The sequence below is a fragment of the Microbulbifer harenosus genome, from assembly GCF_005771435.1.
In the GTDB taxonomy this organism is placed as follows: domain Bacteria; phylum Pseudomonadota; class Gammaproteobacteria; order Pseudomonadales; family Cellvibrionaceae; genus Microbulbifer; species Microbulbifer harenosus.
The window spans coordinates 173,015-224,077 of sequence record NZ_VANI01000015.1; the positions used below are offsets into that span (position 1 = coordinate 173,015).

49 protein-coding genes and 1 tRNA gene (1 of these 50 running past the window's edge) are annotated in these 51,063 nt (G+C 58.5%); 41 read left to right on the top strand and 9 right to left on the bottom strand.

What is annotated here, in order from left to right:
• The 3 genes from FDY93_RS14740 to FDY93_RS14750 form a co-directional block, all read left to right on the top strand.
• Nucleotides 1-330 carry the 3' portion of a Spy/CpxP family protein refolding chaperone gene (locus FDY93_RS14740; RefSeq protein ID WP_171018999.1) on the top strand. It extends 165 nt beyond the left edge of the window, so the window shows 330 of its 495 coding nt (coding positions 166-495); the start codon falls outside the window, past its left edge; its stop codon occupies nucleotides 328-330.
• A gap of 277 nt (nucleotides 331-607) precedes the next feature.
• Nucleotides 608-1,159: a flavodoxin gene (locus tag FDY93_RS14745; protein ID WP_138236516.1), complete on the top strand. Its 552-nt coding sequence runs from the start codon at nucleotides 608-610 to the stop codon at nucleotides 1,157-1,159.
• Nucleotides 1,160-1,166: 7 nt separating this feature from the next.
• The gene (locus tag FDY93_RS14750) at nucleotides 1,167-1,544 is read left to right on the top strand and encodes a hypothetical protein (RefSeq protein WP_138236517.1); all 378 of its coding nucleotides are present in this window, start codon (nucleotides 1,167-1,169) and stop codon (nucleotides 1,542-1,544) included.
• 65 nt (nucleotides 1,545-1,609) lie between these two features.
• Here FDY93_RS14750 and dapE read toward each other — a convergent pair whose 3' ends face one another.
• From dapE to map, 7 genes are all read right to left on the bottom strand, one after another.
• Nucleotides 1,610-2,752 carry a succinyl-diaminopimelate desuccinylase gene (gene dapE / locus FDY93_RS14755; protein ID WP_138236518.1) on the bottom strand — a complete coding sequence of 381 codons (1,143 nt, stop codon included), beginning with the start codon at nucleotides 2,750-2,752 and terminating at the stop codon, nucleotides 1,610-1,612.
• Between the two features lie 428 nt (nucleotides 2,753-3,180).
• Nucleotides 3,181-4,212: a 2,3,4,5-tetrahydropyridine-2,6-dicarboxylate N-succinyltransferase gene (gene dapD, locus FDY93_RS14760; protein WP_138236519.1), complete on the bottom strand. Its 1,032-nt coding sequence runs from the start codon at nucleotides 4,210-4,212 to the stop codon at nucleotides 3,181-3,183.
• Between the two features lie 54 nt (nucleotides 4,213-4,266).
• Nucleotides 4,267-4,611 (bottom strand): ArsC family reductase, encoded by a 345-nt coding sequence (locus FDY93_RS14765; protein ID WP_138236520.1) that lies wholly within the window; start codon nucleotides 4,609-4,611, stop codon nucleotides 4,267-4,269.
• 32 nt (nucleotides 4,612-4,643) lie between these two features.
• Nucleotides 4,644-5,312 carry an endonuclease III gene (gene nth / locus FDY93_RS14770; protein ID WP_138236521.1) on the bottom strand — a complete coding sequence of 223 codons (669 nt, stop codon included), beginning with the start codon at nucleotides 5,310-5,312 and terminating at the stop codon, nucleotides 4,644-4,646.
• A 22-nt stretch (nucleotides 5,313-5,334) separates the two neighbouring features.
• On the bottom strand, nucleotides 5,335-6,510 hold the full coding sequence (dapC, locus tag FDY93_RS14775; RefSeq protein ID WP_138236522.1) for a succinyldiaminopimelate transaminase: 1,176 nt from the start codon (nucleotides 6,508-6,510) through the stop codon (nucleotides 5,335-5,337).
• A gap of 45 nt (nucleotides 6,511-6,555) precedes the next feature.
• Entirely contained in the window at nucleotides 6,556-9,291 is a 2,736-nt protein-coding gene (locus tag FDY93_RS14780; RefSeq protein WP_138236523.1) for a [protein-PII] uridylyltransferase, read from the bottom strand.
• A 108-nt stretch (nucleotides 9,292-9,399) separates the two neighbouring features.
• Nucleotides 9,400-10,170, bottom strand: coding sequence for a type I methionyl aminopeptidase (gene map, locus FDY93_RS14785; RefSeq protein WP_138236524.1), 771 nt, complete (start codon nucleotides 10,168-10,170; stop codon nucleotides 9,400-9,402).
• A gap of 460 nt (nucleotides 10,171-10,630) precedes the next feature.
• Here map and rpsB point away from each other — a divergent pair, with 460 nt between their 5' ends.
• From rpsB to rnhB, 15 genes are all read left to right on the top strand, one after another.
• The gene (gene rpsB / locus FDY93_RS14790; protein ID WP_138236525.1) at nucleotides 10,631-11,377 is read left to right on the top strand and encodes a 30S ribosomal protein S2; all 747 of its coding nucleotides are present in this window, start codon (nucleotides 10,631-10,633) and stop codon (nucleotides 11,375-11,377) included.
• A 121-nt stretch (nucleotides 11,378-11,498) separates the two neighbouring features.
• A complete protein-coding gene (tsf, locus tag FDY93_RS14795) occupies nucleotides 11,499-12,362 on the top strand; it encodes a translation elongation factor Ts (RefSeq protein ID WP_138236526.1) in 864 nt (287 codons plus the stop codon).
• Nucleotides 12,363-12,650: 288 nt separating this feature from the next.
• Nucleotides 12,651-13,388, top strand: a complete 738-nt coding sequence (gene pyrH, locus FDY93_RS14800; RefSeq protein ID WP_138236527.1) for a UMP kinase — start codon at nucleotides 12,651-12,653, stop codon at nucleotides 13,386-13,388.
• Complete coding sequence (gene frr, locus FDY93_RS14805) at nucleotides 13,385-13,942, top strand: ribosome recycling factor (protein ID WP_138236528.1); 558 nt, start codon at nucleotides 13,385-13,387, stop codon at nucleotides 13,940-13,942. The genes pyrH and frr overlap by 4 nt, the downstream gene beginning before the upstream one ends.
• The gene (gene uppS, locus FDY93_RS14810) at nucleotides 13,942-14,706 is read left to right on the top strand and encodes a polyprenyl diphosphate synthase (protein WP_138236529.1); all 765 of its coding nucleotides are present in this window, start codon (nucleotides 13,942-13,944) and stop codon (nucleotides 14,704-14,706) included. The genes frr and uppS overlap by 1 nt, the downstream gene beginning before the upstream one ends.
• Before the next feature lie 79 nt (nucleotides 14,707-14,785).
• Entirely contained in the window at nucleotides 14,786-15,631 is an 846-nt protein-coding gene (locus FDY93_RS14815) for a phosphatidate cytidylyltransferase (RefSeq protein ID WP_138236530.1), read from the top strand.
• 141 nt (nucleotides 15,632-15,772) lie between these two features.
• A complete protein-coding gene (gene ispC / locus FDY93_RS14820; RefSeq protein ID WP_138236531.1) occupies nucleotides 15,773-17,005 on the top strand; it encodes a 1-deoxy-D-xylulose-5-phosphate reductoisomerase in 1,233 nt (410 codons plus the stop codon).
• 9 nt (nucleotides 17,006-17,014) lie between these two features.
• Entirely contained in the window at nucleotides 17,015-18,373 is a 1,359-nt protein-coding gene (gene rseP / locus FDY93_RS14825; RefSeq protein ID WP_138236532.1) for an RIP metalloprotease RseP, read from the top strand.
• An 88-nt stretch (nucleotides 18,374-18,461) separates the two neighbouring features.
• A complete protein-coding gene (bamA, locus tag FDY93_RS14830; RefSeq protein ID WP_138236533.1) occupies nucleotides 18,462-21,029 on the top strand; it encodes an outer membrane protein assembly factor BamA in 2,568 nt (855 codons plus the stop codon).
• A 109-nt stretch (nucleotides 21,030-21,138) separates the two neighbouring features.
• Complete coding sequence (locus FDY93_RS14835; protein WP_138236534.1) at nucleotides 21,139-21,654, top strand: OmpH/Skp family outer membrane protein; 516 nt, start codon at nucleotides 21,139-21,141, stop codon at nucleotides 21,652-21,654.
• Nucleotides 21,655-21,676: 22 nt separating this feature from the next.
• Complete coding sequence (gene lpxD / locus FDY93_RS14840; RefSeq protein ID WP_138236535.1) at nucleotides 21,677-22,756, top strand: UDP-3-O-(3-hydroxymyristoyl)glucosamine N-acyltransferase; 1,080 nt, start codon at nucleotides 21,677-21,679, stop codon at nucleotides 22,754-22,756.
• Nucleotides 22,757-22,847: 91 nt separating this feature from the next.
• Nucleotides 22,848-23,285, top strand: a complete 438-nt coding sequence (gene fabZ, locus FDY93_RS14845; RefSeq protein WP_138236536.1) for a 3-hydroxyacyl-ACP dehydratase FabZ — start codon at nucleotides 22,848-22,850, stop codon at nucleotides 23,283-23,285.
• Between the two features lie 99 nt (nucleotides 23,286-23,384).
• Entirely contained in the window at nucleotides 23,385-24,164 is a 780-nt protein-coding gene (gene lpxA / locus FDY93_RS14850) for an acyl-ACP--UDP-N-acetylglucosamine O-acyltransferase (protein WP_138236537.1), read from the top strand.
• 26 nt (nucleotides 24,165-24,190) lie between these two features.
• Entirely contained in the window at nucleotides 24,191-25,330 is a 1,140-nt protein-coding gene (gene lpxB, locus FDY93_RS14855; RefSeq protein WP_246068594.1) for a lipid-A-disaccharide synthase, read from the top strand.
• Nucleotides 25,331-25,370: 40 nt separating this feature from the next.
• A complete protein-coding gene (gene rnhB, locus FDY93_RS14860) occupies nucleotides 25,371-25,985 on the top strand; it encodes a ribonuclease HII (protein WP_138236539.1) in 615 nt (204 codons plus the stop codon).
• A gap of 19 nt (nucleotides 25,986-26,004) precedes the next feature.
• Here rnhB and FDY93_RS14865 read toward each other — a convergent pair whose 3' ends face one another.
• Complete coding sequence (locus tag FDY93_RS14865; protein ID WP_371808083.1) at nucleotides 26,005-27,276, bottom strand: HlyC/CorC family transporter; 1,272 nt, start codon at nucleotides 27,274-27,276, stop codon at nucleotides 26,005-26,007.
• A gap of 69 nt (nucleotides 27,277-27,345) precedes the next feature.
• Nucleotides 27,346-28,149 carry a cytochrome C assembly family protein gene (locus FDY93_RS14870; protein WP_138236540.1) on the bottom strand — a complete coding sequence of 268 codons (804 nt, stop codon included), beginning with the start codon at nucleotides 28,147-28,149 and terminating at the stop codon, nucleotides 27,346-27,348.
• A 152-nt stretch (nucleotides 28,150-28,301) separates the two neighbouring features.
• Between FDY93_RS14870 and ffh the strand changes: the two genes are divergently transcribed.
• From ffh to FDY93_RS14985, 23 genes are all read left to right on the top strand, one after another.
• Nucleotides 28,302-29,723, top strand: coding sequence for a signal recognition particle protein (gene ffh, locus FDY93_RS14875; protein WP_138236541.1), 1,422 nt, complete (start codon nucleotides 28,302-28,304; stop codon nucleotides 29,721-29,723).
• Nucleotides 29,724-29,934: 211 nt separating this feature from the next.
• A complete protein-coding gene (gene rpsP, locus FDY93_RS14880) occupies nucleotides 29,935-30,174 on the top strand; it encodes a 30S ribosomal protein S16 (RefSeq protein WP_138236542.1) in 240 nt (79 codons plus the stop codon).
• 30 nt (nucleotides 30,175-30,204) lie between these two features.
• Nucleotides 30,205-30,765 (top strand): ribosome maturation factor RimM, encoded by a 561-nt coding sequence (rimM, locus tag FDY93_RS14885; protein ID WP_171019000.1) that lies wholly within the window; start codon nucleotides 30,205-30,207, stop codon nucleotides 30,763-30,765.
• A complete protein-coding gene (trmD, locus tag FDY93_RS14890; protein WP_138236544.1) occupies nucleotides 30,765-31,532 on the top strand; it encodes a tRNA (guanosine(37)-N1)-methyltransferase TrmD in 768 nt (255 codons plus the stop codon). The genes rimM and trmD overlap by 1 nt, the downstream gene beginning before the upstream one ends.
• Before the next feature lie 77 nt (nucleotides 31,533-31,609).
• Entirely contained in the window at nucleotides 31,610-31,960 is a 351-nt protein-coding gene (rplS, locus tag FDY93_RS14895) for a 50S ribosomal protein L19 (protein WP_138236545.1), read from the top strand.
• Nucleotides 31,961-32,185: 225 nt separating this feature from the next.
• Entirely contained in the window at nucleotides 32,186-32,935 is a 750-nt protein-coding gene (locus FDY93_RS14900; protein WP_138236546.1) for a DsbC family protein, read from the top strand.
• 288 nt (nucleotides 32,936-33,223) lie between these two features.
• A complete protein-coding gene (locus FDY93_RS14905; RefSeq protein WP_138236575.1) occupies nucleotides 33,224-34,531 on the top strand; it encodes a homoserine dehydrogenase in 1,308 nt (435 codons plus the stop codon).
• Nucleotides 34,532-34,624: 93 nt separating this feature from the next.
• Nucleotides 34,625-36,016, top strand: a complete 1,392-nt coding sequence (gene thrC / locus FDY93_RS14910; RefSeq protein WP_138236547.1) for a threonine synthase — start codon at nucleotides 34,625-34,627, stop codon at nucleotides 36,014-36,016.
• Nucleotides 36,017-36,104: 88 nt separating this feature from the next.
• Complete coding sequence (gene recJ / locus FDY93_RS14915) at nucleotides 36,105-37,835, top strand: single-stranded-DNA-specific exonuclease RecJ (RefSeq protein WP_138236548.1); 1,731 nt, start codon at nucleotides 36,105-36,107, stop codon at nucleotides 37,833-37,835.
• Nucleotides 37,836-37,907: 72 nt separating this feature from the next.
• Complete coding sequence (locus FDY93_RS14920; RefSeq protein WP_138236549.1) at nucleotides 37,908-38,819, top strand: DMT family transporter; 912 nt, start codon at nucleotides 37,908-37,910, stop codon at nucleotides 38,817-38,819.
• Between the two features lie 26 nt (nucleotides 38,820-38,845).
• Nucleotides 38,846-39,472, top strand: a complete 627-nt coding sequence (locus tag FDY93_RS14925; RefSeq protein WP_138236550.1) for a LysE family translocator — start codon at nucleotides 38,846-38,848, stop codon at nucleotides 39,470-39,472.
• A 66-nt stretch (nucleotides 39,473-39,538) separates the two neighbouring features.
• On the top strand, nucleotides 39,539-40,054 hold the full coding sequence (locus tag FDY93_RS14930; RefSeq protein ID WP_138236551.1) for a hypothetical protein: 516 nt from the start codon (nucleotides 39,539-39,541) through the stop codon (nucleotides 40,052-40,054).
• Nucleotides 40,055-40,082: 28 nt separating this feature from the next.
• Nucleotides 40,083-40,595, top strand: a complete 513-nt coding sequence (locus FDY93_RS14935; RefSeq protein ID WP_138236552.1) for a CinA family protein — start codon at nucleotides 40,083-40,085, stop codon at nucleotides 40,593-40,595.
• A gap of 130 nt (nucleotides 40,596-40,725) precedes the next feature.
• The gene (recA, locus tag FDY93_RS14940) at nucleotides 40,726-41,760 is read left to right on the top strand and encodes a recombinase RecA (RefSeq protein WP_138236553.1); all 1,035 of its coding nucleotides are present in this window, start codon (nucleotides 40,726-40,728) and stop codon (nucleotides 41,758-41,760) included.
• A gap of 8 nt (nucleotides 41,761-41,768) precedes the next feature.
• Entirely contained in the window at nucleotides 41,769-42,347 is a 579-nt protein-coding gene (locus tag FDY93_RS14945; RefSeq protein WP_240914338.1) for a regulatory protein RecX, read from the top strand.
• 146 nt (nucleotides 42,348-42,493) lie between these two features.
• Complete coding sequence (gene glpK, locus FDY93_RS14950) at nucleotides 42,494-43,990, top strand: glycerol kinase GlpK (protein ID WP_138236554.1); 1,497 nt, start codon at nucleotides 42,494-42,496, stop codon at nucleotides 43,988-43,990.
• 125 nt (nucleotides 43,991-44,115) lie between these two features.
• On the top strand, nucleotides 44,116-44,976 hold the full coding sequence (locus FDY93_RS14955; RefSeq protein ID WP_138236555.1) for an alpha/beta hydrolase: 861 nt from the start codon (nucleotides 44,116-44,118) through the stop codon (nucleotides 44,974-44,976).
• A gap of 138 nt (nucleotides 44,977-45,114) precedes the next feature.
• A complete protein-coding gene (locus tag FDY93_RS14960; RefSeq protein ID WP_138236556.1) occupies nucleotides 45,115-45,303 on the top strand; it encodes a Trm112 family protein in 189 nt (62 codons plus the stop codon).
• Nucleotides 45,304-45,340: 37 nt separating this feature from the next.
• Nucleotides 45,341-45,703, top strand: coding sequence for a histidine triad nucleotide-binding protein (locus FDY93_RS14965; protein ID WP_138236557.1), 363 nt, complete (start codon nucleotides 45,341-45,343; stop codon nucleotides 45,701-45,703).
• A 71-nt stretch (nucleotides 45,704-45,774) separates the two neighbouring features.
• Nucleotides 45,775-48,387, top strand: a complete 2,613-nt coding sequence (alaS, locus tag FDY93_RS14970; RefSeq protein WP_138236577.1) for an alanine--tRNA ligase — start codon at nucleotides 45,775-45,777, stop codon at nucleotides 48,385-48,387.
• A 156-nt stretch (nucleotides 48,388-48,543) separates the two neighbouring features.
• Nucleotides 48,544-49,782, top strand: a complete 1,239-nt coding sequence (locus tag FDY93_RS14975; RefSeq protein ID WP_138236558.1) for an aspartate kinase — start codon at nucleotides 48,544-48,546, stop codon at nucleotides 49,780-49,782.
• Nucleotides 49,783-49,997: 215 nt separating this feature from the next.
• Nucleotides 49,998-50,192 carry a carbon storage regulator CsrA gene (csrA, locus tag FDY93_RS14980; RefSeq protein ID WP_138236559.1) on the top strand — a complete coding sequence of 65 codons (195 nt, stop codon included), beginning with the start codon at nucleotides 49,998-50,000 and terminating at the stop codon, nucleotides 50,190-50,192.
• A 217-nt stretch (nucleotides 50,193-50,409) separates the two neighbouring features.
• Nucleotides 50,410-50,499 (top strand) — tRNA-Ser (locus tag FDY93_RS14985).
• Nucleotides 50,500-51,063 lie beyond the last annotated feature (564 nt).

A 51,063-nucleotide genomic window follows, 5' to 3' on the forward strand; every position in this document is an offset into this window, starting at 1 on the left:
CTGACCGAAGGCCAGATTGCTCAACTGGAAGCCAATCGCGAAGCTGGCAAAGAGAACCGCAAGGCGGACCGAAAAGCGATGCGTGAAGTGCATAAGCAGTTGCGTGAGGCTATCGAATCCGGCGCCGACCAGGCTGCGCTTGACACTCTGGCGGTGAAGCTCGGGCAGCTCGAAGTCAAGAAATTCCAGCAGATGCACGAGCAGCGCACGCAGTTCGAATCCATTCTGACGCCCGAGCAGAAGACCAGGCTTGACGAGCTCAAGGCCAAGCGCGAAGCGCGTCATGAGAAGCGCATGCAGCGCTGGAAGGACAGTCAGAACGACGAATGAATCTGCCTGTCGGGACAGCACCCGCGGCGTTGACTCACCTACCTCTTGAGTCAGTAATCCGTGGCCTGCCGGCGCCCACCCCAACAGCCGGCCGACCATCCTTTGGCGCCCCTGTGTTACAGGGGCTTTTTTTCTGCGCGAATATCCGCCGCTTCCATTTTCTGCGCCTTGCCGTACCAGCCCAATGTTGGGAAAATGCCCGCCCACCGGGCGATCTCCGGACCCGTTTCATTGCGGCTCCGGGGTCAGAGTGCCCCGAAACCGTTGAGGAGAGAGTGTGAGCAAGATCGGCCTGTTTTACGGAAGTGACGAGGGCAACACAGAGAGTGTTGCCCACCGCATCGTTGCCCGCCTGGGTGAGGAACGGGTTGACCTGCACGATATCGCCGACGTTACCCAGCTTGAGATCGAGAGTTACGAGCAGCTGATTTTTGGTATCCCCACCTGGGATTTTGGCCAGATTCAGTCCGACTGGGAGGATTTCTGGGAGGACGTCAAGGAAATCGACTTCAGCGGCAAAACCGTGGCGTTGTTCGGGCTTGGCGACCAGTTCGGCTACGGAGATTATTTTCTTGACGCCATGGGGATGCTGCACGATGTGATTGTGGCCAACGGCGCCGCCATCGTTGGTCACTGGCCCACGGCGGGCTACGAGTTCGAAGCCTCCAAGGCGCAGGTGCCTGGGCAGGATATCTTTGTCGGCCTCGCCATAGATGAGGACCAGCAGGAGGAGCTGACCTGTGCGCGCCTCAACGACTGGTGCGAGCAGATTGCCGAAGAGTTTGGCCTGGAAGGCGGCGCTGACAGCATTGCCCTGCTGGAGGATTGACGCTGCTATGACCCATCCCGATACCCTTTCCCTGCAGGATTTCTGGCCCTGGCTTGCGGATCACTGCAACTGCATCCTGCGCGCGGGCACGCCGGACTCCATCCTTTATGACGATGACGACTTTTTCTGGCGCTTCACCCATGAAAACCCCAACACTCTCCTGGTTCAGGTAGTGAAGGGCAAGCGACTGGTCGGTGAGGTATTCATAGAGCCGGACCTGGTCAGTTCTGTGCGTATCACGCCGGGAGAGAAGGAGGAAGTGATCTTCGACCTAATGGCCGACGCCGATGGTGAGGAGCAGGTGCTGTACTATTTTGTGATGGCCCACGGCTACAATGTCCACGAACCGCCTGCTGCGGTGACCCGCCACGGCAGGCTGCATTGAATGCTCACTCCAAACAAAAAACGCGGCTTTAAGCCGCGTTTTTTGTTTGGAGTTGAAGCTGCCGGTTATTCAACCGGTGAATCGACCAGCAGGCCCACCAGGATTTCCCGATACATGTCCTTGATCAGGTCGAGGTCGTCGGCCTTAACGCATTCATCCACTTTGTGAATGGTAGCGTTCACCGGGCCCAGCTCAACTACCTGCGCGCCAGTCGGTGCGATAAAGCGGCCATCGGAAGTGCCGCCTGCGGTGGAGAGTTCCGTTTCGCGGCCGGTAACTTTGCGGATGGCTTCTTGGGCAGACTCTACCAGCGGGCCTTCGGCGGTGAGGAAGGGGTGGCCTGAGAGGTTGAAGTTGGCTTCGTATTTGAGCCCGTGCTTGTCAAAGATGGCGCGCGCGCGGCGCTCCAGATCTTCGGCGGTGGTCTCGGTGGAGAAGCGCCAGTTACATATGACTTTGACGTCGCCGGGTATCACGTTGGTGGCGCCGGTGCCGCCGTTGATGTTGGAAACCTGGAAGCTGGTGGCCGGGAAGAAGTCGTTGCCCTGGTCCCATTCTTCGGCGGCCAGTTCGGCGAGTGCGGGTGCGAGTTTGTGCACCGGGTTTTCTGCCAGGTGTGGGTAGGCTACGTGGCCTTGGATGCCGAATACGGTGAGCTCAAGGCCGAGGGAGCCGCGGCGGCCGTTTTTGATCACGTCGCCGGCGAGGGTTGTGCTGGATGGTTCGCCGACGAGACACCAGGTGATTTTTTCGTTGCGCGCTTCCAGCCATTCGACCACCTTCACGGTGCCGTGTTTGGCCGGGCCTTCCTCATCACTGGTGATGAGGAATGCAATGCGACCATTGTGGTCGGGGTGGGCAGCGACGAATTCTTCGCAGGCGACGACCATGGCGGCGAGGGAGCCTTTCATGTCGGCGGCGCCACGGCCATAGAGCATGCCGTCGATGATTTTTGGCTCGAACGGCGGGTTTTGCCAGTTGGCTTCTGGGCCGGTTGGCACTACGTCAGTGTGGCCGGCGAAGGCGAAAATCGGGCCTTCTTCGCCGCGCACGGACCAGATGTTGTCGGTGTCGCCGAAGCGCAGGTGTTCAGTTTTGAAACCGATATTTTCCAGGCGCTCGAGCATGAGTTCCATACACCCCGCATCTTCGGGGGTGACGGATTGGCGACGGATGAGGTCGCAGGTGAGTTGTACTGTTGGGGTCATCTTGGGTTGATCTGGCTCCGTGGGTTTTTGTCGAAGCACTGTTCCTGTTTTGTGGCGGCCTGCCTGCCGGTGGCTGTTCGCGAGACACGGACTAGGCGTCCCCCCTCAACCCATCCCTGGGGGCTCTTCTAAAACATCCCTGTTTTAGAAGGTCTCGCGAACAGCCCCCGGCAGGCAGGCCTTCGCGTTGAAATTAATCACACTGAATTAATTAAGTAGTACGACCAATTTGTTGTAATCGAAGTGCAAAAGGTCGAGTAAGGCAAAGCGCTGGGTGGAGCCTTTCGGAACCGTCGGTGCCATGGATGGCACCGCCGGAGCGTACAGGGATGTATTTACAGCGATTCCGAAAGGCTCCACCCAGTGATTTGCCGCCACCGGACCCGCTTCAAGCGGACCCCGCGGCGGAAAAGCACTCATAGCTCTAATTAATTGCTATGCAGTTCCGCATTCAATTCAACCGCACTCTTGTTGGTCAAACACTCAACAGCACCGGTAGAGGAGTTGCGGCGGAACAGCAGATCAGACTTGCCCGCCAGATCGCGGGCTTTCACGGATTCAACCACCGCACCCTTGTCGTCCAGCACCGCAACCTTGGTGCCGGCAGTGATGTACAGGCCGGATTCTACCGTGCAGCGATCGCCCAGCGGAATGCCGGTGCCGGCGTTGGCACCGAGCAGGCAGCCTTCGCCGAGGGAGATCACGATGTTGCCGCCGCCGGACAGGGTGCCCATGGTGGAGCTGCCGCCGCCGAGATCGGAACCGGCGCCCACGAAAACGCCCGCGGAGATACGGCCTTCGATCATGCCTGGGCCTTCGGTGCCCGCGTTAAAGTTGACGAAACCTTCGTGCATGATGGTGGTGCCTTCGCCCAGGTAAGCGCCGAGACGCACACGCGCGGTGTGGGCGATACGGACGCCCTTTGGCACCACGTAATTGGTCATTTTCGGGAACTTGTCCACGCAGGAAACTTCCAGCACTTCGCCGTTGAGACGCGCTTCCAGCTGGCGCGCCGGCAGCTCGGTCAAGTCGATGGCGCCCTTGTTGGTCCAGGCTACGTTCGGCAGCTGGCCGAAGATGCCGTCCAGCCTGATTTCGTGGGGCTTTACCAGGCGGTGTGATAACAGGTGCAGTTTCAGGTAAGACTCGGGCACAGACTGCGGCGCATCGTCGCTGTGCAGTACTACCGCTACCAGCGGACGCTGTCTGTTGGCGAATTGGCGCAGAATGGCGGCCTGCGCGGTGGAGCCTGTGCTTTCCAGCTGGTTTGCCAGTGGTTCCAGCTGTGCTTCATCCAGCGCTACCGCGACGTTGCCGCCGCTGATGTCGAGAACACTGGTAACCGCTTTGGCTACGCCTTCAGAGGGGTAGAGCATGGGCTGGGGGAAATACACTTCCAGCCACTCGCCCTTTTCATTGCAGGTGCCTACACCGAAGCCGATGCTAAATACTTTACTCATGTTGGTTTCCTTTTCCTTCATCTGAATTTTCGGTCAAGCCGCTGGGCGCATTGGCTATTTGGTAAAAGCGGCGTAACTGTCGGCCTTGAATCCGAACAGCGTGTCATTGCCGTGCGTCATTACCGGACGTTTGATCAGCGTTGGCATGTCATTGGCCAGCACTTGCGCACTCGCATTGTCGAGTGCATTTTTCTGTGCATCGCTGAGTTCGCGCCAGCTGGTGGAGCGGCGGTTGAATACCTGCTCCCAGCCGAATTCACCCAGCCAGTCCGCCAGCGGCACGCCGTTCATGCCGTCGTCGCGGAAGTCGTGAAAGGTGTAGTCCACGTTGTTTTGTTCGAGCCACTTGCGGGCCTTTTTTACGGTGTCGCAGTTCTTGATGCCGTAAAGGGTAATCATCGGATTTCCTGTGAAGTTTGGGGCCGTCGGAATCAGGCCTTTTTGACTTTTTTCGGATTCTTGCGCGCGGGATAACAAGTGGTGCAGATCTCGCACACGGTGCCGTCGCAGCCGCGGGCGGAGCAGTATTCGCGGCCATAGAAAATGATCTGCAGGTGCAGCTTGTTCCATTTGTCTTTCGGGAACAGGCGCTTCAGGTCTTTTTCGGTCTGCACCACGTTCTTGCCGGAGGTGAGCCCCCAGCGCTGCGCCAGGCGGTGGATGTGGGTGTCCACTGGAAATGCCGGGTGGCCGAAGGCCTGGGCCATCACCACGCTCGCGGTTTTGTGTCCTACCCCGGGCAGGGTTTCCAGTGCTGCCATATTTTCCGGTACTTTGCCGTGGTACTGGTTCACCAGGATTTCCGAGAGCTTCTGTATTGCCTTGGATTTCTGTGGCGACAGGCCGCAGGGACGGATCACTTCGCGGATTTTCTCCACCGGCACCTGCGCCATATCGTGGGGGTTGTCCGCGAGTTTCCACAGTGCCGGTGTGATCTGGTTAACGCGCTCGTCGGTGCACTGTGCGGACAGCAGTACCGCCACCAGCAGGGAGTAGGCGTCGAAGTGGTCGAGGGGGACCGGGGTTTCCGGGTAGAGTTCTTCCAGGCGGTTCTGGATGTAGTCTACGCGTTCCTGTTTTAAGAGATTTTTTGCGGTCATTGGTTCGCCTGCAAGCAGGCTCCTACATACGGAAGTGGCGAATGCGCTTCGCGGCTTCGATGCATTCTTCCAGGGTGGCAACTAGGGCCATGCGCACGTATTCCGTACCGGGATTCACACCGTTGGCTTCGCGGGCCAGATAGGCGCCGGGGAGTACGGTGATGTGTTGCTGACGGAACAGTTCGCGGGCAAAGATCTCGCCGTCGCCCACCTTAGGCCAGAGGTAAAAGCTCGCTTGTGGTTTCTGCACTTCCAGGCAGCCGTCGAGAATGTTCAGCACGGCATCGAACTTCTGCCGATAGAGTTCGCGGTTTTCCTGTACGTGCTGCTCGTCCTGCCACGCGGCGATAGATGCGTATTGGGTGGGCACTGGCATGGCGCAGCCGTGGTAGGTGCGATACAGCAGAAATTTTTCCAGGATCTCGCCGTCGCCGGCGGCGAAACCGGAGCGCAGCCCCGGCAGGTTGGAGCGCTTCGACAGGCTGTGGAAGACCACGCAGCGGCGGTAATCATCGCGGCCGAGTTCCGCGCAGGCCTGCAGTAGACCGGCCGGTGGATTATTCTCGTCGAAATAGAGCTCGGAATAGCACTCGTCGGAGGCGATGGTGAAATCGTGCTTATCCGCCAGTGCAATCAGCTGTTTCAGTTCGTCGAGATCCAGCAGGGCACCGGTGGGGTTACCGGGGGTGCACAGATAGAGCAGGTCGCAGGATGCCCAGGCGGATTCCGGTACGCTGCTGAAGTCCGGTTTGAAGCCGGTTTCCGCGCTGCAATTGATAAAGTGCGGTGTCGCACCGGCGAGAAATGCCGCGCCTTCGTAGATCTGGTAGAAGGGGTTCGGCATCAGCACTGTGGCGCCGGGGGAGACTACGGCCTGGGCGAAGGCGAACAGCGCCTCGCGGGTGCCGTTGACCGGAATTACCTGGGTGTCGGGGCATACGGCATTTAACTGAAAGCGATTGCGCAGCCACTGCGCGATGGTCTCCCGCAGTGGGTCTATACCCTTGGTAAGCGGGTAAGCGGCGAGCTTGTCGAGATTGTCGATCAGTTCATCGCGCACAAATGTTGGCGGTGTGTGCTTGGGCTCGCCGATGGACAGCGCGATATGAGCGAGATCCTCGGGGCCCTCGATGCCCGCTTTCAGTTTTGCCAGTTTGGCAAAAGGGTAGGGCTGCAGTTGTTGCAAATTTGGATTCATCGTCTTTTCTGCTTATTCGCGTGTTCTTTTCTTCGGCTCTGACATTTACGGCTGCGGCGGCAGCGTCGCCTGGTGCGCATCCAGTTCCTGACAGATGGCCTGTTCCAGTAATTCGATCAGTGCCGGGTCCGTGAGCGGTTCGTCGTTGGCGTCAGTGATATGGAAAATGTCCTCGACCCGCTCCCCCAATGTGGAAATCTTGGCGTTGTGCAGGCGCAGATCGTGGGTGATGAAAATACGCGCAATACGCGCCAGTAGACCGGGGCGGTCGGCGCTGATGATTTCCAGCGTGCTGTAAGTGTCTTCCGGCTCGGTGGAGATATGGGCCTGGGTCGAAAGGTGGAACATCTTTAGGCGGCGCGGGGTGCGGCGCTTGATCACCTTGGAGTAGTCGCCCACCAGCTTCAGTTCTTTCTGCAGGGTATTGCGGATCTGCTCCAGGCGCTGGGGTTCATCCAGTAACGGCTGTCCGGTTTCGTCCAGCACATAGAAGGTATCGAGTGTATAGCCGCCGGCGGAGCTGTACAGGCGCGCATCGTGAATATTCAGGTTCAGCATGTCGAGGCCGGTCACCACCGCAGCGAACACATTGGGCCTGTCCGGGGTATATACGAACACTTCTGTGGCACCGTCGTGTTCGCCGGGGCCGGAGTTGCGGGTAAGGACCACCGTGTCGCTGTCGGCGTCGCGCTTGGGGTCTTTCTGCAGTTGATAAATGGCGGCGGTGTGCCAGGTAATGTTGTCGGCGCTCTCGCGCACGAAATAATCCTCGCCCATTTCACACCAGATATCTTCCACAGCATTGCTGGGTATCCCCATGGCGCGCAGCATGTTGCGCGCCTGCGCCTGGGTTTCCTCGTAGACTTCGTCGCGGTCGATGGGGTTTTCGAGGCCCCGGCGCAGCGCGCGCTGGGTGTACTGATACAGCTGGCGCATCAGGCTGGCGCGCCAGCTGTTCCACAGATCCGGGTTGGTGGCGTTGATGTCGGCCACGGTCAGTGCGTAGAGATAGTCCAGGTGCTCGCGGTCGCCCACTTCCGCGGCGAAGGCGTGCACCACTTCCGGATCGGTGATGTCCTGCTTCTGGGATACCGCACTCATCAGCAGATGCTTCTCCACCAGCCAGCATACCAGGCGGGTGTCGCGAGCGGAGAGACCATGGCGTTGGCAGAAGGCTTCCGCGTCCACCACGCCCAGTTTGGAGTGGTCGCCGCCGCGGCCCTTGGCGATATCGTGATACAGGCCGGCGATATACAGTAGTTCCGGCTTGCGCATGCGCGCAAGGATTTCCGCTGCCAGCGGGAATTTCTCCCAGGCGTCGTCGCCGCGGAACGCGCGCATATTGCGCACCACCTGCAGGGTGTGGGCGTCCACGGTGTAGATATGGAAGAGATCGTGCTGCATTTGCCCGGTAACGCGGCCGAACTCGGGTAGATAGCGGCCGAGAATACCGTAGCGGGTCATGCGCGTGAGTTGCGTGGACAGCCCGCGGGGGCTGCGCAAAAGCTGCATGAACAGGCGCGCATTGGTGGGGTCGGCGCGGAAGCGATCGTCGATCAGGTAGCGGTGTTCGCGGATCAGACGAATGGTGGAGGCGCGCACGCCCTGGATTTCCGGGTTTTTCGCCATCAGTACGAAGATTTCCAGCAGCGCCGAGGGGTTTTCGGTGAAGGTGCGGGTGACCGCGGCTTCGATGGTGTTGCCGCGCAGCTGGAAGCGCTCGTTGATGGTGGTGACCGGCAGGTGCTTGCCGCGCTGCAGAATCACTTCGTCGAGGAACTGCAGCAGCACATCGTTCAGCTCCCGCAGGGCCATCACGATGCGGTAGTAGGTGTGCATGAACTGCTCGACCGCGAGGTGCGCCTCGTTGTCCTTGTAACCGAACTCCCGTGCCAGTTCGCGCTGGTAGTCGAACAGCAGCCGCTCTTCGGGGCGGCCCGCCAGCAAATGCAGGCCGTAGCGTACCCGCCATAAGAAGTCTTCGCCGGATTGCAGGATGGCGAATTCCTGCTCGGTGAAAAACCCCTTGCCCTGCAACTGCTTCAGGGTGCGCACCTGGAAATAGCGCTTGGCTACCCAGTTGATGGTCTGGATATCCCGCAGGCCACCGGGGGCGTTCTTGATGTTGGGCTCAAGGTTGTACTCGGCACCGCGCTGTTTGCGGTGGCGCTCTTCCTGCTCCTCAAACTTGGCCTGGAAGAACTTGTCCGCCGGCCAGATGGCGTCTGGTGTCATGCGCTCGGCCAGCGCCTCGCACAGCGCCGGGTTGCCCACCACGGTGCGGCACTCCAGCAGGTTGGTGGCCACGGTGATGTCTGCTGCCGCCATCTCCACGCAGTGTTCAATGGTGCGCACCGAGTGGCCGATGTCGAGTTTCAGGTCCCACAGGAAAGCTACAAGACGCTCGATGTTGTCGACCACCGTCGCATCGGGCTTGTCGTCGCTAAGGATCAACAGGTCAATGTCGGACTTGGGGTGCAGCTCGCCGCGGCCATAGCCACCCACTGCCAGCAGCGCGATCTTCTGTGGCCACTGGTACTGGTGCCATGCATAGTGCAGCAGGCAGTCTACGAACAGGGCGCGCTCGTAGACCAGGGTGCGCACGTCCTCGCCCTCGCGAAAGCGCCGCGCCATCTGGGTGTTGGCGGCGCCCACTGCGTCGCGGAAAATCTCCAGGCGCGGGCGGGCTCCCTCTTCGAGATCGCGACGGAAGCGCGACTGGTCGAAGAAAAACAGGGGTTTTTCAAAATGCGGGATTTGGGCCAGCTGCATGGAATTCATCTGTTTAGATTCCGGGTTCGGCACGGAGCTCAACTCAGTGCCGGTTGTTCCTTCCCTGGCCGCTACAGGCCATGTTCGCGCGGTTGCGACGCCTCCGATTGAGGCCGCTTAGAAAGACTCCTCCTTGCGCGCGGTCAGGATTTCCACGCCGGTGCTGGTCACCGCCATGGTGTGTTCCCATTGGGCAGACAGGCGGCGGTCTACGGTGACGGCGGTCCAGCCGTCGCGCAGTACGCGGCTGCCGGGCTTGCCGGCATTGATCATGGGCTCGATGGTGAAGGTCATGCCTTCCTCCAGCACCTGCCCGGTGCCGGGCTTGCCGTAGTGCAGGATCTGCGGGTCTTCGTGGAAGACGTCGCCGATGCCGTGGCCGCAGAAGTCTTTCACCACCGAGTAATAGTTGCTCTCCGCGTGCTGCTGGATCACATGGCCGATATCGCCGAGAGTGGTACCCGGACGCACGATTTCAATGGCCTTGTACAGACACTCCTGAGTGATTTTCACCAGCCGCTCGGCGTGGGGGAGCGGGGCACCGACGAAGAACATTTTCGAGGTGTCGCCGTACCAGCCATCTTTGATGACCGTGACATCGATATTGATGATGTCGCCCTTTTTCAGCACCTTGGACTCGGACGGAATGCCGTGGCAGATGACCTCGTTGACCGAGGTGCAGATGGACTTGGGGAAGCCGCGATAGCCGAGACACGCGGGGATGGCCTGCTGCACATTGACGATGTGGTCATGGCAGCGGCGGTCGAGCTCCTCCGTAGTGACGCCGGGAACCACGTAGTCACCAATCATTTCCAGCACTTCGGCAGCCAGGCGGCCCGCGGTACGCATTTTGGCGATCTGTTCCGGTGTCTTTACAGCATTGGTCATGAAGCTTTCCAGGTAACTCGTTCGTGTCTCTATCGACGTGTCCGCCGGGCTGATGCGCGCGGCGGGCGGTTGCGGCGCGGTATTGTAGCGGAATTGGTGCCCGGCGGCATCAGAGCGCCGCTGAGGCGATTTTTCGCCCGCTCTCGGCCGGGTGGTCGGGATGCAGAGTGCGCGCGCCGGGTATCTGGCGGGGTTTGCGCTTCCCGCAACCCTGTGGATGTGGTATAAAGCGCGCCGCTTTGGGCATGTCCCGGGCGAAAACTATTATCTGGAAGCGTGGCTTGTGCCTGCTTCTTATACAAACGCCGCACATATACCGGCACATTCGCCTGGGTGTCTCCGCGAGCGTGGCTTCGGCTGCCGCTGTCGGAGATTGGTGAATGGGGTATGTGGAGGATGCAACCCGGGAAGTGATCGGTATGTTTGAAACCGCCGCTTCCGTCTGATTTTGAGGTTTATTATGCCGCAAGTAAGCATGCGCGATATGCTGCAGGCTGGTGTCCACTTCGGTCACCAGACTCGCTACTGGAACCCGAAGATGGGTCAATACATCTTTGGTGCCCGCAACAAGATTCACATCATCAACCTGGAACACACTGTTCCGGCCTTCAACGAAGCACTGCAGATCATCAAGGGTATGGCTGCGCAGAAGAAGAAGGTTCTGTTTGTTGGCACCAAGCGCGCTGCGCAGAAGGCCATTCAGGAGCAGGCGGAGCGTTCAGGTCAGCCCTACGTCAGCAACCGCTGGCTGGGCGGTATGCTCACCAACTACAAAACCATCCGCGCCTCCATCAAGCGTTTCCGCGATCTGGAAGCCCAGTCCCAGGACGGCACTTTCGAGAAGCTGACCAAGAAAGAAGCGCTGATGCGTACCCGCGCGATGGAGAAGCTCGAGCGCTCCATCGGTGGTATCAAGGATATGGGCGGCCTGCCGGACGCGCTGTTCGTGATCGATGTTGACCACGAGCGTATCGCCATTCAGGAAGCCAACAAGCTGGGCATTCCCGTGATTGGTATCGTCGATACCAACAGCAGCCCGGAAGGTGTTGACTACGTTATCCCCGGTAACGACGACGCGATCCGCGCGATCAAGCTGTACACCACCGCCGTGGCCGACGCCGTACTGGCCGGCGCCGCGAATGCGGGTGGCAGCGCTGCTCCGAGCGAGTACGTCGAAGCCAGCGACGATCAAGCCGCTGCGCAATAAGCCGTAAGGCTACTGGCGGTGTAACACATCTGAGTTACGCTGCAGGGAAAAGGGGCCTCCTATCTGGCCCCTTTTTTTCAAATCCATCAAAGAATTTGAATCTGAACCCGAGGATTGAATCATGGCGATTACCGCGTCAATGGTAAAAGAACTGCGCGAGCGCACCGGTCTGCCGATGATGGAGTGCAAAAAAGCACTGACTGAAGCCGATGGCGATATCGAAAAAGCGATTGAAGACCTGCGCAAGGCATCCGGCCTGAAGGCCGCCAAGAAAGCTGGTCGCACCGCCGCCGACGGCGTTGTTGCTGCCAAAGTTGCCGAAGATGGCAGCTACGGCGTTCTGGTTGAAGTGAACTCCGAAACCGACTTCGTCGCCCGCGATGAAAACTTCCTGAACTTCGTTGGCAAAGTAGTAGACAAGGCATTTGCCGAGCGCCAACAGGATGTCGCCGCGTTGATGGACGGTGCGCTGGAAACCGACCGCGAAGCACTGGTGCAGAAAATCGGTGAAAACATCGGCGTGCGCCGTATTCAGCTGGTCGAAGCTCCGGTTGTTGGTGCTTACGTGCACTCGAATAACCGCATTGCGGTACTGGTTGCCCTGAGCGGCGCTGACGTGGAAACCGCACGTGATATCGCGATGCACGTCGCTGCCGTGAATCCGCAGGTTGTGAAGCCGGAAGATATGTCTCCGGAAGTGGTGGAGAAGGAAAAGGAAATCATCCGTGCCCAGCCGGATATGGAAGGCAAGCCTGCAGAGATCGTCGAGAAGATGATGGGCGGCCGTATCAACAAGTTCCTGAAGGAAAACAGCCTGGTGGAGCAGCCTTTCGTCAAGAACCCGGACGTGACCGTTGGCAAACTGGCCAAGGACGCGGGCGCGGATGTTCTGGGCTTTGTGCGCTTTGAGGTAGGCGAAGGTATCGAGAAGGAAGTGGTTGACTTTGCGGCAGAGGTTGCCGCTCAGGTCAAATCCAGCTCCTGATGCCTTGACAGCCGGTGGCCGCAGGCCGCCGGCACCAGCGGGGTGTTCCCGGTGAGTTCATCAGAATGTCACCGGGGCACCCCGCGCTGGTATCTGGCTTGTAGCAAACCTGCTGGTTGCGGAGTGAGTGAGCGGTTGCGTGAGTAGCCGAATCTGGCCTTCCGGAACCCCCGCGCAGGGCAAGCCATAGGTAAAGCGCCGATTTTGTTGTAATGTTCGGCGGGCGTAACCCGGAATGGGGTAGCGTCTCAACAATGAATTTTGCCCGTAACAGTTGAGGAACAAGGGATGCCAGGTATTAAAGACCGTAAGTACAAGCGAATCCTGTTAAAGCTCAGCGGAGAAGAGCTGATGGGCGAACAGGGGTTTGGAATAAGCCCCAAAGTACTGGACAAGATGGCGCTGGAAATTGGCCAGCTGGTGGGAATCGGTGTGCAGGTCGGCCTGGTGGTCGGCGGTGGCAACCTGTTCCGCGGCGCGGCCCTGAATGCCGCTGGCCTTGATCGCGTGACTGGCGACCATATGGGAATGCTGGCGACGGTCATGAATGCGCTGGCGCTGCGCGATGCGCTGGAGCGCTCGAATATTTCCTCGCGGGTCATGTCGGCGATCCAGATGAGCGGTATCGTCGACCACTACGACCGCCGCGCGGCCATCCGTTACCTGGAGCGGGGCGAGGTGCTGATCTTTGCCGCCGGTACCGGTAATCCGTTTTTCACCACCGATTCCGCCGCCTGTCTGCGTGGGATCGAGATTGAAGCCGAGCTGGTGCTCAAGGCCACCAAAGTGGACGGTGTCTACTCTGCGGACCCGAAACTGGTGCCCGATGCCACCCGCTACGACCGCCTCACCTACGACGCGGTGCTGGACAAAAAGCTCGGGGTCATGGATTTAACCGCAATCTGCCTCTGTCGCGAACACAATATGCCGGTGCGCGTATTCCGGATGGACAAGACCGGTGCACTGCTGAACATCGTTGTGGGTGGCGAAGAGGGCACACTTATTGAAGAGGACCTGAACCAGTGATCAATGACATTAAAAAAGACGCCGAAGGGCGCATGAAAAAATCCATCGAAGCGCTGGGAACCAACTTCAACAAGATCCGTACCGGCCGCGCGCACCCGAGTATCCTCGACGGTGTGATGGTTTCCTACTACGGCTCTGACACTCCGCTGTCCCAAGTGGCCAACGTGAATGTGGAAGATGCGCGCACGCTTTCCGTAACGCCCTGGGAAAAGAACCTGGTTCCGGATATCGAAAAAGCAATTATGAAGTCCGACCTCGGCCTGAACCCGAGCACTGCCGGTAGCGTGATCCGTATCCCTATGCCCATGCTGACGGAAGAAACCCGCAAGAACTTCATCCGCCAGGCCAAGGGTGAGGCGGAAAACGCCCGCGTGGCCATCCGCAATGTGCGCCGCGATGCGCTGGCGGAAGTGAAGGCGCTGGAGAAAGAGAAGGAAATTTCCGAAGACGACGAGCGCCGCGCGGCGGACGAAATCCAGAAACTGACCGATAAGTACGTTGCCGAAGTGGAAAAAGCGCTGGCGGCAAAAGAAAAGGATCTGATGGAAATCTGATGTCTGAGCGCGGTACGGATGTGACGGGACGAGAAGCTGCAGGACCGCGTCATATTGCCATCATCATGGATGGCAATGGTCGCTGGGCCGCGCGCCGGGGCCTGTCGCCGTCCGCCGGACACAAGGCGGGGGTGGAGCGGATCCGGGATCTGATCGAGGCCTGTAAGGAGCTCGGTGTCGAGGTCCTCACGCTGTTTGCGTTCTCCAGTGAGAACTGGCAGCGTCCGCCGAAAGAGGTGGAGCTGTTGATGACCCTGTTTCACTCCTACCTGCGGCGCGAAGCGCGGAGGATGCAGGAGCAGGGTGTGGAGCTGCGGGTGATCGGTCGTCGCGACCGCTTCTCCCCGCGGCTGCAACGCGCTATCGCGGAAGCCGAGGCAATGACCCGGGGCGGCGTGCACGGCACACTGGTGATAGCGGCGGATTATGGTGGCCAGTGGGATATCGCGCAGGCGGCCCGCGCTCTGGCCGAAGAAGTCGCCAGCGGCCGGCGCTCTGTCGAGTCAATAGATGAGGCGGCGCTCGCGGAGCGGGTGCAGTTGGCAGACCTGCCGCCAGTGGATCTGCTGATCCGCTCCAGTGGGGAGCAGCGAATCAGCAACTTTGTCCTATGGCAGGCGGCTTATAGTGAATTTTATTTTACCGATACGCTGTGGCCGGATTTCGGGGTTGATGCGCTGAATGAAGCTATAACGGCTTTTTGCCAGCGGGACCGCCGCTACGGCGGTCGCAGTGAGGATGGACGGGAGGTGCAGGCCCGATAGCGGATGCGAACACAGGTTTCGGCGGATGCTTCAGGCGTGCTCTTCTGGCTGCCAGATTGAACTGATCAAGGGTTAAACGGTGCTAAAACAAAGAATAATTACCGCGCTGGTGTTGGTTGCTCTGTTCCTCGGGTTGCTGTTCTTTGTGCCCATGCAGTGGTTTGCGATCGCGGTAGCGGCAATCATTCTGCTAGGGGGCTGGGAGTGGGCGAACCTTTCAAACCTGAACCGTGCGCTGCGCTTTGTATTCCTCGGTGCTCTCGGTGCCGCACTTATCGGTACTGCCCGTTACGTTTTCAACTTCGAGTTCACAAGTCCGGATATCGACCGCGCGCGCCAGATTCTTGCGGTGGCCTGTGGCTGGTGGGCACTGGCATTTCTCTGGGTGCAGGGATATCCCGCCAGCGCCATGCTTTGGGGTAATCGCTGGGCACGCGGACTGATCGGGCTGGTGGTGCTGGTGCCGGCATGGCTATCGGTTGTAATTCTCCAGGGACTTGAGCACGGCGCCTGGCTGGTACTGTTTGTTGTGGCAGTGGTGGTGGCTGCCGACGTAGGGGCCTATTTCGTCGGCCGCAAGTATGGCAAGCACAAACTCGCCCGAGAGGTGAGCCCGGGTAAATCCTGGGAGGGTTTTTTCGGGGGGCTGGCCGCCTGTCTGATACTCGCGCTGGTGGTGTCTTTTGCGTTTGACCTGCCGGCGAAAAATACTGTGCTGTTCACCTTCGGTGTGCTGGTTACCGCGCTAGCATCCGTGATCGGCGATCTGGTGGAGAGCATGTTCAAGCGCCACCGTGGTATCAAGGACAGCAGCCGGATTTTGCCCGGACACGGCGGTATTCTGGATCGGCTCGACAGTCTCACCGCGGCCCTGCCTGTATTTACCATGGCGGCGTTGGCCAGCGAACTGCCCAAGTACCTGTGATTGGATATCTGTGCGTGGCATCTGCTAAGCGGGGCAAGCGTTTGTCTGTAGATCCCAGGCAGCCATCCCCGCCGACGAGATTCGGCTCCACACTGGCAGTGTCAACCACTGTCCGGTCGGGCCGCTGAGGTTATTCGTTCAATGTATTCCACCCTTCCGCAACCTGTCTGTGTTCTCGGGTCAACCGGTTCCATCGGCGTCAGCACTCTGGATGTGCTGGCGCGTCATCCGCAGAAGTACTCGGTGTACGCGCTCACCGCCCGCGACCGTATCGAGCAGTTGGCGCAGCAGTGCCGGCGTTTTTCTCCGCGCTATGCGGTCGTGCTGGACGATGACAAGGCCGCGCAGCTGCGTCTTGCATTCCAGGCCGACAATCTCGCGACCGAAGTCCTGAGCGGCGTTGACGCCCTTTGCCGGGTAGCGTCAGACGATGCGGTGGCGATTGTAATGGCGGCCATCGTGGGGGCTGCCGGCTTGCAACCGACGATGGCGGCAGTGCGCGCTGGCAAGAAAGTTCTGCTGGCAAACAAAGAATCCCTGGTCATGGCTGGGCCGCTGTTTATGGCGGCGCTGGAGGAGAGCGGCGCCCAACTGCTGCCCATCGACAGTGAACACAACGCGATATTCCAGTGCCTGCCTTACCCCTTCGACGGCCTTGGCGGCGCCGGTGTGGAGCGGATTCTGCTGACTGGCTCCGGTGGACCTTTCCGCACCACGGACCTGGCGGCACTGGATTCCGTGACGCCGGAGCAGGCATGCCGGCATCCGAACTGGTCCATGGGGCGCAAGATTTCCGTGGATTCCGCCACCATGATGAACAAGGGGCTGGAATTTATCGAAGCCTGCTATCTTTTCCACGCCACTCCCGCAGAAATCCAGGTGGTGGTGCATCCGCAGAGTATTGTGCATTCCATGGTGCAATACCGGGACGGTTCGCTTCTGGCGCAGATGGGCAACCCGGATATGCGCACGCCGATTGCGCACGCGCTGGCATTTCCAGAGCGTATCGACAGCGGGGTTGCCGCGCTGGACCTGATTGCTCAGGGGCATCTGGATTTCGAGGCACCGGATGAGTCCCGGTTCCCATGCCTGAAGCTGGCGCGCGAAGCCATGGAGGCCGGCGGTAGTGCGCCGACCACCCTGAATGCCGCCAATGAAATTGCTGTAGACGCTTTCCTTGCCGGCGAACTACCGTTTACCGGGATAGCGCGGCTCATCGAAAAGGTCATGAAAACCACGCAAGTGGTTGAACTGACAGACCTGGATGCAGTCGAATTGGCTGATCAGAGTGCTCGTAAACGGGCAGTGGAAGTGTTGGCAGAGTTGTACGGCGCCCATGGGGGCGCACCGAGCCCGCAAACGAGATCAAAGTAAACTGACACCATGCTAGATTTCTTACAGACTGCAGTCTGGGCCCTGGTAGCCCTCGGCGTACTGGTGAGCTTTCACGAGTTTGGCCACTTCATCGTGGCGCGCTGGTGTGGCGTCAAGGTGCTGCGCTTCTCTATCGGCTTCGGTCGCCGGTTGGTTTCCCGCTACGATCGCCATGGCACTGAATTCACTATTTCCGCGATTCCCCTCGGCGGCTACGTCAAAATGCTGGACGAGCGCGAGGGGGCAGTGGCACCGGCGGAACTGGATCGGGCCTTCAATCGCAAAAGCGTGTGGGCGCGTATGGCCATTGCGGCGGCGGGCCCCATTGCCAATTTTCTACTCGCAATTGTGCTGTTCTGGGGCGTGTTCCTCGGCGGCACTTCCGGCCCGGTACCGGTGGTTGGCGATGTGGAAGCCGGCAGCCTGGCGGCGGTCGCCGGTCTGGAGCCGGGGCAGGAAATCCTCGCAGTCGACGACGAGCCCACACCCACTTGGCAGGCGTTGAACTGGCGCCTGGCTAACCGCCTTGGTGACAGCGGACATATCAAGTTTTCCGTGCGCTATCCGGATTCCTCCCTGGAATACCACATGTATGCGGATATCGACCGCTGGCTGGCAGGGCGCGAGGTGCCTGACCCGCTGGAAGAGATCGGTTTGTCACTGTGGGTGCCTGAGGCCAGTATGAAACTGTCTCAGGTGATGCCCGGCAGCCCAGCGGAGCAGGGTGGCTTGCGGGTGGGTGATGAGATTGTGGCCACAGACGGGCAGGCGTTCTCCACCTGGGATGACTGGACCAGTTACATCAAGGCGCATCCGCAGCAGCCGGTTCAGGTGACCGTGGTGCGGGATGGTGTGGAACAGGCGCTGACTGTCACTCCTGATTTGGTCGAAGTGGATGGCGGCGAGACGATCGGGCGTGTTGGTGTGGCTCCGGTCGCTGCATCTTGGCCGGAAGAGAAGGTGCGTCGCTATCACTATGGTGTATTGAGTGCGCTCAACAAGGGCCTGAAGGAAACCTGGGACAAAACACTTTTCACCCTCGACAGCCTGAAAAAATTGCTGTTCGGGCAGCTTTCGACCCGCAACTTGAGTGGCCCAATCACGATTGCTAAAGTGGCCGGCACTTCGGCGGACGCCGGTTGGCAGTCATTCCTGTCTCTGCTGGCATTGTTGAGCATCAGTCTCGGAGTGTTGAACCTGCTGCCCATTCCGGTGTTGGATGGCGGACATCTGCTTTACTACGGCATCGAAGCCGTCAAAGGCTCGCCAGTGTCCGAGCGGGTGCAGATGATTGGCCTGCAGGTGGGCATGGCCATGGTGTTGGGCATCATGGCGTTGGCGTTGTACAACGACATTCTTCGACTTTAGTTGTCATATACGGGTGCCTGAAGGCATGCGAGAAATGAACGGGCCCGACGCCCGGCTGGAATTGCGAATAAAAACTCGGAATTAGTAGATGAAAAATTTCCTGAAAGCGGCTTCGCTCGGCCTGGCTCTGCCAATTACTGCCTATGCACAGTCGTTTGTGGTCAACGATATTCGCGTAGAGGGTCTGCAGCGGGTTTCCGCCGGCACCGTGTTCGCGGCACTCCCGGTACGGGTGGGCGATCAGGTCGAGAGCGTGGAGATTCAGAGTGCTACTCGCGCGCTGTTTCGCACCGGATACTTTCAGGATATCCAGATTGGCCGCGAGAACGGGGTGCTGGTTATCACCGTGCGCGAACGCCCGGCCATTTCCAAGATTGAAATTACCGGTAACAAGGCGATCAAGACCGAAGACCTGCTGAAGGGCATGAATGATAACGGTCTTGCGGAAGGCCAGATATTCAAGCGCGCGACGCTCGAGGGTCTGGCCCAGGAGCTGCAGCGCCAGTATGTCGCCCAGGGTCGCTACGGCGCCAGCGTAACCACCGAGGTGAAGGAGCTGCCGCGCAATCAGGTAGAGCTGAAAGTGGTGGTGGACGAGGGTTCTGTTGCCGCAATCAAGCACATTAATGTGGTGGGCAACCAGGCTTTCTCCGATGACGAGCTGGGTGAAATCTTCGAGCTGCAGACCACTGGCTGGTTGTCATGGTTGAACAGCGACGACAAATACTCCCGGGAAAAACTGACCGGCGACCTTGAACGGCTCGAATCCTACTATCTCGACCGTGGCTATCTCGAGTTCAAGATCGACTCCACCCAGGTGTCGCTGAGCCCGGACAAGAAAAGTGTTTTTATCACCGTTAATATCACCGAGGGCGATGTCTACACCGTTTCCGATGTGGAGCTCGCCGGTGACCCGGTGGTGTCAGAAGAAGAGATCCGCCGCCTGCTGCTGGTGCGCAAGGGGCAGACCTTCTCTCAAGTGTTGATGACTACCACTTCGGATTACATCACCAAGCGCTTGGGTAATGAGGGTTACACCTTCGCAGAAGTGAACGGTATGCCCGAAGCCAACGAAGAAGACAAAACCGTCAAGGTCACCTTCTTTATCGACCCGGGCAAGCGCGCCTATGTGCGCCGCATCAATTTCCGTGGCAACACCCGGACCTCTGACGATGTACTGCGCCGGGAAATGCGGCAGATGGAGTCCGCTTCTGCATCCTCCGCGCGTATTGAACAGTCCAAGGTGCGCCTCGAGCGCCTTGGCTACTTCAAAGAAGTGCAGGTGGAAACCACCGAGGTACCCGGCACCTCTGACCAGATCGACGTGGAGTACACCGTAGAAGAGCAGCCCTCCGGCTCTATCGGTGGCACCGTGGGCTACGCCCAGGGCAGTGGCCTGGTGCTCGGGGCCAATGTGCAGGAGAACAACTGGCTGGGTACCGGCAAATCCGTCGGTTTTGCGGTAAACACCTCCAAGTACCAGACGGTGCTCAACTTCTCCTACACCGATCCTTATTTCACACCCGACGGCGTCAGCCGCGGCTTCAACGTGTTCTACCAGGAGCGCGACTACTCCGAGATCAACCTGTCCAGCTATAACACCACCACCTATGGCGCGGGGTTGAGCTTTGGTTACCCCATTTCGGAAATTTCTCGTATTGGCCTGAATATCGGCGTTAACCACCTTGAATTAAGTACCGGTCGCGGCTCCGTACAGGAAATTATCGACAGTCCTCGTCCGTTAGCTGATGCCATTGGTGAGGTGGATCGTGATGATGTAGAAGCGATTAGAGCTGAACTGGAGCAGGCGGCGAAAGCTGGGGACGCTCTGGATCTGAGTATGCCGGTCGATCCGAATTTGGTGAATACGAATTTGGACGGCTTTGTTGATCTGTATGGCGATGAATTCGATACTTGGTCAATTACGACCTCTTATGCGCGTTCGACCCTGAACCGCGGTATTCTTGCCACCCGTGGTGCCTCGCAGCAGGCGTCGGTGGAGATCGCCCTGCCCGGTGGAGATCTCGAGTATTACAAGTTCATCTATACCGCGCAGTATTTCCGCCCGCTGACCAAGGACCTGACGCTGCGCCTGCGTACCCGCTTGGGCTATGCGAACGGTTACGGTGATTTGGATGAGCTGCCGTTCTTTGAAAATTTCTACGGCGGCGGTTTCGGCTCGGTGCGCGGTTTCGAGCGCAATACGCTCGGTCCGCGCTCCACGCCGGCGGTAGACTATATTCCTGCACCCTGTGCAGTTAATGCCGAGGGCATTTACTCGGTATGTTACGTGCTGGACCCGGAAACCGGTGAATTGGTGACAACCAGTCCAACTCGCAACCCGCAGCCATTCGGCGGCAATATTCTGGTAGAAGGCAGCGCTGAGGTGATCTTCCCGATTCCTTTCGTGAAAGATCAGCGCTCCATGCAGTCTGCATTTTTTATCGATGCGGGTAACGTATTCGAGACAAACTGTGGCGCCACCCAGCTTAACTGTTACGATATCGACGTCGATTACCTGAATGTCTCTGCGGGTATCGGTCTGACCTGGATTACCGGGTTCGGCCCTCTCACCTTCAGCCTGGCCAAGGCACTGCGTGAGAACGAAGACGACGATGTGGAAGTGTTCCAGTTCTCACTGGGTAACAGTTTCTGATAAGGGGGTGCCGCTGTCCCGCTTGGGGTTTTGTGTGGGGCGGCCGGCGGTTCTGATAATAATGTGCGCCTTTTAGTGCACCTAAATTTATAAGTTACGGAGAGTAAACGTGTTCAAATTTGCAAAAGCTGGTGCAATTCTGTTGGTCGGTCTGCTGTTTGCTGGTGCTGCATCTGCGCAAACCAAAGTGGCGGTAGTCAACATCCAGGCCGCGATCATGAGCACAGAAAAGGCGAGCGCGAAAATCAATGCCCTCAAGACCAGTTCCGAGTACTCGCAGCTGCAGAACAGTGCGGAAAATATTCGTGCAGAGGTGCAGAAAATGGCCGAAGACGCACAGAAGAATGGCGTGACCTGGTCTGAGGAGAAAAAAGCGGAAGAGCAGCGCAAGATGAACTTCAAGCGCTCAGACTTTGAAACTGCGGTTAAAAAGTTGCGCGCAATGGAAGGGCAGGCGGTGCAGGATCTGCAAAAGGATCTCCTGCCGAAGGCCAAGGAAGCACTGGAAGCCGTGATCAAAGAGCGCAAACTGGATCTGGTGCTGGATGCCAGTGCGGCCGTTTATGCGGGTGATGGTGCCAACCTGACCGAAGAGCTGGTCAAGCGTCTGAACGCTGCGAAATAATTTCCCATCGGTGAAAAAATCCATGAGCGAACAGCCAACGCTGGCTCAGTTGGCTGAAATACTGGGCGCCGAGCTGCGTCTGGCTGCGGGAGTCAGCGGTGAACTGGTGCCCGCAGGTCTCAGTACGCTGCAGGATGCCAGTCAGTATGAAGTCAGCTTTCTGGCTAGTGCCAACTACCGGCGTTTTCTCACCAGCACGCGCGCCTGCGCGGTGCTGGTGTCACCTGAGCACGCGGAATCCTGCCCGGTAACGGCGCTGGTGGTGGCGAACCCGTATCACGCATTCGCACGTGCAACGGCGATTTACGACAGAACCCCGCAATATGCCGCCGGTATAGATACAAGTGCCAGCGTACATCCCAGCGCGGAAGTGCACAGTACCGCATTTATTGGTCCGGGTGTGGTTATCGAAGCCCATGCGAAGGTCGCCGAGTACGCGGTGATCGGCCCCGGGTGTGTGGTGGGTGAGGGCAGCGAAATCGGTGCCCGTTCACGGCTTTACCCCAATGTGGTCATATATCATGGCTGCTTTATCGGTGCCGACTGCAGTGTGCACAGCAACACTGTTATCGGCGCCGATGGTTTCGGTTTTGCACCGAGCGAGGGGCGCTGGGTCAAGATCCACCAGCTCGGCGGTGTGGAAATTGCCGATGAAGTGGAGATTGGGGCCTGCACCTGTATCGACCGCGGCGCGCTGGGAAATACGCTGATCGGGCGCGGGGTGAAGATCGACAACATGGTGCAGATCGCGCACAATGTGCAAATTGGTGACTATACAGCCATGGCGGCATGCTCCGCCGTTGCGGGTAGTGCCGTTATCGGCAAACACTGCACCATTGCTGGTGGCGCCGGTATTGTCGGCCACGTCACTATTGCCGATCATAGCCATGTTAGCGCCCGCACACTGGTGACCAAGTCCATAGATGAGGCCGGTTCCTACTCCAGTGGCACGCCATTTTCCGATACTCGCTCATGGCGGCGGAATGCGGTGCGCTTCGGGCAGCTGGATCAGATGGCCCGGCGTCTGAGTGAGCTCGAAAAGACGCTTGCGGGCAGTCTCGACCAGAAGGCGGGCAGTACACCGCCAGGCGACAGGAATTAGAATCCGGATTTTTGCCGGTTTCAAACAATCAGATTTTTTAGCAGATTCGGGGCGTTCGGCGCCCCGAAGTGGTTTCTGGGGACAATTCGTCATGATGGACGTTCAGGAAATTCGTCAATACCTTCCGCACCGCTACCCTTTTCTTTTGGTAGATCGTGTCGTCGAGCTGGAGGAAGGCAAGTCGATCAAGGGCTATAAAAACATCTCAATCAATGAAGAGGTCTTCAATGGCCACTTTCCGGCAATGCCGATTTTTCCGGGTGTAATGATTGTGGAGGCTCTGGCTCAGGTTTCCGGCATTCTCGGGTTTAAAACATTGGGGCAGAAGCCGGAAGACGGTTATCTGTACTTGTTTGCCGGTATCGACAATGTGCGTTTCAAGCGTCAGGTCGTACCGGGGGACCGCCTGCAGCTGGAATCGGAAGTGGTTTCCGAGCGTCGCGGTATCTGGAAGTTCTCCGGAAAGGCGAGTGTAGATGGCGAACTGGCGGCAGCCGCAGATATTCTGTGCGCAGTTAAAAAAATCTGAGCTGCTGCCAGTGAATGACGGGTTGCGATAAAACAGCGATTTGCGCGGACAGATTTTACGATGTTGCGCGGCCCGAACCGGTGAGGAGATAACCACAGAATGCAGACGAGTATTCATCCGACCGCCATCGTCGATGACTCGGCAAAAATTGGCGAAGGTGTGCACATCGGCCCCTACAGTGTGGTCGGGCCGGATGTCGAGATTGGTGATGGGTGTGAGATTGCCTCCCACGTCGTGCTCAGCGGGCCGACAAAATTGGGCAAAAACAATCGCATTTACCAGTTTGCCACTGTGGGGCAGGACACCCCGGACAAGAAGTACCAGGGAGAGCCCACCACACTGGTGATTGGTGATGACAATGTGATTCGCGAAGGCGTCACTATTCACCGCGGCACAGTGCAGGACCGAGGTGAGACTACAATTGGTGACGGCAATCTGCTGATGGCCTATGCGCATATCGGCCATGACAGTGTGATCGGCAATCACACCATCCTCGTCAACAATGTGGCGCTTGCGGGGCATGTGCATGTAGGCGACTGGGCTATTCTCAGTGGTTATACCCTTGTTCACCAGTACTGCACCATTGGTGAGCACGCATTTACCGGAATGGGATGCGGTGTTGGCAAGGATGTGCCCGCCTATGTGATGGTGGCAGGCAATCCCGCGGAGGCCAAGACGATCAATTCTGAAGGCCTGCGGCGCCGGGGATTTAGTCGTGAGGACATCGCGCTGATCAATCGCGCTTATAAAGTCGTTTACCGCCGCGGTTTGACCACCGATGAGGCATTGGAGTCTTTGCTGCAGTTGCGGCAGGAATCCGCGGTGATCCAGCCATGGATAGATTCTCTGCAAAATTCTACGCGCGGAATAGTCCGTTGAAGGCGCCTGGGTCGGAAACGCGCACATTGCGGGTTGGTATTCTGGCCGGGGAGGCTTCAGGCGATATTCTCGGCGCGGGCCTGATTGCGGCGCTCAAGAAACGTTTTTCCGCGGTGGAGGTGCGCGGTATTGCCGGCCCTCGTATGCAGGCACTGGGCGCGGAATCCCTGTTCCCGATGGATCGGTTGTCTGTCATGGGGCTGGTGGAACCGCTGAAGCGTCTTCCCGAGCTGCTCCGTATCCGCCGCACTCTGCGCGAGAATTTTCTCGCCGATCCTCCTGATGTTTTTATCGGTATTGATTCACCGGATTTCAATCTGGGGCTTGAGGAGGCGCTGCGCTCCGCGGGCATTCCCACGGTGCATTATGTCAGCCCATCCGTGTGGGCCTGGCGTCAGGGGCGGATAAAGAAGATCGCCCGCGCCGTGGACCATATGCTTACGCTGTTGCCGTTTGAAGCGGATTTTTATCGCGAACATCAGGTACCGGTAACGTTTGTCGGCCACCCGTTGGCCGATGAGATTCCGCTGGATGTCGATGTGGCGGCAGCGAGACAGGCGCTCGGGTTTGCTCCGGAAGATGAGGTCGTCGCGCTACTGCCCGGCAGTCGCGGTGGCGAGGTCCGGTTGTTGGGGCCGTTGTTCCTGCAGGCGGCACTCTGGTGTTCTCAGCGGCGCCCTGGTCTGAAGTTTGTGCTGCCGGCGGCGAGCCCGGATCGCAAGGCGCAAATTGAGCAGCAACTGTCGCAGTTGGCAGGTATCGAGGCGCTTCCGCTGACCGTACTGGATGGCAACTCCCAGCAGGCATTGGCTGCCGCCGACGCGGTATTGATCGCGTCGGGTACCGCCACTCTTGAAACCATGTTGATGAACAAGCCAATGGTGGTGGCCTATAAAATGGCGCCGCTCACCTATGCGATTTTTTCGCGAATGCTGCATACCCCTTGGGTTTCTCTGCCGAACCTGTTGGCGCAGCGAGAGCTGGTGCCGGAAATTCTTCAGGACGATGCGACTCCGGAAGCACTGGGGGCGGCGCTGTTGAACTATTTTGATGACCCCCTGCTCGGCGATCGCCTGCGCCGGGAGTTTAGCGAGCTGCATCAGCAACTGCGTCGCGACGCTTCAGAAAAAGCGGCGGATGCCGTCTGTAAATTGTTGCACGGCTGACTCTCAATCCAGTGCATTACCCCTCGCGGAAAAATTCCCTATGAAGAACAGTGCATCCCTGCCTCCGTATGTTTGCTCCTACACCGGCACGCTGCTGGCCGGTGTCGATGAGGTCGGGCGCGGTCCACTGGCGGGGGATGTGGTGGCTGCCGCGGTGATACTCGACCCGGCGAATGCAATTGAGGGCCTGGCGGACTCGAAAAAACTCAGCGAGAAACGGCGCGAAGTATTGTTCGATGAAATCCGAGAGAAAGCGCTGAGCTTCTCCATTGCTCGCGCGACCGTCGAGGAAATCGACCAGCTAAACATTCTGCATGCCAGTATGCTGGCAATGAAGCGTGCGGTTGAGCAACTGTCAGTGCAACCGGAATTCGTGCTGGTGGATGGCAATCGCAAACCCAGTTGGCGCTATGCTTGCGATGCGGTGATAAAAGGAGATGATCGGGTTGCCGCGATTGCGGCAGCGTCGATTCTCGCCAAGGTTACGCGGGACCGGGAAATGGTTCTGTTGGATCAGAAGTATCCGGGGTACGGTCTTGCCGGCCACAAAGGCTATCCGACCAAGGCACATATGGCAGCTCTGGCGGAGTTGGGTGTAACACCGATACACCGTAAGAGTTTTGCGCCAGTGCAGCGGCAGCTGGCGCTGGTGTAGCGCGGAAATTTTACCGATGTCAGCCGTGGACTTTCCTGATTCGCGCGCTGGTGATCATCTTGTCTGACACTTCCACGATTTCTATCAGATAGTTTTGGATATACAGGCTGATATTGCCTTCCGGAATGCTTTCCAGATGCTCCATGATCAGGCCGTTGAAGGTTTTCGGCCCATCGGTGGGGAGGTTCCAGTGCAGGGTGCGGTTGATGTCGCGTATCGAAGTTCCGCCATCCACCAGGTACCAGCCATCCTCCTGCTCAACGATTTCCTCATCGTCACTGGGCACCGGGCTCGCGGTAAAGTCGCCGACAATCTCTTCCAGCAGGTCTTCCAGGGTCACAATCCCCATTACCTCGCCGTACTCGTCCACGACCAGCCCCATGCGCCGCTTCTTCTGCTGAAAATTCATCAGCAGTGTGGGCAGGGGAGTGGCCTCGGGTACGAAATAGGGTTCATCCAGGTGTGACTTCAGCGTTTCTGCCGTGAGAGTTTCCGGGCCGTCGCGCAGGATTTGTGCGGCGCGCCGCAAGTGCAGAATGCCCACCACATGATTGATATCCCCGCGGTATACCGGAAGACGAGTGTAACTGCTTTCCGCCAGCTGCTTCAGGATCAACTCGGCAGAGCTGTCGAGATCCAGGCCGATGACTTCGTTGCGGGGAATCATGATGTCTTCCACCGTGGCCTGATCCAGATCCAACACATTTAGCAGCATACCCTTGTGTTTTGTGGGCAGCAGTGCGCCGGATTCGAATACCACGGTGCGCAGTTCTTCCGGTGCCAGATGCTCGGCTTCGGACTCTTTGCCCGCTTCCACACCCACGAGCCGTGCCAGGCCGTTGGAAATACTGCCTACCAGCCACACGAAAGGTGCCATCAGCCACATCAGCGGGCGCAGTGCCAGGCTCGCAGGAAAGGCAACTTTCTCCGGGTGGAGGGCGGCGATGGTTTTCGGTGTCACCTCTGCGAAGATCAGGATGACGAGTGTGAGTGCCGCGGTAGCGTAGGCGACACCGGCCTCGCCGTAGAGACGGGTGAACAACACGGTGGTAATGGCGGTGGCGAGAATATTGACCAGGTTGTTGCCGATCAGGATCGCGCCAATCAGCTTGTCCGGACGCGACAGCAGATCCACGGCGCGCTTGGCACCGCGATGGCCGCTCTTGGCCTGGTGGCGCAGGCGGTAGCGGTTCAACGCCATCATGCTGGTTTCAGAACTGGAAAAAAAAGCGGAAATAACTATCAGCAGGCCTATCAGCGCAAACAGTAGGCCGGGGGGCATCTCGTTCAAGGGGGAACTCTTTTTATGGAATCAGGGCGATATTGGAACAGTTTGCCAGTGCTCGCAAGTTTGCTGCGGTCAGTGTCGGGCGAAAATGACTTCCAGCGCCAGTTTGCTGCCAAAAAACGCCAGCATCAGCACCGCAAAGGCAGACAATGTCCAGCGCACGGCGGTATTGCCGCGCCAGCCTTTTTGCCAGTGTCCCCACAGAAGAATGCTGTAGAGAATCCAGGCGAGAATAGACAGTGCGGTTTTATGCACCAGATGTTGTGCAAACAGGTCGTCGACAAACAGCGCGCCGGTCACCAGTGATGCGGTCAGCAGCATCTGGCCGAAGGCGATCAGCCCGAACAGTAGGCTTTCCATGGTCTGTAGCGGTGGCAGCTGGCGACTGATACCCGACGGGCGGTGGTTATGCAGCTGCTGATTCAGCCAGTAAAGGTAAATCGCCTGAAGGGTGGCGAGGGTCAGCAGTGAGTAGGCAGAAATGGAAAACAGGGCGTGCGCGGCAATACCCGGGGAGGTCTGCGCGCGCGGCGGCACCCCGCCCCAGGCGTGAACAGCGGCCATCTCTGCCAGGGCCGCTAGTGGGGCTATGGCGAGGATCAGCAGGTTGAGCCGGTGGCGCAGTGACAGGAAGAGAAGCAATACAGCCACGGAGCAGGTGATCAGGGATAGCACCGCTGCGAGATCGAAGCGAAACCCCTGGTCTGAAAGCAGGGTGAATTTCAGAGATACTGCGTGGGCAATGACCGCGCAGGCGAACAGCCCCAGCAGCAGAGGCCGCCGGGAAGTGGAAGATGGGCGAGACAGGGACGCAACCGCTACAACGGTAGTGGCTATATAAAGTGCGATTGCTATCCAGTGGGCCAGAGCCGCCATCGGGGTAGATCCGTCGTCTTTTATCTTGAAGTTCCGGGCCAGCAGTGTGTCACAGCGCGCCTGTGCTGGAAAGCCCGGCTGGGCTATACTGCCGCGTTTTCGGGGACCGGTAGCACCCGGGCCATCAGGCTTTTACGATTTGAGAAGGTGATATGTTCGATAACCTGAGCGACCGTCTGTCGTCGGCACTGAAGAAAGTCACAGGCAAAGCGCGCCTGACGGATGACAACATCCGCGACACCCTGCGGGAAGTGCGCAAGGCGCTGCTGGAGGCGGATGTGGCACTGCCGGTGGTCAAGGCCTTTGTGCAGCAGGTGCGCACCGCTGCGGTGGGGCAGCATGTCAGCAAGGCGCTGAACCCCGGGCAGCAGTTCGTCAAGATCGTGCAGGATGAGCTGGTCAAGGTCATGGGGGAGGCGGCCACACCCCTGAACCTCGCGGTTCAGCCTCCGGCTGTCATTCTGATGGCGGGCCTGCAGGGTGCGGGTAAAACGACCAGCGTGGCGAAGCTCGCCAAGTACCTGCAGGAGCGGGAAAAGAAAAAGGTGATGGTGGTCAGTGCGGACGTCTACCGCCCGGCAGCCATCAAGCAGCTGGAAACTCTCGCAGGTGAGGTCGGAGCCATTTTTTACCCCTCCGAACCTGACCAGAAGCCGTTGGATATCGCCCGTGGCGCGGTGACTGCCGCGCGCAAACAATTTGCCGATGTGCTGATCGTGGATACCGCTGGCCGCTTGCATATCGATGAGCAGCTGATGGACGAGATCCGCGAGCTTCACGGCGAGCTGACGCCGGCGGAAACCCTGTTTGTAATCGACGCCATGATTGGTCAAGACGCGGTGAACACCGCCAGCGCGTTCAACGATGCGCTGCCTCTGACGGGGGTTGTGTTGACCAAGGCCGATGGCGACGCCCGCGGCGGCGCCGCGCTTTCGGTGCGTCACGTTACCGGCAAGCCGATCAAGTTTATCGGTGTCGGCGAAAAGACCGACGCGCTGGAAACCTTCCATCCCGACCGTATTGCATCGCGTATTCTCGGCATGGGCGACATTCTCTCCCTGATCGAGCAGGCCGAGCAGAAGATCGACCGCAGCAAGGCGGAGAAGCTGGTCAAGAAGGTGCAGAAGGGCAAGGGCTTTGACCTGGAAGACCTGCGCGACCAGTTGCAGCAGATGCAGAACATGGGTGGTCTCGGCGCGCTGATGGACAAGCTCCCCGGCATGGGAGGGCTCGCTCAGGCAGCGCAACAGGCGGATATGGGCAAGGAGTTCCGCCGTATGGATGCCATTATCGGATCCATGACCCCGGAGGAGCGTCGCAACCCGGATATACTGACCGGTTCCCGCAAGCGCCGCATCACCGCAGGCTCCGGCACCCAGATTCAGGATCTCAATCGCTTGCTCAAACAGCATAAGCAGATGGGCAAGATGATGAAGAAGCTGAAAGGTGGCGGCATGAGCAAAATGATGCGCGGTCTCGGCGGTTTGCCGGGGATGGGCGGCGGTGCTGGCGGAGTAGGTGGTGGTTTGGGCGGGATGGGCGGCGGCCTGCCGCCGGGTTTCCGCAAGAAGTAAGCGCAGTATCAGCGCTTGGCGGCGGGTTTATTCGCGCTATACAAACCGGGATCGGTACATTAGAATACGCCGCCTTTCAGCTGGCCCTTGGCCGCTGAACATTGATTTAGTAACAGAATTTTGCTCCGGCAAAATCTGCAATACCGCCGTGAGGCGGAATGTTCCGGTCGCCCCTGGTGACTGGTTGGTGTTGAAACTACAGGATAGCTACATGGTAACCATTCGTTTGGCTCGTGGCGGTGCGAAGAAGCGCCCTTTTTATCACCTGACTGTGACTGACAGCCGCAATTCCCGCGACGGTCGTTTCATCGAACGTGTTGGTTTCTTCAACCCGGTTGCCCGCGGTCAGGAAGAGCGTCTGCGCGTTGACCGCGAGCGCGTTGAATTCTGGGTGGGTCAGGGCGCTCAGCTGTCTGACCGCGTCAGCAAGCTGCTGAAAGAAGCCGCCTGATATCTCTCCTGACTGGCTGTAACCGGGGGTATGTCCGTGGCTGAGCGTTCGCTAGTAAACGAAGATCTGGTCACTGTTGGGCGTATCACCGCGGTCTACGGTGTACGCGGCTGGGTGAAGGTGCACTCCTATACCGAGCCGATGGAGAATATTCTGCAGTTTTCCGGCTGGTGGCTGCAGGCTCCCTGTGAGGGAGGTAAGGCGAGCTGGCAACCTCTTGAGATCGACGACGGCAAGCGCCACGGCAAAGGCCTGATCGTACATATCAAGGGTGTGGATGACCGCGACATGGCGGCCACCTTCTGCCAGCGGGATATCGCGGTTGACGGCAGTGAAATGCCACAACTGGATGACGGTGAGTACTACTGGCATCAACTGCAGGGGCTGCAGGTGATCAGTCAGTTCGAAGGTCGCGAATACCGCTTCGGTGAGGTGGTGCGGCTGATGGAAACCGGTGCCAACGACGTGATGGTGGTCCGCGGTGGTGAAGATGGGCGTGAGCGCCTGATTCCCTATCTGCCCGGTCAATTCATCACGCAGGTTGACCTCGACGCTGGACAGATGATCGTCGACTGGGATCCCGAATTCTGATGGCGGCCAGGCGCATTGCTGTGGTGAGTATCTTTCCGGAGATGTTTGCTGCACTGACCGATTACGGCATCAGCGGCCGTGCGGTAAAAGATGGTCTGCTGGAGGTGCGCTGCTGGAATCCGAGGGATTTCACCAGTGACAGACACCGCACCGTAGATGATCGGCCCTATGGCGGTGGTCCCGGCATGGTCATGCTGGCAGAGCCGCTGTCGCAGGCGCTCCGCGAGGCGCGCAGCTGGGCGGAAGAGACCGGTACTGTGCGCTCGATCTATCTGTCCCCCCAGGGGCGGCAGTTGGATCAAGGCGGGGTGGAGCATCTCGCACAATCCGGCAACCTTGTGTTGCTGGCGGGTCGTTACGAGGGCGTCGATGAGCGTATCGTCGAGTCCTGGATCGACGAGGAGTGGTCCATTGGCGACTACGTGCTCAGTGGCGGTGAGCTTGCGGCCATGGTGATGGTGGATGCCATCACGCGGCTGATTCCCGGAGCCCTTGGGCACGACCAGTCCGCGGTGGAGGATTCCTTTGCCCAGGGCTTGCTGGACTGTCCGCATTACACTCGCCCTGAAGATTATCAGGGCAGTCGGGTTCCGGAGGTTCTGCTTTCCGGTAACCATGAAAGAATACGCCGCTGGCGTCTCAAGCAGGCCTTGGGGCGCACGCAACAGCGCCGGCCAGACCTGTTGGAAAAGCTGGCGCTTACCCCTGAACAGAGGCAGCTGCTGGATGAATTCCTGCAGGAGTCTTCGGTCGGGGGCGAGAATTAATATCGGATTCGCCGTGAGGCGAGAGTAATTCGGTGATCTAGCCGTGAGGCTACACAAACCCTTTTGGAGACTTCCAAATGACCAACAAAATCATCCAGCAGCTGGAGCAAGAGCAGCTGAAAGCCGAACTGCCTGAGTTCGCCCCCGGCGACACCGTAGTGGTGCAGGTAAAGGTAAAAGAAGGTAACCGCGAGCGCCTGCAGGCGTTTGAAGGTGTGGTGATCGGCAAGCGCAACCGCGGCCTGAACTCCTCCTTCACCGTGCGTAAAATCTCTCATGGTGTTGGCGTTGAGCGTACCTTTCAGACGCACAGCCCGCTGGTAGAGAGCATTGCTGTGAAGCGTCGCGGTGACGTTCGCCAGGCCAAGCTGTACTACCTGCGCAGCCTGACTGGTAAAGCCGCTCGTATCAAAGAGAAGCTCAACTGAGTCTTTCTTATGCAAAAAAAACCGGAGCTTGTCTCCGGTTTTTTTATTTTGGGGTCAGGTCCTGGCAAAGTGTTCCCCTAGTGCGACCGGGGTTGTGGAACCGCAGGTCAGTCTGTAGTAAAACGCGTCCTGGTTGTCCGTATACTGGAGACAGGTGCCATACTGGCGGGAACTGGTGTCCGCATTCGCGGTCAGAACAACGAATAATCTGGAGCAAACCGAATCATGACCTTTCTTGCCAAACCGCTGACGGCGCTTGTTGCCGCAACCTCCCTTTTGCTCGGGCAGGTTGCCTTTGCCGCGGTGGACGACGCTGTCGCCAAGCAGATCAAGGCCAAGCTTTCCGCTGGAAATCCCAATGCCACATTCGGGGATGTGCGTGAAAGCCCGCTGTCAGGGCTGTACGAAGTGGAAGTGAATGGCGGGAATGTCCTGTTTGTGTCCAAAGATGGTGGGCATTTCATTGCCGGCGACCTGTTTGAGGTCGGCGCCGAGCAGGTGGTCAACCTGTCCGAGCAGCGTCGCGGTCGCCACCGTGCGGAAGTGATGGACCAGCAGGATCTCAAGGACATGATCGTGTTCTCTCCCAAGGGCGAGACCAAGGCGCACATCTATGTATTCACCGACGTAGACTGTGGTTACTGCCGCAAGCTGCACGACGATGTGCCAGAACTGAATCGCCGCGGAATCGAGGTGCGCTACCTGGCTTTTCCCCGCGCCGGGCTCAACTCCGTGGGATACCGTAAAATTGCCACTGCCTGGTGTGCGGATGACCCCAACAAGACGCTCACCGACCTGAAAAGTCGCAAGGACGTTCCGCTCAAGGTGTGCAACAACAACCCGGTTGCTGCGCAGTACAAGCTGGGCAACGAAGTCATTGACGTGCGCGGCACGCCCACCATTGTGATGGAAGACGGTACTGTGGTGCCTGGGTATCTGCCGCCGGATACTCTCGTCAAGGCGCTGGGTATCTGACCCGGTCACACAGATGTATGCGAGGCCGGCAATAGCCGGCCTCGCTGTATCTGGAGTAAGCGAGTTGCAGGTGGGCGTGTCGGTATTCGGCGCGGCGGTTGTAATTTGATCGCCTCGCGCAATTTAATTGACAATTTCACCCGGATCTCAGTAAGGTTGTCGACCTTTTTTTGATTTATACGCCAGTTATTGCGCAGTGTTCCAGTGAGTCATGCGCGGAGGGAAGTTGTGAGCGCATTTGCCGACGAAGCTATCAAGGTATCGGAAAAATCCTTAACTGCGGGCGCACTGCCCCCAGTGCGTATTGGTATCTGTGGTCTTGGGACCGTGGGTAGCGGTACGGTCAATGTCATGGCGCGCAATTGCGACGAAATCGCCGCCCGTTGTGGCCGCAGGATTGATATCGTCCAGATCGGTGCCCGTCGCGACAACCCTAATTGCGATACCAGCCACCTGAACGTAACCCGCGAAATTTTCGATGTGGCAAATAACCCCGATGTGGATGTGGTGGTGGAGCTGATCGGTGGAACCACGGTGGCCAGAGAGCTGGTGTTGACGGCCATTGCCAATGGCAAGCACGTGGTTACCGCCAATAAGGCGTTGATCGCCGAGCACGGCAACGAACTGTTTGCCGCCGCGGCGGAGCAGGGTGTGACCATTGCTTACGAAGCCGCAGTCGCGGGCGGTATCCCGATCATCAAGTCCTTGCGAGAAGGGCTCGTCGGCAACCGCATCCAGTGGTTGGCGGGGATCATCAATGGTACCGGTAACTACATTTTGACGGAGATGCGCGAGAAGGGCCGCAGCTTTGCTGAGGCGCTCTCGCAGGCGCAGGCGCTGGGTTATGCCGAGGCCGATCCTACCTTCGATGTTGAGGGCATAGATGCCGCGCACAAGCTGGTGATTATGGCGTCGCTGGCGTTTGGTATGCCGCTGGCGTTCGACAAGGTATACACCGAGGGTATCAGTGGTGTGGCGCGGGAGGATATCCAGTATGCCGATGAGCTGGGCTATCGCATCAAGCACTTGGGTATTGCCCGACGTACAGAAGACGGTGTCGAGCTTCGGGTGCACCCGACCCTGATCCCCCAGCGTCGCTTGATTGCCAACGTCAATGGCGTGATGAACGCGGTACTGGTCTCTGGCGATGCTGTGGGGCCGACCCTGTATTACGGCGCCGGCGCCGGTGCCGAAGCCACCGCTTCCGCGGTGATTGCCGATATCGTGGATGTGGCGCGGACGCTCAATGTGCGCCCGGATCAGCGGGTGCCGCTGGCCGGCGTAACTCAAGACAGTCAGGGCAATCTGGATGACGTGCTGCCCATGGGCGACACCGTCACCAGCTATTACATGCGCATTTTCGCCCACGACAAGCCGGGTGTAATGTCGCAAGTGGCGAAGATCTGCAGTGACCAGGGCATTAGTATCGAGGCGCTGATCCAGCACGAGCCGGCGGAAGACGAAGAGCTGGTACCGGTTGTGCTGCTCACCAGTCGCGCCCGCGAGTCCCAGCTGCAGGAGGCGGTCAACCAGATCGAGGCTCTGAGCACAATTCAGGCGCCGGTGGTCCGCATTCGGGTTGAATCCCTCGGCTAATTGCACTTTGAAGGACGGCAGGCGCTCAAGGCCTGCCGAACCCGTTTTAATCAAAACCCATCTATTTCCGAATCCAATCGAACAGAATACACCGTGAAATTCATCAGTACCCGCGGCCGCGCGCCGTCTCTCAGCTTTGCCGACACTGTACTCACCGGACTCGCCAGCGATGGCGGCCTGTATGTCCCGGAAAATCTGCCCAAGTTCAGCCAGCAGGAAATCGCCGATATGGCGGGCCTGGATTACCGCGAACTGGCCTTTCGCATCATGTGGCCCTTTGTTGCCGAGGACCTGAGCGAAGATGAAATGCGCGGTATTATCGAGCGCGCCTATACCAGTTTCCGCCACGCGGCCGTTGCACCATTGGTGCAAACCGGCCACAACGAGTGGGTGATGGAGCTGTTTCAGGGGCCGACACTGGCATTCAAGGATTTTGCCCTGCAATTCCTCGGTCAGTTGTTCGATCTGTTGCTGAAAAGGCGTGGCGAAAAAGTGGTGGTGCTGGGCGCGACCTCCGGTGATACCGGCTCGGCCGCCATCGAGGGCTGTCGCCACTGCGAGAACATCGACATTTTTATCATGCATCCGCACAACCGGGTGTCGGAGGTGCAGCGCAAGCAGATGACCACCGTGTTGTCAGACAACGTCTTTAATATTGCGCTCGAAGGCAATTTTGACGACTGTCAGAACATGGTGAAAGCCAGCTTTGCGGATCAGTCGTTCCTGCCGGACGGGCGCCGTCTTGTCGCGGTGAACTCGATCAACTGGGCGCGGATCATGGCCCAGATCGTGTACTATTTTCACGCGGCACTGAGCCTCGGCGGCCCCCACCGCGCGGTTAATTTCTCCGTGCCCACAGGCAACTTTGGCGACATTTTTGCCGGTTATCTGGCTCGCGGTATGGGGCTACCGATCAATCAGCTGGTGATCGCCACCAACGCCAACGATATTCTGCACCGTTGTATCAGCGCCAACGACCACTCGCCGCAGCCGCTGGTACACAGCCTGTCGCCGAGCATGGACATCATGGTATCCAGCAACTTCGAGCGCCTGTTGTTCGACCTCTACGATCGCAATGGTCCCGCCGTTGCCGAGCTGCTGGCGGACCGCAGCGCGCCAATGAAGCTCGACGAGCGGGTGCTCGCCAAAGCGCGCGGCCTGTTTTCGTCCGAACGGGTGGGCGACGAGCGCACCGTGCAGGTGATACGCGAGGTGTTCGAGTCCACCGGATATCTGCTGGATCCGCACACCGCTATTGGTATGGAGGCCGCGCGCCGCGCGCGCAAGTCTTCCGCCGAGCCCATGGTCTGCCTGGCCACGGCGCACCCGGCCAAATTTGCCGAAGCAGTGGACAAAGCGCTGCCGGGCACCAGTGTGCCACTGCCACACCATATGCAGGACCTGTTGCAGCGCGAAGAGCGGTTGCAAGTCCTGCCAAACGACCTTTCCGCGGTACACGATTTCATCTCCCGCGCATTGACCTGAATCCGGGTTGAGTCGCGCCCGTGGGGCGGTAGAATGGCGTTTTGCCGGTTTGGCCGGCAGCGACAGGATTCGGATACAAGCGGACGCGATGAACGCCATTATTCAGAGACGGCCAGTGGATTTGTCCACTGGCCGTTTTACTTCCTCCACACCGGAGATTCTTCAGCGGGTACTGTTGGCGCGCGGGGTTGACAGCGACCAGGCTCTCGACCACCAGCTTGCCCGGCTGCACAGTCCTGAATCCATGCGCGGGGTGGATGCTGCGGTCTCGCTGTTAACGGAAGCCGTGCGTCAGCAGCACAAGATCCTGATCGTTGGCGACTTCGATGCGGATGGCGCCACCAGCAGCACCCTGGCGGTGCTGGCGCTGGGAGCGCTCGGCGCCGGTCCGGTGGATTTTCTGGTGCCGAATCGCTTCGAATTTGGCTATGGCCTCACGCCTGAGATCGTCCAGGTCGCGCGTGAGTATCAGCCGGATCTGCTGATCACTGTCGACAACGGCATCAGCAGCATCGATGGCGTGGCCGCTGCCAGGGCTGCGGGTCTTAAAGTCATCGTAACCGATCACCACTTGCCCGGCAGTGAATTGCCGGACGCGGATGCCATTGTTAATCCCAATCAGCCGGGTTGTGACTTCCCCAGTAAGAATCTTGCGGGGGTAGGGGTGATCTTCTATTTGCTGAGCCGACTGAAAAGCGCACTGCAGGCATCAGGCTGGTTTGAGGAATGCGGTATTCCCGCGCCCAATATGGCCGAATATCTGGACCTGGTGGCGCTCGGCACGGTGGCGGACCTGGTGCCGCTGGATCACAACAACCGGGTGCTTGTGCACCAGGGAATCGCGCGGATGCGTGCCGGTCGCTGCCGCGTGGGAATCCGGGCGTTAATGGAGGTTGCGGGTCGCGAGATTTCCCGGCTTTCGACTACGGACATAGGGTTCATTCTCGGTCCGCGGATCAATGCCGCCGGGCGCCTTGATGACATCAGCACCGGAATCCGCTGTCTGCTCACTCATGACCCCGAAGAGGCGCGCGAACTTGCGGTGGAGCTGGACGGCCTGAACCGGGATCGCAAGTCCATCGAGGCCGGTATGCAGCGGGAGGCCATGGCGGCACTGGAGCAGTTGCAGCTGGCGAATGACGAATTGCCGTGGAGCCTGTGTCTGTATGACGCCGCTTGGCACCAGGGCGTGGTGGGTATTCTCGCCAGCCGCATCAAGGAAAAATTCCATCGCCCGGTGATCGCCTTCGCCGACGGCGACAACGGTCTGGTAAAGGGCTCGGCGCGCTCGATACCCGGGTTGCATATCCGCGACGCCCTGAGCGATGTGGCTGCCGCCCACCCGCAATTGATCAGTAAGTTCGGCGGACACGCGATGGCCGCCGGGCTCAGTTTGCCGGCGGGCAATCTGCCGGCCTTTACCGCGGCGTTCGAGCATGCCGTACGCAACCGGCTCACGCTTGCGCAGCTGCAGGCCGTGATCGAGACTGATGGCGAACTGCGCGCTGACGAGTTCACCATGGAGACTGCTGCGATGCTGCGCGCATGCGCGCCCTGGGGGCAGGGTTTCCCGGAGCCCGAGTTCGATGGTGAGTTTGTACTGCAGCAGCAACGGATTGTCGGTGAGCGCCATCTGAAAATGGTGGTGGCGCCGGCGGCCGCGCCGCGACAGTCGTTGGACGCTATCGCTTTCAATATCGACACGGATTTCTGGCCGGCTCCTGTGGAAAAGGTGCAGCTGGCGTTCAAGCTGGATATCAATGAGTTCCGTGGTCGGCAGTCATTGCAGTTGCTGGTGAGTCATATCATTCCGCGGTGACGCGTTTTTACGAATCAAATTTTTCTTTTTCGCGACGGAGGCCGAGAGGTCTCTGCTCGCCAGGTGGGCGGTATGAAGCAAAAGCAGGCGAAGGCTGAAGTGTTGTTGCTGCTGGCAGCATTGTTCTGGGGCGTGGCGTTTGTTCCCCAGAAAATAGCCATGGCGCATATCGAGCCGCTGGCGTTCAACGCGTGGCGTTTCTTTCTCGGCGGCCTGTTGCTGATCCCGATCGTTTACTGGTTGTCTTCCCGGCGGGACCTGAACCCACAGGAAGCAGCGGGCGCGATCATCCATCACCGTTGGCGCAAATGCCTGCCTGGTGGCGCGATACTCGGCTTTTGGTTGTTTCTCGGCGCGGCGCTGCAGCAGGCGAGCCTGGTCTATACCACCGCCGGTCGCGCGGGCTTCATTAGTGGTTTTTACCTGCTGCTGGTGCCGATTATCGGCCTGTCCCTCGGTCATAAAACCAACCGCTGGACCTGGGGCGGCGTTGCCCTGGCGTTGCTCGGTCTCTACTGGTTGGCGGATTTTTCCGAGCAGGCGCAGCTCATCGGCGACTTGATGGTGTTTGCCAGTGCCTTCGTGTTTGCGATTCAGGTGTTGTCCGCAGACTATCTGGTGCACCGGTACGATGCCCTGCGTCTGGCGGCGATCCAGTTCCTGGTGTGCGGAGTGTTGTCGGCAGTGGCGTCATTCGTCGTAGAGCAGCCGACCTTGCAGGCGGCGTGGCACGCGGCCTGGCCGATTGCCTACATGATGGTGTTTTCCACCGCGATCGCATTTACGTTTCAACTGCTCGGACAGCGCAATGCGGCGCCGTCTCACGCCACGGTCATCATGAGTCTCGAATCGGTGTTCGCTGTTGCCGCCGGTTGGTTGTTCCTGAATGAGTTGTTAAGCGCGAAAGAGCTGATCGGTTGCGGGTTGATGCTGGCCGGCATGTTCGTCAGCCATTACGGCAACCACAGTGTCGCGCACCACTGAATGTTCGATTGCATCTGGATGTTGTTATGCTCGATTGGTCTGTTCTGGCGCTGTTTGTACCGACATTTTTCTTTGTCTCTATCACCCCGGGTATGTGTATGACCCTGGCGCTGACCATGGGGATGACGTACGGGGTGCGCCGCACGCTGTGGATGATGCTGGGGGAGCTGTGTGGGGTGGCAACGGTGGCTATCGCGGCGGTACTCGGGATTGCCGCGTTCATGCTGAAGTACCCCACCGCGTTCCAGGTGTTCAAATATTGCGGCGCGGCCTATCTCGCTTATCTCGGTATGCAGATGTGGCGTGCCCGTGGACGCATGCTACTGGTGGAGCCGAGCGCGCAAGGCATACCGATGATGTCTGTGTTTTCGATGATGACCCAGGGGTTTGTTACTGCTGTGGCGAACCCCAAAGGTTGGGCATTCTTTATCGCGCTGCTGCCGCCGTTTATTCAGCAGGACAGGGCTCTGTTGCCGCAGATGAGTGTCCTGTTGGCGATTATCCTGCTTCTGGAACTCGTGTGCCTGCTGATCTATGCCAGTGGCGGCCGAACCTTGAGTCGGCTGCTGCACCGGGGCGAGAATGTGCGCCTGATGAATCGAATGGCGGGAACCTTGATGTTGGGCGTGGGCGTTTGGCTCGCGCTAAGCTGACAGGGGCGGCACACGGTTTTGCACCGCGTCCGTCAGCCAGAGACCGGAAAAGCAGAGGAGCAGACAATGGACTTCAGAAAGTGGATGGTGGCGATCGCGGCTCTTGCGGTGCTGGCGCTCGCAGGTTGTGGTGATCGCGACACCAAATCGGTTGACCCGAGGAATGCGGGAGGCGACACGATGTCGACAGAATCGGAGGGCAGCGAAAGCGGCGCGGCGCCCTCTGCGCCGGAAACACAACAGGGTACCGGTCCTCAGGGGCAGGTGACAGACACCCTGTGGGTGATGGAGTCGCGCGGTACCAAACAGTGTGAAGGTGGCGGTCTGACCGTGGAGCAGAGTCGCGGTAAGCTGGCAGATGGCGGTATTCAGGTGGTTGAATCCCGCTGCGGGGTGCGCACGGATCGCATGTACCCGTCGGTGTGTGGTGGTGCCACCGGTGACATTCTGCTGCATCGTATTCCCACCGCTATGCTGGATGCGGCTCTGGAGCTGGGCTTCGATCCGGTGGGCAATGTAGCCTATCAGTTCTCCAGTTGCGCGCCGAAGCAGGGATCAGGGTCTGGCGCCAGCGATATCTGATGCACTGCGACTGATCAGGAGGGGTAAATTGGTCGATCTCGATATTCAAGGCCTGGCGGAGACGCTGGGTAGTGAGCTGCAGAGGCTGAAGTGGCGGGTGACGTCAGCTGAGTCCTGCACTGGGGGCGGCATTGCCGCCGCCATTACGTCGGTTGCGGGGGCATCTGCCTGGTTTGATGGCGCCGTGGTCTCTTATGCAGACCGTATCAAGCGGGATTTTCTCGGCGTGGACCAACAGGACCTGGATCGGTTTGGCGCTGTCAGTGAGCCGGTGGTGCGACAGATGGCGGTGGGTGTACTGAACCGACTGGATGCCAACATTGCGGTCGCGGTCAGTGGCATTGCCGGACCGGACGGCGGCAGCGATGAGAAACCCGTGGGTACCGTCTGGATTGCATGGGCGCACGGCGTGGGGCAGGAACCGCTACAGGCGGATGCGCGCTGCATGCACTTTCATGGCACGCGTGCCGAGATTCAGGCGCAGACGGTGGCCGAGGCGCTGCGCGGTCTGCTGTCGATTGCCGAGTCCCACCGCAAGTAATTCCTCCGTTCGAACTCCCGGTAGATTTTGCCGACCGGGAACCGCTGATTCCAGATTACTGGTTGCTTATACAGTAATTTTTCTCTAAGCTCCCTCCCAATAACCAATCTTCACGTACACGGGAAAGGTCATGGATTCCAACAAAGACAAGGCATTACAGGCGGCGCTGTCTCAGATCGAGCGCCAGTTTGGCAAGGGCACCGTCATGCGCATGGGGGAGAAAGGGCGCGAGCGTATTCCCGCCATTTCCACCGGCTCACTGGGGTTGGATGTGGCTCTCGGTATTGGCGGTCTGCCCCGCGGCCGTATTGTCGAGATCTATGGCCCGGAGTCTTCCGGTAAAACAACCCTGACCCTGCAGGTGATTGCCGAGGCCCAGCGCAAGGGCGGTACCTGTGCCTTCGTGGATGCGGAACACGCGCTCGACCCGATTTACGCGGAGAAGCTCGGCGTCAATGTGGATGAGCTGATCGTCTCCCAGCCGGACACCGGCGAACAGGCGCTGGAAGTGGCGGACATGCTGGTGCGTTCCGGTGCGGTGGACGTGCTGGTTGTGGACTCCGTGGCGGCGCTGACCCCGCGTGCGGAAATCGAAGGTGAAATGGGTGACTCCCACGTCGGCCTGCAGGCGCGCCTGATGTCCCAGGCACTGCGCAAACTGACCGGCAATATCAAGAACACCAACACCCTGTGTATCTTCATCAACCAGATCCGTATGAAGATCGGCGTGATGTTCGGCTCTCCGGAGACCACCACCGGGGGGAATGCGCTCAAGTTCTACTCTTCCGTGCGTCTCGATATCCGCCGCATCGGCTCGGTGAAAGATGGCGAGGAAGTGGTCGGTAATGAGACCCGCGTCAAAGTGGTCAAGAACAAGGTGGCGCCACCGTTCAAGCAGACCGAATTTCAGATCATGTATGGTGAGGGTATCAACCTGCTGGGTGAAATCGTCGACTATGGCGTGAAGCATGGTCTAGTGGACAAGGCTGGTGCTTGGTACAGCTACAAGGGCGACAAGATCGGTCAAGGCAAGGCTAATGCGGTCAAGTTTCTGCGAGAAAACGCAGATATCCGCAACGACATCGAGTCCCAGCTGCGTGCGTTGCTACTGGGTGATGCTGGTGCCGGCGCTGCCCAACCGGCAGTGGAAGCTGCGGAAGACTGACTTTGTCTGTGCCAGGATACGTTTCCGGCGGCCCCGAAGGTGGGCTGTCGGAGACTGCTTTCTCTACCAGTCCTACAGCTGCGGTGGATTCCACCGAATTCTTTCAGGCGCTGTTCACCAGCGCACTCGATCTCCTCTCCCGCCGCGAGCACTCCTGTCAGGAGCTGCGCCAGAAACTTCGTTCCAAGTACCCTGATGGGGATTTCGAGGCTACGTTCGACAGGGTGCTAGTGCGTTTGCAGGAGCTTAATTACCAGTCCGACAAACGCTTTGCGGAAGTATTCTGTCGCTCCCGTGTACAGCGGGGGCAGGGGCCGTTGCGCATCCGCCAGGAACTGCAGCTGCGGGGGGTGGAATCCGCGCTGGTGCAGGGCGCCATGGATCAGATGCAGGAGGAGGTCGATTGGTACCAGCTCGCACTGGACCTGCTGCAGCGTAAGTTCCACCGCCCCATAGACTCTGCGGCAACCCGGGAAGAACAGATGAAAGAGCGCGCCCGCCGACAGCGTTACCTCGCCTACCGGGGCTTTTTTTCCGATGCAATCCAGTTTGCGCTGGCCGAGTTAGACGCCGGGCGAAGCCAGTAGCAAAGTTGATTGCGGGCAGTGTGGCTCCTGAGTGGTAAACATCTGGGCTGCCCCAGGGCTGTTTACAGCGTATATACTGCCCGGGTGAGCAACAGCACCCACCCCGGTGGGTCGACCGGCTGTAGAATAACCAGAAGCGAGCCGCGATGATCCTCTCTCTCGACCAGGGTACGACCGGTACCACCGCCTTTATTTTCGATGCTGACGGCCAGCTGCGTGGTCGCAGCTATTCTGAATTCCCCCAGTACTACCCTCGTCCTGGCTGGGTTGAGCACGATGCTGAGGAGATCTGGCAGGTGACACTCAAGGTGAGTGCTGCCGCCCTGCAGCGTGCCGGAATTGCCGCCACAGACCTGACCGCCATGGGAATCACCAATCAGCGCGAAACTACGGTTCTCTGGGATCGGAAGACCGGTGAGCCCGTACATCGCGCCATTGTCTGGCAATGCCGTCGTTCTGCGGGTATCTGCACAGAACTTAAGCAGGCCGGTGCCGAAGCCATGGTGCGGGCGCGTACGGGACTACTGCTTGATGCCTATTTTTCCGCCAGTAAATTGAGCTGGATTTTCCGTCGATTTCCTGAACTCCATCACCGTGCAAGAGCCGGAGAACTCTGTTTTGGTACCGTGGACAGCTGGCTGATCTGGCGCCTGACTGGCGGCCGGGCGCACCTTACCGATCACACCAATGCCAGCCGGACCTTGCTCTACAATCTCGATCGCCGTCAGTGGGATGAGGATCTGTTGGGCCTGTTCGATTGTCCAGGCTCGATTCTCCCTGATATCGCGCCCTCTGCCGGTATCTTCGCGCGGACTGCGGCGGATGCTTTCCTCGGTGCCGAGGTGCCTATCGCCGGTGTCGCCGGCGACCAACAGGCCGCCCTGTTCGGGCAGGGCTGTATCCAGCCCGGCAGTCTTAAGAATACCTACGGTACTGGGTGCTTTATGCTCGCCAGTGCGGGGAAGCGCCGGCCGCTGGTACCGGAAGGTCTACTGACAACGATTGCCTGTGACCGCTCTGGGCAACCGCAATTTGCCATTGAGGGCTCGGTGTTTAATGCTGGCGCTGCGGTGCAGTGGCTGCGGGATGATCTGGGTATCATTCAAAGAGCGGCGGATACGGAGTCAATTGCGCAGACAATTCCTGACACGCGTGGTGTTTATCTGGTACCTGCATTCAGTGGTCTCGGCGCCCCTCATTGGGATGCAGCAGCGCGCGGGTCAATTTTTGGCCTGACCCGTGGGGCCGGGCGCGCGGAACTGGTGCGGGCAACGCTTGAGTCCATTGCCTATCAGAGTCATGAGCTGGCGAACCTGATGGCGCAGGCGTTAGGCGTGGAACTGCGATGTCTGCGGGTAGACGGTGGCGCCAGTGCTAACAACTTTCTGATGCAGTTCCAGTCGGATATTTCCCGCTTGCGGGTCGAACGGCCGCGTCAGATTGAGTCCACCGCGGTGGGGGCTGCGCTTCTTGCGGGGATCGGTGTCGGTATCTGGGAAAGTGAACGCTTTCCCGAATCCCTGCAGGATATCGAGCAGGATTTCCTGCCCCAGATGGGCGAACTTCAGCGCCGCGCCTTACTTGATGGTTGGGGGCGGGCGGTGGCGGCCTGTCGCAGTTATCGCGCAGATGGACGCGAATGATGAGATGACATCAACCAATAGGGAGTGCTCGGCCTGTGGTGCGGTCGGCACAAAGCCCTTTTCGGAAATACTTCGATAACATCGAAGTGGCAGTATCCGTACATAAGCATAAGAAAAGGAGTGCCATGTATTTCGAATCCAGAGAAATCCGGTTGCACTACCGGCGATGGTGGGTGGAATGCGCGCTGGGTGTCGTAGTCGTTTCCCACGGTCTCGGTGAACACAGTGGTCGCTATCGACGGTTGGCGGGCGAGTTGAACGCCCGAGGCTATAGCGTGTATGTCCTGGATCACTACGGGCACGGGCAGTCTCCAGGCCGCCGCGGAGATGTTGGCGATTTTTTCGACTATTCTCGGGATCTGTGTCGATTTGTGCGCCTGGTAAGGCATGAAAACCCGGGATTATCGCTTCATCTGCTGGGCCACAGTATGGGTGGGGTGATTGCCTGTGCGAGTGTGGTATACCCGATGGACGACTGCGCCGTTGAGAGTCTTGTGCTTTCGGCGCCCGCATTCGTCGGGGCTAACGAACCGAGTGGCGTTGAGTTCGGGTTACTGAAACTGTTGGGTCATATATGCCCGGGGCTGCCACTGTCAAATCGCCTGCAGACCCAGTGGATCAGTCGCGATCCCGACATTGTTGAGGCCTACCGCGGCGACGAGCTCGTGCACGGAAGGATAACCCCGCGGTGGTATGCGGGTTACCGACGGGTGCGGGAGCAGCTGCTGGCGCAACCCGAAGCGCTAAAGATCCCCTGCCTGCTGCTGTTGCCTGAGCAGGATATGCTGGTCGATGTATCTGCCAGTCACCGCTGGTTCAATGGCCTGTCGGGCAGTGTGCATCGACTTTGCCGCTTTCCCGGTGCCTACCACGAGATTTTTAACGAACCGGAAGATGGTGATAAAGCCCTGGATCTGTTGGTTGGCCACCTCAATGCGCTCTCCCGGTCCCCCTCTCCAGCCCTGCGCGATGCGGTCAGCCCTTGAGGCCGGCCGTATTCCCGCGATTTCTGTTACTGCAATTCCTCCGGCGGCCGGTGAAAACCCCCGAAAAGCGTTGTACCATACGCGGTCATTTTTGACCTGAGGCCCGGTCATCCCGGGCTTCGGGCCTGCGCAGAGTGAATCATGGACAAGAAACTGTTGAGTCTGCTGGTCTGTCCCGTCAGCAAGGCACCGCTTGAATATCGCGAAGAAACCCAGGAACTGGTGTGCAAGGCCAGTGGTCTTGCCTACCCGATCCGGGACGGCATCCCGGTCATGCTGGAGACGGAAGCCCGTCAGCTGACAACGGACGAAAAGCTGGAAAAGTAAATCCGCAGCGAATGCGGCCGTACCAGGGAGGTGGAAAATGGCGGAAAGTAGTGTGTTCACCCGGATCATGGCCGGGGAGCTGCCGGCTCGGCGGCTATACGACGATGATCAATGTATCGTCATAGAAGATCGCTCACCTCAGGCGCCGACACACCTTCTGATCATTCCCCGCAAGCCGCTGGTCAGTCTCGCGGAGGCGCAGGTAGAAGACGCGCCGTTGTTGGGGCACCTGATGTGGGTGGCCGCTGAAATGGCACGGCGCCTCAAACTGGACGATGGTTTCCGCCTGGTGGTCAACAACGGCCGCGGCGCGGGGCAGACCGTGTTTCACCTGCACATCCATTTGTTGGCTCAACGCAAGATGCCTGAAGCTGGGCTGGCCGACGGTCTGCAGGGCTGAGCAGAGATTTCGAAGAATGGTACCGATCGCCGGTACCGATGTTTATTACTGACGATGTGGAAATTGGCTGGATGAAGAGCGCACAGATACGCGAAGCATTTCTCAACTATTTTGCCGAGCAGGGGCACACCCGTGTGGCGTCCAGCTCTCTGGTGCCGGGCAATGACCCGACCCTGTTGTTCACCAATGCCGGCATGGTGCAGTTCAAGGATACATTCCTCGGGCAGGATCCGCGCCCCTATGTGCGGGCGACCAGCTCGCAGCGCTGTGTGCGCGCCGGCGGCAAACACAATGATCTGGAAAACGTCGGCTATACCGCGCGCCATCACACCTTTTTCGAAATGCTGGGCAATTTCAGCTTCGGTGACTACTTCAAGCGTGAAGCGATTCAGTTTGCCTGGGAATTTCTGACCAAGGTGCTGAATCTCCCGGAAGAGCGCCTGTGGGTTACCGTTCACATTAGCGACGATGAAGCTGCTGATATCTGGCTGAAAGAAGTCGGGGTCAGCGCGGACAGATTCTCCCGTCTGGATGAAGACAACTTCTGGCAGATGGGCGACACCGGTCCCTGTGGTCCCAGTTCAGAAATTTTTTACGATCACGGTGAGGATGTTCCCGGTGGCCCGCCCGGTTCGGAAAATGACGATCTGGATCGGTATATCGAGATATGGAACCTGGTATTCATGCAGTTCGAGCGTTCCGCCGACGGTGAACTGCACCCGCTGCCCAAGCCTTCCGTAGATACTGGTATGGGCCTCGAACGTATCGCCGCAGTCATGCAGGGAGTGCATTCGAATTATGAAATTGACCTGTTCCAGGCCTTGTTGAAGGCGGCTGGAGAGATCGTCGGTTGTACCGATACCGAAGAAAAGTCCCTGCGCGTGATTGCCGACCACATCCGCTCCTGCTCTTTCCTGATTGCTGACGGTGTCATGCCGTCCAATGAGGGGCGCGGGTTTGTTTTGCGCCGCATTATTCGCCGCGCGATCCGCCACGGTCACAAACTCGGCCACAACGAGATTTTCTTCTACAAGCTGGTGCCGGCGCTGGTGCAGGAAATGGGGGAGGCCTATCCCGAACTGCGTGAAAAGCAGTCCATCATCGAGAACGCTCTGCGTAAAGAAGAAGAGCAGTTTGCTAAAACGCTCGACAAAGGACTGGCGCTGCTGGATGAGGCTCTGGAGACGCTCGAAGGTACCGAAGTGCCGGGTGACCTCGTTTTCACTTTGCATGATACCTACGGTTTCCCGACAGATCTGACGCAGGATATTGCCCGTGAGCGCGGCCTGACTCTGGATATGGCCGGTTACGAAACCGCCATGGAAGCGCAGCGTCAGCGCGCTCGGGCGGCGGGCAAATTCAAGCAGGACTATACCGGCAGTTTGAATATCGAAGGTACAACAGAGTTCCTCGGGTACAGCGGCACTTCTGCAGTTGGTAAAGTTCTGGCCATTGTCAAAGATGGCGAGCAGGTCGAGCGCCTGGAGGAGGGCGAATCGGGAGCCGTGGTTCTGGATCGCACGCCGTTTTACGCGGAGTCTGGCGGCCAAGTCGGCGACAGTGGTTACCTGCAGGGAGCGTCTGGTCGTTTCGAGGTTTCCGATTGCACCAAGCTGGGTGGCCACCACCTGCATCATGGCAAACTCCTGTCCGGAAGCATTGTGGTAGGTGACGAGGTTGAAGCCGATGTGGCGGCAGAGGTGCGCCAGTCCACCGCACTCAATCACTCGGCTACTCACCTGCTTCACGCGGCCTTGCGTAAAGTGCTTGGTGAGCATGTCGCCCAGAAGGGTTCACTGGTGGATTCCGAACGCTTGCGTTTCGATTTTTCTCACCCCGAAGCCGTGACTACCAAGCAACTGCGTGCGATTGAGGCGCTGGTCAATAGCCAAATCCGCGCGAACACACCGGTAGAGACTGAAGAAACCGATATCGAAAGCGCTAAAGCGAAAGGAGCCATGGCGCTATTCGGTGAAAAGTACGGTGATACCGTTCGTGTCCTGTCCATGGGTGAACACAGTAATTCCGGAACCTTCTCTGTGGAGCTTTGCGGTGGCACCCACGTAAAGCGCACCGGTGACATAGGTTTGCTGCGCATCGTGGGGGAGAGCGGTATTGCATCCGGACAGCGACGTATCGAAGCTGTTACCGGCGCGCATGCGCTCGCTCTTTTTGACCAGGCCCAGCAGCGGCTGGATCACACGGCGGCGCTGCTGAAAGCCCGACCGGAAAATCTGGCGGAGAAGGTGGAGCAGCTGCTGGCTAACAATCGCAAGCTGGAAAAAGAGCTGGCGCAATTGAAAACCAAGCTTGCCAGCGGTGCTGGCGGCGACCTCAGCAGTGAAGTGATTGAAGTTGCTGGTGTGAAACTGCTGGCGACCTCTATCGAAGGTGCGGATGCAAAGTCCCTGAGGGACTTGGCGGATCAGCTGAGAAGCAAATTGGGCAGCGGAGTGTTGCTGCTGGCTGCGCCAGGTGAAGGCAAGGTTGCGCTGGTTGCCGCGGTAACCAAGGACCTGACCGGTCGATTGGCGGCTGGCGATCTGATGCGTTTTGCCGCTGGTGAGCTGGGCGGCAAGGGCGGTGGTCGCCCAGATATGGCGCAGGGCGGCGGTGTGAATGTCGACGCACTGCCGGCGCTGCTCGAAGCAGTGCCAGAGTGGGTGAAAGACAATATCAAGTGAAACCAATCAGCCGATTATATCGGCGATCTGGGAATCGCAAGCTTCGCTTCAGCACTAATTGCGTCGTTGCAGTTGATTTGCCTCGGGTTTGGTGATTAAGTGCGCGACACGCGCGATTTGGGTACCGCGCATACGGTAGTAAGGAACACTAGAACGATGAGTTTGTTCGTGCAGAAATACGGTGGCACCTCTGTGGGCTCGGTCGAGCGCATTGAGGCCGTTGCTGACAAGGTGGCCGGCTTCAAGGCGCAGGGTCACGATATGGTGGTAGTGCTTTCCGCAATGAGTGGAGAGACCAACCGCCTGATCGATCTGGCCCGGCAGATCCAGGAGCATCCGGACCCCCGCGAGATGGACGTGCTGGTATCAACTGGTGAGCAGGTGACCATCGCATTGCTGAGTATGGCGCTGAAAAAACGTGGCTACGACGCGTGCTCTTATACTGGCGGGCAAGTCAAGATTCTTACCGACAATGCCCACACCAAGGCCCGTATTCAACATATCGATGTCGAGCGAATGCGCCGAGATCTCGACTCCGGAAAAGTCGTCGTCGTTGCCGGTTTTCAGGGTGTAGATGATCAGGGCAATATCACGACTCTCGGTCGCGGCGGCTCAGATACAACGGGTGTTGCCCTGGCGGCAGCTTTGAATGCAACCGAGTGCCAGATCTACACCGATGTTGATGGCGTCTACACCACTGATCCCCGGGTTGTGGATAGTGCGCGTCGTCTTGATCGCATCACTTTCGAAGAAATGCTGGAAATGGCCAGCCTTGGCTCGAAGGTGTTGCAGATTCGGGCGGTTGAATTCGCTGGGAAATATAAAGTGCCATTACGTGTACTCTCCACATTTGAAGAGGGTAATGGCACGTTGATTAGTCTGGATGAGGAAGACAACGAAATGGAACAGCCTGTAGTCTCCGGCATTGCGTTCAACCGCGACGAGGCGAAGCTCACAATCCGCGGTGTGCCGGATACCCCCGGAGTGGCCTGTCGTATTCTGGCGCCGGTCGGGGCTGAAAACATCGAAGTAGATGTAATTGTACAGAACATCAGCGCGATCGACGGCACTACTGACTTCACGTTTACCGTGCACCGCAATGATCTGAGCAAGGCGCGAAAGGTGCTGGAACGGGTGGCGGAAGAGCTCGGGGCACGTGAAGTGGTTTCCGATGACAAGATCGCCAAGGTCTCGATCGTTGGGGTGGGGATGCGGTCACATGCTAATGTGGCGTCACGCATGTTTGAGGCTCTGGGGGATGACAACATCAACATCCAGATGATTACCACGTCTGAAATTAAAATTTCAGTCATTATAGATGAGCGTTACCTGGAGCTAGCTGTGCGAGCCCTCCATAGCGCCTTTGAACTGTCCGAGCCCAGGGCTTCGGAGTAGCTATAACCAGAGTGATGGATGGCACCGACAACCATAGCAATTTGGTTGTTTGGCGCCTGGTGCGACCTGTTGAGATTTTCGACGTCTGGGTAATACTGAATAAAGTAACGGACAAGATTCTCGGTTTGCAGCTTTCTCGGGTTATTATGGCCCTAGGCGCGGGCCAGGGATAACCGGTCGTGCCAAATCACAGGATGATCAAGGAGAAGTAGGTAATGTTGATTTTAACCCGCCGTATCGGTGAGACACTGATGGTTGGTGACAATGTGACGGTTACCGTGTTGGGTGTAAAAGGCAACCAGGTGCGGATCGGTGTCAACGCACCGAAGGAAGTTGCTGTTCATCGCGAAGAAATTTACCAGCGCATTCAGCGTGAGAAGCAGCCTTCTAACGAAGGTGGCGCTGATTGAGGTTCGTCTTCCAGGTGGAACCCTGCACGAAAAGGTCGCTACGGCGGCCTTTTTTAATGTCTGAGTAATTTATAGGCGCTCCTGAAGAAATCGCAAAAAGTTATTGATTCCCCATTGATTTTTGTCAGGCCGCTGGTATTATGCCGCACACTTTCAGCGGCCAAGAGTGATTGTTCAAAGTTGCTGAAAACCTGCCAGGCAGGATATGAAGTTGTACGGTGAGGTGGCCGAGTGGCTGAAGGCGCGCCCCTGCTAAGGGCGTATGGGTTAACACTCATCGAGGGTTCGAATCCCTCCCTCACCGCCATATAAAAAGCACTCTCAAGTGAGGGTGCTTTTTTGTGAGCGGTAGCCGGATTGCGGTTGGTGGAAGTGAAGTATTTCTTGCCACTTGCAGCTCTTCCATATATTGTTCGCGCCCTCGCCGCTGACGAGGCAACTCAAAGCGCGGCGGGATGGCAAAGTAAGCTGTTGATTTTCAAAGGGTTTTCCCTGAAAAAGAATTTCAGAAAGCGCTTGCCAAGGTCGAAGAGGTCGCTATAATGCGCGCCACTTCGAAGGTCACCGAAAGCGGTGGCCGAGGTGCTCGGAAGCGTTGACGTTTAACGTTTCCGAAGCCAAAAAAAGTCTGCCAGAAAGCACTTGCTTCAGCAGATTGGATGTGTAGAATACGCGTCCCCAGTGATGACCGAGCGTCACGCTGAGTTGTTTAAAAATTCGATCAAGCAATATGTGTGGGTGCTTGCGGAGCGATGGATCGAACATTCTGGCTTCGGCTAGAAAAAGATTTATCGGAAGCAAGTAACTCATGTCAATGAATTACGCCAAATCTCAGGATTTATCTTGAGGCTAGGTACAGCATTCCGAGCAA

Excerpts from the sequence above, each read along its gene's own strand:
- FDY93_RS14750 (WP_138236517.1), top strand. The coding sequence starts at position 1,167 with ATGACCCATCCCGATACCCTTTCCCTGCAGGATTTCTGGCCCTGGCTT.
- dapE (WP_138236518.1), bottom strand. The coding sequence starts at position 2,752 with ATGACCCCAACAGTACAACTCACCTGCGACCTCATCCGTCGCCAATCC.
- dapD (WP_138236519.1), bottom strand. The coding sequence starts at position 4,212 with ATGAGTAAAGTATTTAGCATCGGCTTCGGTGTAGGCACCTGCAATGAA.
- FDY93_RS14765 (WP_138236520.1), bottom strand. The coding sequence starts at position 4,611 with ATGATTACCCTTTACGGCATCAAGAACTGCGACACCGTAAAAAAGGCC.
- nth (WP_138236521.1), bottom strand. The coding sequence starts at position 5,312 with ATGACCGCAAAAAATCTCTTAAAACAGGAACGCGTAGACTACATCCAG.
- dapC (WP_138236522.1), bottom strand. The coding sequence starts at position 6,510 with ATGAATCCAAATTTGCAACAACTGCAGCCCTACCCTTTTGCCAAACTG.
- FDY93_RS14780 (WP_138236523.1), bottom strand. The coding sequence starts at position 9,291 with ATGAATTCCATGCAGCTGGCCCAAATCCCGCATTTTGAAAAACCCCTG.
- map (WP_138236524.1), bottom strand. The coding sequence starts at position 10,170 with ATGACCAATGCTGTAAAGACACCGGAACAGATCGCCAAAATGCGTACC.
- rpsB (WP_138236525.1), top strand. The coding sequence starts at position 10,631 with ATGCCGCAAGTAAGCATGCGCGATATGCTGCAGGCTGGTGTCCACTTC.
- tsf (WP_138236526.1), top strand. The coding sequence starts at position 11,499 with ATGGCGATTACCGCGTCAATGGTAAAAGAACTGCGCGAGCGCACCGGT.
- pyrH (WP_138236527.1), top strand. The coding sequence starts at position 12,651 with ATGCCAGGTATTAAAGACCGTAAGTACAAGCGAATCCTGTTAAAGCTC.
- uppS (WP_138236529.1), top strand. The coding sequence starts at position 13,942 with ATGTCTGAGCGCGGTACGGATGTGACGGGACGAGAAGCTGCAGGACCG.
- ispC (WP_138236531.1), top strand. The coding sequence starts at position 15,773 with ATGTATTCCACCCTTCCGCAACCTGTCTGTGTTCTCGGGTCAACCGGT.
- rseP (WP_138236532.1), top strand. The coding sequence starts at position 17,015 with ATGCTAGATTTCTTACAGACTGCAGTCTGGGCCCTGGTAGCCCTCGGC.
- bamA (WP_138236533.1), top strand. The coding sequence starts at position 18,462 with ATGAAAAATTTCCTGAAAGCGGCTTCGCTCGGCCTGGCTCTGCCAATT.
- lpxD (WP_138236535.1), top strand. The coding sequence starts at position 21,677 with ATGAGCGAACAGCCAACGCTGGCTCAGTTGGCTGAAATACTGGGCGCC.
- fabZ (WP_138236536.1), top strand. The coding sequence starts at position 22,848 with ATGATGGACGTTCAGGAAATTCGTCAATACCTTCCGCACCGCTACCCT.
- lpxA (WP_138236537.1), top strand. The coding sequence starts at position 23,385 with ATGCAGACGAGTATTCATCCGACCGCCATCGTCGATGACTCGGCAAAA.
- rnhB (WP_138236539.1), top strand. The coding sequence starts at position 25,371 with ATGAAGAACAGTGCATCCCTGCCTCCGTATGTTTGCTCCTACACCGGC.
- FDY93_RS14870 (WP_138236540.1), bottom strand. The coding sequence starts at position 28,149 with ATGGCGGCTCTGGCCCACTGGATAGCAATCGCACTTTATATAGCCACT.
- ffh (WP_138236541.1), top strand. The coding sequence starts at position 28,302 with ATGTTCGATAACCTGAGCGACCGTCTGTCGTCGGCACTGAAGAAAGTC.
- rpsP (WP_138236542.1), top strand. The coding sequence starts at position 29,935 with ATGGTAACCATTCGTTTGGCTCGTGGCGGTGCGAAGAAGCGCCCTTTT.
- rimM (WP_171019000.1), top strand. The coding sequence starts at position 30,205 with ATGTCCGTGGCTGAGCGTTCGCTAGTAAACGAAGATCTGGTCACTGTT.
- trmD (WP_138236544.1), top strand. The coding sequence starts at position 30,765 with ATGGCGGCCAGGCGCATTGCTGTGGTGAGTATCTTTCCGGAGATGTTT.
- rplS (WP_138236545.1), top strand. The coding sequence starts at position 31,610 with ATGACCAACAAAATCATCCAGCAGCTGGAGCAAGAGCAGCTGAAAGCC.
- FDY93_RS14900 (WP_138236546.1), top strand. The coding sequence starts at position 32,186 with ATGACCTTTCTTGCCAAACCGCTGACGGCGCTTGTTGCCGCAACCTCC.
- recJ (WP_138236548.1), top strand. The coding sequence starts at position 36,105 with ATGAACGCCATTATTCAGAGACGGCCAGTGGATTTGTCCACTGGCCGT.
- FDY93_RS14920 (WP_138236549.1), top strand. The coding sequence starts at position 37,908 with ATGAAGCAAAAGCAGGCGAAGGCTGAAGTGTTGTTGCTGCTGGCAGCA.
- FDY93_RS14925 (WP_138236550.1), top strand. The coding sequence starts at position 38,846 with ATGCTCGATTGGTCTGTTCTGGCGCTGTTTGTACCGACATTTTTCTTT.
- FDY93_RS14930 (WP_138236551.1), top strand. The coding sequence starts at position 39,539 with ATGGACTTCAGAAAGTGGATGGTGGCGATCGCGGCTCTTGCGGTGCTG.
- recA (WP_138236553.1), top strand. The coding sequence starts at position 40,726 with ATGGATTCCAACAAAGACAAGGCATTACAGGCGGCGCTGTCTCAGATC.
- glpK (WP_138236554.1), top strand. The coding sequence starts at position 42,494 with ATGATCCTCTCTCTCGACCAGGGTACGACCGGTACCACCGCCTTTATT.
- FDY93_RS14955 (WP_138236555.1), top strand. The coding sequence starts at position 44,116 with ATGTATTTCGAATCCAGAGAAATCCGGTTGCACTACCGGCGATGGTGG.
- FDY93_RS14965 (WP_138236557.1), top strand. The coding sequence starts at position 45,341 with ATGGCGGAAAGTAGTGTGTTCACCCGGATCATGGCCGGGGAGCTGCCG.
- alaS (WP_138236577.1), top strand. The coding sequence starts at position 45,775 with ATGAAGAGCGCACAGATACGCGAAGCATTTCTCAACTATTTTGCCGAG.
- FDY93_RS14975 (WP_138236558.1), top strand. The coding sequence starts at position 48,544 with ATGAGTTTGTTCGTGCAGAAATACGGTGGCACCTCTGTGGGCTCGGTC.
- csrA (WP_138236559.1), top strand. The coding sequence starts at position 49,998 with ATGTTGATTTTAACCCGCCGTATCGGTGAGACACTGATGGTTGGTGAC.